Origin of the sequence: Commensalibacter papalotli (ex Servin-Garciduenas et al. 2014) (assembly GCF_000527695.1) — a bacterium.
In the GTDB taxonomy this organism is placed as follows: Bacteria; Pseudomonadota; Alphaproteobacteria; order Acetobacterales; family Acetobacteraceae; genus Commensalibacter; species Commensalibacter papalotli.
Genome location: NZ_ATSX01000001.1, coordinates 1 through 57,671 on the forward strand (window position 1 = coordinate 1; position 57,671 = coordinate 57,671).

Genomic DNA, 57,671 nt, shown 5'->3' on the forward strand with positions numbered 1-57,671 from the left:
GGAAGAAGTTGCGATTTGCAGCAACACCAACACCAGCACCACCCAATGCAAGATCACCAGCAAGAAGATGTACGTTCGCACTATCACCAAATTGAACATTACCGTTAGACAGGGTGTTAGTAACACCATTATTTACAATGATATTTGCACTAACACCTGTTGAAAGAGTAGCGTTTGCTTGCACACCTCCTCCGGTTTTAGAGCCAAATGACATTGTCGTGGTGCTTAAAACTAGGTTGTCACCAAATGTTATATTAGTTGAAGACCCATTTAATAACAGTCCTGCACCAGAAAGTTGGATATTAGCATTATTATCAATTGTAATGTTTCCATTATTGGCACCAACTTCCAATGCTCCTGCGCTTAATGTAAAGTTTGAGCCAATATTGGCAGAAGCGTTTTGGTATACACCAAAAGTTCCACCAATTTCCATTACATTATTATTACCAAATTTTGGATTAATTATTGTCCCTGTTGTAGGTCCGACTGTAAAAAAGCTGGAGACAACTTTTATAGATACTTGGTCAGCAGCGCTTACAAAACCAGCAACTGCAGTGCTTGTTGTAGCTCCTAAATACCCGTTTACACTAAGGTAAGAACCTGAAGCTAAGGTTAAAGAGGCTGATGTTTTCTTGGCGGCTGTAGTTGGTGTCGCGATGGTTAGGTTGGCAGCAATTGTACTTCCAACAATAAAAATATTGCCGCGACCAAGATGAACGCCGGCATTACCTGTAATGGCAAAATTTCTGGATTGAGTATCATATATGGCATTTCCAGCGTTAGTACCAGCGGATTCACCAATATAAAACTGATAGTTACCATCTGTCCCGTAATTTGCACCACCATTATACTTTATAGCATATCCTGATTGTGTCGCATTATTTAAAGTAGCCCAAGATGCTCCAGTAGTCGTGGTTGATACGTTATAGGTTGGAAATACAATCGTTGCTGCTGATGGTATTTGTGAATCTCTTTGTTGAATTGTATTTTAATTTGATTCTGATGTGTTATAAATAGATGTAGTCGAATCTTCATCTAATATTGAACTCTCGCTTGTATTGCTGATTGATGCACCATTGAGAATAATAATTTCTGATTCTTGAGAATTTATAGCAGATGATGAATTATTTTCATCATTTAAATTGCTATTTTGATCATCAATTAATGGATCTTGTGTATCGTTTGTCGTCACTAAAATAGCCTTTTAAAATAAATGTTGAAGAGCTTATTTTTTAGTATTTGTATTATTTATTTTGGAGAGAAATATTGATATTTATATTTTATATATAAATTGCTATTATAATATTTAAATTCAAGTATTTTACTTAATTTTATTAGTCAGATATAAATTTAAAAGAATATTAATTTATATAAATTATTGATATTATTAATTTTTTTAAATTATCAACAGGATGGCAAGAAGGTAAAATGTAAGAATTATTGGAATATAAAAAGTAATATAATTCTCGTTATATGAGATATTGTTAAAGAATAAATATCTTTCGACGTGTGAAATATATGTAATTATTACAGAAATATAAAATATTACTGTAATAATGATTAATAATTTTTTGGATATTTAATAAGCTCTCGCCACTCTTTTTCATCTAAACATTTAATACCGATTTCTTTGGCTTTACGAGCCTTGCTTCCGCCATCGACACCTTCTATAACGTAATCAGTTTTGGCAGAAACTGAACTTGTGACTTTTGCGCCTAATCGTTCGGCGATATCTTTAGCCTCTGACCTGGTCATTGTAGATAAGGTGCCTGTAAAGACCAATATTTTACCAAGCAACACGCCCTCTTGTAATGTTTCGACATGTTGAATAGTGAGAACTGTCGCAAGATCATGAAGGGCTTTTTGATTATGTTCTTCGCTAAAAAAAGCAACAAGCTCATCCGCAATTGCGGGGCCAATACCTTCAATTGAGCCTAAGGTTAACCGCTCATCAGATCCAATTTGTCGGGCAGCAAGCATTTCTTTGGTCCAATTTTCATAGGACGTATAATGCTTGGCAAGTATTTTTGCCGTGGCAATACCAATACGGCGTATACCCAAAGCATAGATAAAACGATCTAGCGAAATTGTTTTTTTATTTTCAATCGCAGTTAAAAGATTTTTCAAAGAAAGCGCTGCCCATCCTTCTGAATGCAAGATTTTCTCTTGGTGATTCTGAAGATGAAAAATATCTGCAGGTTGGTGAATGAGGTCTTCATTAAAAAATTCTGTTACAGTTTTTTGTCCCATACCTTCAATATCAAAAGCATCTTTAGAGCAAAAATGGATCAACCGTTCTTCAATTTGTGCATTACAGGTAAGCCCACCTGTACATCGACGAACAACTTCACCTTCTGGCTTTTCTGCATTCGCGCCACAAACAGGACAATGAGTGGGAAATTGAAAAGGATCTGAACGATTTTGTTCTAGGCTAGAGGGATCAACACTTACAATTTGAGGAATCACATCGCCAGCACGTTGTAGAATCACACGATCATTTTCACGTACATCTTTGCGGATGATTTCGTCCTCATTATGCAAAGTGGCACGTGTTACGATAACCCCACCTACATTAATGGGTTCTAACAAAGCTACAGGTGTTAATGCACCTGTCCTGCCAACTTGAATATCAATCTTTTTTAAGCGCGTGATGGCTTGTTCAGCTGGGAATTTCCAGGCAGTTGCCCAACGAGGAGAGCGCCCTATAAACCCAAGGCGTTCTTGTAAATGAATCGCATTAACTTTGTAGACAATGCCGTCAATATCATAAGATAAACCAGAACGTTTAATCATTAAATCTTGTTGAAAGGCCTCGGCTTCTGCTGCATTTTTAACGATTTTGTATAAAGGATTAACTTGGAAGCCCCATGTTTGTAATTTTTTAAGAAAATGATCATGAGTATCAGCAATAGGAGAGCTGACATAACCTTGAGAATAAACAAACAAAGAGAGGGGGCGCGAACGAGTAATTTCAGCATCCAGTTGACGTAAAGAACCTGCGGCTGCATTCCTTGGGTTTGCAAACAAGCGTTTACTGGCTTGTTCTTGTTCTTTGTTTAGCCTAATGAAATCTTCTTTGGAAATATAAACCTCGCCACGTATTTCCATAAGATCTGGTATGTTTCCCATGAGTTGAAGGGGGAGAGCTGCAATTGTTTTAACATTCGAGGTTACATCTTCTCCAACAGTTCCATCACCACGAGTGCTGGCCTTTACTAACTCACCTTTTTCATAAGTTAAATTAATTGAAAGTCCATCAATTTTAGGTTCCGCAACAAAGGATAATTTCTCTAAATCTTCAGTTTTAAGATCTAAATAACGCTGAATACGATTTATAAAATCTTGAAATTCCTCGGCGTTGAATACGTTGTCTAAAGACAACATTGGCACTTTATGCTTACTTTTTTTTAATGCACTATTATTGGCTTGACTGCCAACTGTCTGACTTGGGCTGTTTTTTTTAACAAGTTCGGGGAATAATACTTCAATTTCTTTGTGCCGACGACGTAAAAGATCGTAGGTGGCATCATCAGTTAAGGGATCATCTTGATTATAATAAGCATGATCACATTGATGCAAATAATCTGAAATGACAGATAACTCTTCTTTGGCTTGAGTAAGAGTAAGATTTGAAATTAAGAGAGAATTAAAAGGTGTTTGAAAAGAATTCATTAATTTGATCTATGTAATAAACTGTCTGCTGCGGCTCTGGCTGCGTCGGTGACATGGTTTCCTGCAAGCATACGGGCAATTTCTTCGCGCCGTTCATCAGCACTTAGTTGTTTGGTATGGGTCAGTGTTACCCCATTTTCAATAGTTTTACTAATTTTTAACTGCATATCACCACTCGCAGCAACTTGTGGGCTATGAGTAACAACAAAGACTTGTAAATTTTGTGCTACGTGATGCAATCGATCCCCAATAGCAGACGCTGTGGATCCTCCTACGCCAGAATCAATTTCATCAAATACAAGTGCTGATAAAGTAGATTGTTGGCTTAACACGACTTTCAAAGCCAATAAAAGTCGAGATAACTCGCCCCCTGATGCAGCTTTGTTCAGAGGGGCAGGTGGAACACCTGGGTTAGCCGCGATTAAAAACTGAACTTGATCTTTACCTGTTTGATTCCAAGCTTCATTAGGCAAAGGAGTAATAGATACAAAGAATTTTGCACGATCTAGCTTTAATGGTGTTAACTCTTGAGTGATTGAGTTTTCAAGCTTTTTAGCAACTTTTTTCCGATCAGTTGAAAGCTTTTCAGCCGCATCTTCAAAAGAAGCTCTACATGTAGCGACCTCTTGTTCCAAATCTTTGATTTGATGATTTCCTAGGTCAAGATTTAATAATCTTGTTTCAAAATTTTGTAAAAGGTTGGAAAGTTCATCAATATTGACACCATATTTGCGCCCTGCTGCACGAAGGGAAAATAACCGTTCCTCAATATCGTCTAAAAGTTGAGGGTCAAGGTGAATATCATTAATAATATGATTTACAATATTTTCTGCTTCTCCCAAAGCTTCTTCTGAACGAATAATAGCCTCTAGAGCTTCTTGGATGGCTTGGTCTGTAGATGATAAAGAATTTTGTTCATTCATCGAAGAGGGGAGAAGTTTTTGTAATGATTTACTAGCGTTCAGTAATGCTTGAGCAGGTTGAAAGGCACGGCGATCTTGCGGGGAAAGTTGAGCTAATGCTGAGGTTAACGCCTCTTGACGGCGTTCATCTTGTTGCAGGTTTTTACGCTTTTCAATCAGATCAAGTTCTTCATCGCTTTGAGGGGCAAGTCTTTTTAACTCTTCAACTGACTCTCGTAACCATTCCTCTTCATGCGCTGTTGCTTCGATTGTTGCTCTGAGTGCAGATAGTTTTGCCGTTGCCTCAATCCATTTGGAATAATGAAGTTTTATTTTTTGTAGTAAATTTGTGGATACACCAAAATTATCGAGGATATTGAGATGCCCTCTTGGGTCCATTAACCCAACCTGTTCATGTTGGCCTTGCATTTCCACAAGATTCTGTGAAATTTCTTTTAAAAAATTCAGGCTAACGGGCTGATCGTTAATATAAGCACGGGAACGTCCATCGGCAGCAATAATGCGACGAATGACTAAATTTGTTTCAGAAAGCTCGGCCAGTTCAAAACCTTGCTCGGCCAGTTGTGTATAAACAGGATGAGAAATAGGAACTTCAAAACAGGCCGTTACTGTGGCTTGATTGGTGCCAACTCTTACCAAAGAGGAACTGGCACGTTCACCTAATGCCAATCCAAGGCTATCTAATAGTATAGATTTCCCTGCACCAGTTTCTCCAGTGAAAACTGTTAATCCTCGATCAAAGAATAAATCGAGTTTCTCTATCAAAACAACGTTACGTATAGAGAGTTGTGTTAACATTTATAAAAACTGATGCAAAAAAATGAAATGAATAGTGATCAGAAAAGAGATGTAAAAGAGTTCCATGTGCGGCTGAAGAAACCAGGAGTTTTAGCTGTTGGTTTTTCTGCTTGAGGAGACACAAGTTTATATTTCTTAAGATCATTATAAGTATAACGATACCAAGTACTGTTAGGATAGTTATATCCCAAGATAGAAGCTGTTTTACGAGCTTGATCAGTCAATCCAAGCTTAAGATAAATTTCAACAGAACGATGTAATGCTTCTGCTACATGGTTGGTGGTTTGATAATCAAAAACTACACGTTGAAAGCGCGTAATTGCTGCTTCATAATTTTTTTGTTGCTCGTAAAAACGACCCACTAGCATTTCTTTACCTGCCAAATGGTCACGACAAAGATCAATTTTTAATTGAGCATCACGTGCATAAGAGGTGCCAGGAAAACGATTAACAACGTCGTTTAAAGCACTCAAAGCTTCTAATGTACTTTGCTGATCACGAGAAACGTCTGAAATTCGTTCATAATAACATAATGCGCGCAAATAAAATGCGTAAGGTGCATCAGGGCTATTGGGATGAAGTTGCAAGAAAGTTTCAAGTTGTTTTACAGCGTCTGGATATTTATTTTGTAAGTAAAACGCGTAACCTTGCATTAATTGAGCATTCGGAGCATACCCAGAATAGGGGAAGTTCTCTTGCAACATCTCAAACTGTTTAGTAGCTAGTTTATAATGTTTTGTTTTAATTGCATCGATACCATTATTATAAAGCTGCTCTGGTGTGCCTTGTCTATAGCTCTCTTCAGAGTTATGATCAGCTGCTGCTTTTTTTGCATCTTTGCTACTACCGCCGCCGCATGCGACCAAACTGGTCACAAGCATGACAGAAAAAAAGCCACGTGTTATGTTTTTTAACATATGTAGTTTTGGATTCACTGTAACCACAGTTTGACAACTTTCTGCTTTATTAAAAATGGCACAATACTTAATAATCGAAATATTTTTATATCATGTCATTAGAGAAGTTGAAGTGCTTTCTTTAATAAAAATGAATTTTAATTTAAAGTGAGGTTTTTAAGCCTCTTGTTTTTCTTGTTTTTTATAGAAAAAATTCGGAAAAATTTCTGGTGATGCTGCACGAGTGGTGGATGTGGGTAAATAACACCACGCTTCTTTATCTGACATTAATTTACGTAATAAAAGATTATTAAGTTTATGCCCAGATTTATGCCCGATAAATTCACCATGTATGCGAACATTACTTAATGCTAAATCACCAATAGCATCAAGCATTTTGTGTTTTACAAACTCATTTTTACAACGCAATCCATTCGGATTTAAGATAATATCATCTTCGACAACGATTGCATTATCCAAGCTGCCACCTTTGGCAAGACCCATTTTATGTAGAGTATCAATTTCACTCTTAAGTGTGAAAGTACGGCAATGCGCCAACTCATTTTTGAAATTTTCAGGAGTTAGATGCATTTTAAAAATCTGTTTGCCAATAGCAGCCACAGGAAAATCAATAGATAGGGTCAAAGTTAATCCTTCATAAGTTGAAGGGACTAGCTCTGCAAAAGCATCTTTACTTTCTACACGTACGGTTTTTAGTATTTTAATGCTAGGGATAATAGCCAGTAATGTCTGGCGGCCTGCTTGTTCTAATAAAGCGTTGAATTGAGCAGAGGAACCGTCTAAAACAGGAAGTTCAGGGCCATCACATTCTACAATGATATTATCGATTTGATTGCCCGATAAAGCTGCCATTAAATGTTCAATAGTAGCTATTTTAATTGATGGATTTTTGGGGTTTGCAATAACAGTACTCAGGGTTGTGTCAACAACATTATCATAACAGGCACGAATAGAGATATTGCTCATGTCTGTTCGGCGAAATATTACTCCTGTTCCAGCAGGTGCAGGTAACAGTTTTAGGTTAATATATTTTCCAGAATGTAACCCAATTCCACAACAAGAAATTGGTGTAGATATAGTGTGTTCTGGTGCAATATAGGATTGAGTCAATGGAAGATGAGACCAGATAGAACGACGTGGTATATTAGTTGGTCTTGGCAAAGATTTAATTTGCATTCTATCCATAGTCTTTTCCAATCTTAATTAATAATAACCTTAAAAAGAGCGATATCTTAATGTATATGTAGAGGGGAAATTGGAAGAATGCCAGTCAAAGATTATTGCATAGTGTTACGCAAGATTATTAAATACTTATAAAAAAGACCTCTAAATTATTATCTAGAGGTCTTTTTTATAGCTCATCAATTAAGATTTTCTTCTTAAAAAGGCTGGAATATCAAGGCCATCCTCGTCTATTTTAGATTGGCTTTCGTTATGAGAGCGGGCTTGACCTTCTGTGTTATTAACCATAGAGGGTTCATTTTTCCCAAGTTCAGCTTGTGATGCAGAAGGGTTTTTATTTCCGCGTAGTGCCCCAGTTACAATACCAAATAAGCTTCTTGATGGTGGAGGGGCAGTGTCATCCTGACGATGATGAGGATCTGAGAACAAACCTGAACGAGGTGATGCTTTAGAAGCACGCTCTGGAATCGCATCGGGAGAGGGTGCGCGAGGCTCATCATTATTTTTGTAAGAACTGTTTTGTTCAATAACAGCTTCTGTTTTTGCTGGCGCAGCAGGTTTTACTGTTTGAGGAGGCTCTTGATAGTTAATAGGTTCAGGAATTTTTTGTGAAGTGTGAGTTGCTTCTGTAGAAGAAGGTGTTGTGTTTTGAGGCGCAGCCTCTACAGCAACATTTTTTTCTTGTTCGCTCGGCTGTGGCTGTGGGGCTGTAGGTGTTTGTTTTTCGTATTGAACAGGGCTGTCAATACCTGTAGCAACAACAGAAACACGAATTTTTCCAGTTAGATTTTCATCAATTGCAGAACCAAAGATAATATTGGCATCATCAGCGACTTCTTCACGAATACGATTCGCAGCTTGATCAACTTCGAATAGGGTAAGATCATCACCACCCGTAATGTTGATTAATAATCCTTTTGCCCCAGCCATAGAGGTATCTTCTAATAAAGGATTAGAGATTGCGGATTCTGCTGCACGAATAGCTCTATTTTCGCCCTCTACTTCGCCTGTTCCCATCATTGCTTTACCCATTTCCGCCATAACGGTGCGGATATCAGCAAAGTCAAGATTAACAAGGCCAGGTGACATCATCAAGTCTGTTACCCCTTTAACGCCCATATACAAAACTTCATCAGCCATTTTAAACGCATCTTTCCAAGTTGTGTTTTCAGTTGCTGTGCGGAAAAGATTTTGGTTCGGAATAACGATTAAAGTATCAACAAATTGTTGAAGTTCGGCAATGCCTGTTTCTGCAAGGCGAGCTCTTCTGGCACCTTCAAAGGTAAAAGGTTTTGTTACGACACCCACTGTCAGGATTCCACGTTCACGTGCCATACGTGCAATTACGGGGGCTGCACCAGTTCCTGTTCCACCACCCATACCAGCAGTGATAAATACCATATGAACATTTTCCATATGACGGGCAATTTCTTCTGCTGCTTCTTCTGCGGCGGCACGACCAATATCAGGCTTTGCACCAGCACCTAACCCTTGGGTTAAATGAGGACCCAGTTGAATACGATTATCAGAAAGGCTCTTCATTAGTTGCTGTGCATCTGTATTCGCAACAACGAATTCGACCCCTTTGAGCTGCAAAAGAATCATATTATCAACGGCATTTGTGCCACCACCACCGACACCAAAAACTGTGATACGAGGTGTAAAATCAGCATAGGTAGGTTGTGGAATTGTCAAATTGAGTGTCATGGATATCCTCGAACCAAGTATAGCTTTGTGTTTTGAAAACAGGATACATCAGAAAAGTGTTAGAATCCAAAGAAATATTTATATATGTACACGGATAAACTCAACAAGCTTTTTCAAAAAGCCTTCTGATTTTTTTTCAAAAAAATCAAGATCAGCTAAAGTTCGACCATCTCCTGCCGCCCAGGCCAATAATCCCGCGGCAGTTGAAAAAGCAGCAGAATTTGCAGTATCGTCTGGTAAACCTATGATATTATTCGGTTTTCCTAAGCGAATTTGACGATTTAAAATGCGTGCAGCCAATGGTCCAAGGCCATCCAAGAGTGATCCGCCGCCTGTTAAAATTACTCTACCATTGGCAGCATTTCCGACATTTGCATTATCCAGACGGTCTCTGACAAGTTCTAAAGTTTCTTCGATTCGGGGGCGAATAATAGAAATTACTCTTGATAGCGGTATTTTTGTCACAACTTCATAGTCATCATCGCCTATCATTTGAATCGGAAGTTGTTGATATTCATCGTCATAAGAGTATTCCGCACTGCCCCACATCGTTTTCAACCATTCAGCTGTATCAATAGATGTGGATAGAATCCCTGCAATGTCTCTGGTAATATGGGACCCACCAATTGGGATTTGCGAGGTATAAAGAAGTTGGTTTTCGCCAAAAATACCAAGAGAAGTTGTTCCGCCTCCCATATCAACAATTGTCGCCCCTAAATCACGTTCGTCTGGTGCCATAACAGCTAATCCAGCTGCTAATGGCGAAGAAATGATTGCTTCAATTTGTAATTCCGCACGCATTAATACAGTGGCAAGGTTACGTAGGGCGGTTGCAGATGTATCGATAATATGTAGGCGAGTGCTTAAAAGCTCGCATTGATGACCACGAGGATCTTCCACACCAGAAGTTTCATCAACATCAAATGCCAAGGGTAGAGCGTGAATAATTTCTCTACCATCTATTTGTGCTCTTAAAACACCTTCATTCACAAGCCGGTAAATATCGTGATTATTAACTTCTCTGCCGCCAATAGGCCAGTCAACATTAAAAAGCTGGCTTTGAGGTTTCCCTCCAGAGAGATTAACATAAATCTTACTTAATCTGCGTTCAGCTGCCTCTTCAGCTTGGCCGACAGCAGAGCGAATTGCACGTTCAGCTGCTTCAAGGTTTACAATTCCACCTTGTTTAACTCCATGAGATCTGCGCCAACCATAGCCTAAAACTTGTAATTGACCATTTGGCTTTCCTTGGCCAATAAGACAAGTAATTTTATTACTGCCAATATCTAAAACACCAAAAACACCAGGAAGCCAATCCTTTTTATAGGGCAAATCGTCAGGAGGAAAGACACGGCTTTTTACTAACTGTCTGGATTGTGCTACGGCCAAAGCATTCTTGTCATGATTTGTATTAGTGTTTTTTCTTTGCGCTTTTTTCTGAGAAGAAGCTAGCTTACTCATGACATTTACCCTGATTATAAAACGGAATGATGAAAGTGTAGTTTTTTATGGTGTTGATTGCGTACTGGTATTATCACCGTTTATATTTTGTGAATCTTCTTTTTGTTTGTTTATATAGTCTTTGTCTTCTGTAATAACTAATCGATCTGCTTGACGCAAATCAATAATTTTTATTGGGCGATCTAATATCTGAATGTCTTTTTGCAAACGGTTTAAACGTTGAATTGCTGGTAGCTCTTGATTTTCTGGTAATTTTACAGTGGTACCATTTTTTAAATCCAGATTCCATCGTCTATTACCAACACGAACTGCGGCAACGACATGTTTTTTGATGTCAGGTTGAGAAGATAAAATATCAAGAAGTTCAGCACCGTCTGTATTAGCACCATAACCAACAACTAATGGAAGCTTTAAAAAAGCTTGCCCATCTTTACCACTCATACCATGATCATTCACAATTTGGCCTTTACGATCAATCAATTTAAATTGGCCATTATGTTGCCATACAGCAAAAGGTTTACGCTCAGTAATATGAATAATAATTGTATTAGGTAATTGTCGTTTTAATAAAGCGGTTTCAACAAAAGGTAGCTCGTCCAGACGTTGTTGAGCATCATTGACGGAAAAATTAAAAATAGAATCTCCGATGTGAATGCCCAAAGCTTCTTTAACCTCATCCTCAGAGGTCAAATCACATCCCGTAATAATAATTTTCGTAATTTTCATAGGTAAAATACTGCTTACTTTACCTACGATGACTGAGTATTGTTGATCAGAAGCCAAGCGAGCGATAAACCATCCCCCACCGCCAAGAATGCCAAAAATCACAATTAAAAAAATAAAAGGGCGCAATAATCGCCTTGACCGCCGAAAAGCAATTTTACTTTTCGATGGTCGATCATTTTGATAATCAGGACGTTTTCTCATGCTCGACATTTAGCATGTTCCACTAGCCAAGAGCAGAGATCAGGATAAGAAATACCACAATATTGTGCTTGCTCAGGTAATAAAGAGGTTTTGGTCATACCAGGTTGAGTATTGACTTCTAGTATATAAAGTGCGCCTGGATGATCAGAGGTTTCTTGTGAATTATCATAACGAAAATCCGTTCTGGAAACAGGATAACACCCTAGAATTTTATGTGCTTGTTGAGCATAATCTATAGCTTTTTGAAACGCCTTTGGATGTATTTGTGCGGGCAAAATATGTTTTGATTCTCCAGCCGTATATTTAGAGGTATAATCATAAAACACATGCGTGCCAGAGGAAATATCTGTGATGGTTAAAGCTTTATCTCTCATAACACATACAGTTAATTCTTTTCCTGGGATAAATTGCTCAACAAGGACATTGTCGCCAAAGTGCCATTCTTTTATAATTTTTTGACGGCGCTTTTTTCGTTCTTGTGCATCTGTTTCATTGACTATATACACCCCAACTGAAGAGCCTTCCTCTATAGGTTTGATAACATAAGGCGAGGGTAAGGGATCTTGGTGAGCCAGCTCGTGGACAGGGATTACTTTACCTGTGGCAACAGGTAGTCCTGAATCAGCCAATAGAATACGAGTTATTTGTTTGTTCATTGCTATGGCAGAGGAACAAATACCACCGTGAGTATAAGGGATGTTCATCCATTCCAAAACACCTTGGATCGCTCCATCTTCTCCAAAACGACCATGTAATGCGTTAAACACGATATCAGGTTTTTGTTCTTTTAAACATTGAATGATCTGCTCAAGGTCATCATTAGCCACAAGATCACTGACTTGATAACCAGTCTCTTTAAGCGCTTCGATAATATTGCTGCCACTGGCTAGGCTGACTTCACGTTCAGAAGAAATTCCACCACGAAGAACGGTTACATGTTTTTTGGACATTTGAATACTTTCTTATTGTTGTAATGGACGACCAATGCGTTTGATTTCCCAGTGAAGTGCAATAGAGAATTGATCCATAACGCGCTTTTTCAGTTCTTCACCCAGATTCTCAATATCAGCCGCTGTCGCTGTACCAGTATTTATTAAAAAATTACAATGTTTTTCACTGACTTGCGCGCCACCGATGGTTAAGCCTCTGCCGCTAACCATGTCAATCAACTGCCATGCTTTATATTCTGAAACTGAAGGGTCAGGATTGCGGAAGGTCGATCCGCCTGTGCGAGATCGAATGGGTTGTGAGTCTTCTCGTTGCTTTTTAATAGCATTCATTGCTTGAATAATTTTTTCTTTGTCCCCAGGTAGCCCTTGTAGGCGTGCTTTGGTAACTATGGCATCTTGTGGCAAAGTGGAGTGGCGATAGCTCAGCCCAAGCTCGCTGACAGATAAACGAATTAATTTGCCTTCGCGGGTAATAATCTCTATCCAATCAAGGATGTTGGACAGTTCTGAACCATGTGCTCCTGCATTCATTTTGACAGCTCCACCAATAGAGCCAGGAATACCAATTAAGAATTCTAATCCTTTAATTCCTGTCGCAGCGGCATGTTCAGCAACAACAGTGTCAAGACATGCGGCACCTACGATAAATCCATCTTGATCAGGAATGATTTCATTAAACCCTTTGCGGAGTTGAAAATTAACGCCTGGAATACCGCCATCACGGATTAATAAATTTGAAGTTGCGCCCAAAGTAAAGATAGGCCACTCCAAAGGGAGTCGGTATAAAATATATGCAAGGTCTTCATCATTGGCAGGATTAATCAAAATTTCTGCATTTCCGCCTACTCTGAACCAGCTGCGTACATTAAGAGGAACATCAAAATTGATCTTTCCCTGCAGTTTTGGCAGTAAATCAGAAAATGCTTCTTTGGTAAAAAGACCTTGTTGCATATTCTATCCCTTTAAGTGCTTTCTTGTTGTAATTTTTTAAGTTGCTCTGGTAAAGCATGTGCCCAATAGGTTACAGATCCAGCCCCCAGGAAAATTACTACGTCACCAGGCTCTGCAATGGCATTAATCATTTCCGCTAATTGATCAGGATGGGGCAAAGCGACTACAGATTGGTGTCCATGAGCACGTAATCCTTCGATCAAAGCATCACGATCGAAATCAGGAATAGGATCTTCACCAGCTGCATATACATCTGCCACAATAACGGTGCTGGCATCATTCATACAAGAACAAAATTCAGTAAATAAATCCCGTAAGCGTGTATAGCGGTGAGGCTGTACTACGGCAATTACATTATTTGATGTTGCTTGGCGTGCTGCTTTTAATACGGCAGAGATTTCAACGGGATGATGACCATAATCATCAATAATGCTGATTTTTCCAACTTCTCCAACACGAGTAAAGCGACGTTGAACGCCTTTAAATGCAGCAAATGCAGAACGAATATTGTCTTCGCTGATATCCATTTCCAAAGCAACAGCAATCGCAGCCAGTGCATTTTGTACATTATGCTGGCCCAGCATCGGTAAACGGAAAGGCCCAATGCGACGGTTAATTTGTTTATGACGGTTGGTGACAACAACGTCAAAAGTTGTACCTAGTTTGTCGGCAATAATTTTATCTGCACGAACATCAGCTTGAGGGGAAAAACCATAGGTAATAAGCCTGCGATCTGAAAGGTTTGGCAGCATTTTTTGCACGCCAGGATGGTCTATACAAAGAACAGCAAAACCATAAAAAGGAATATTGGATACAAATTGATGATAGGCGTTTTCCATAGCTTCTGGCGTGCCCCAATGATCCATATGTTCTGGGTCCATATTGGTGACAATCGCAATGACTACAGGAAGATGTAAGAACGAACCATCACTTTCATCGGCCTCAACAACCATCCAGTCCCCAGATCCCATTCTCGTATTGGTGCCATAGGCCTCGATAATACCCCCGTTAATGACAGTGGGGTCCAGTTTTGCGTACTCTAATAAAGTAGCAACCATACTGGTGGTTGTGGTTTTTCCATGAGTGCCTCCAACGGCAATGGACCAACGTAAACGCATTAACTCGGCCAGCATTTCTGCTCTGCGAACCACAGGAATAAATCTGGAACGTGCCTCAACAATTTCAGGATTATCTTTTTTGATTGCTGAAGAAATAACGACAACTTGAGCTTGGCCGACATTTTCCGCACTGTGACCAATATGAACAACAATGCCGAGTTTACGAAGACGTAATACATTTGCATTTTCTGACATATCTGACCCTTGGATTTTATATCCCAGATAATGTAAAGTCTCAGCAATACCGGACATGCCAATACCACCAATTCCTACAAAATGAATAGTGCCAATCGAAAGGGGAAGAGATCTCATAATTGCGGTGCTTTCTTTCTGAAATAATCGTCAAGGAGTTTATATGGTGATACTGGATTCTATTAAATCTGCCAATTCTTTTGCAGCATTAGGATAAATAAGTTTATGGGATTGGGCGGCTGTTGTTAATTTCTCAGAATGGTTTAGCAAGTCTGTTAATAAGGCGTTTAACCCAGTAACTGAGAATTCGCTTTGATCAATTACCCACGCTGAACCTTCTTGCTCTAGAGCTTTGGCATTATAGTCTTGTTCTTTATTTGCAGCAAATGGATAAGGAATTAAAATTGCAGGTTTTCCTGCTAAGGATAATTCTGAAACTGAGGAACCACCAGCACGGCCAACAACCAGATGTGCTTGTTTTAAAATAGAAGCGACATCTTTTAAGAACGGTGCAAGAGTAGCTTGTATTTGTGCTCTTTTATAAATTTGCTTAACATGATCCAAATCTTCTTTACGCACTTGTTGTGTAATACGTAACTTTTGTTTGATCTCAACAGGCAGGTTTTCTAAAGCATAAGGAACGATCTCGCCTAAGATCTTAGCTCCTAAAGAGCCTCCCCAAATCACTAAATTAATTGTATCTGTCGGGGCTTGATAAACAGAAGGATAAAGTGCCGTAATATCGGGGCGAACAGGAAGTCCCGTTTTCTTTACAGGAATTTTTTTGGAAATGCCTGTAACCTCTGGAAAAGATGTTGCAATAGTATCGGCAAAGTAAGACAACATTGCATTAGCCTTACCAATAATGGCATTACCTTCATGTAATATAATCTTTGGACGTTTTTTCTTGGGTAATAAGCGTGCCGCTGCAAGTGGAGGAATGGAAGGATATCCACCAAAACCAATAATGACGCTTACAGGGTTTTTTTGTAATATTTTACGAGCCTGAGAAATACCCTTTAAAAGTTCCAACCCATTATGAATTTTTTGTCCAATAGATTTTTTTGCAATTCCCCCACCATCAATGACGAATTGCTGGATATCATCCCATTCTGCTAATTGAGGATCTTCTATTCGTTTATCCGTCATAAACAAGATCGGATAGTTTCTTTCTCTTAGTTGCATAGCTAATGCTTTGGCAGGAAAGAAGTGCCCCCCTGTTCCCCCAGCAACAATGCCGATTTTTGGTTTATTCATCGTACGAGGTTTCTCTTGCTAAAAGGTTGATTGTTATTTTTAAAGAATTTTGGAGATTCTACCCGTTTTCGTGTTAATGCGAGAACCATACCAATAGTAAAAGCAACGGATAAAGCCGAGGATCCCCCATAAGAAATAAATGGCAGCGTCATTCCTTTGGTTGGAATCAGATGTAACGTTGATCCCATATTAATAAAGGCTTGTAGCCCAAAACCTGTAATTAATCCAGAGGTTGCTAAAACTACAAAAGGATCATCTTCTTTGATAAGTTTTAGCAGAGTTCTGGAAACAATAAAGCAAAAAAGAAAGATAATGATACAACAAACAACCATACCATACTCTTCTCCAGCAACAGCAAAAACAAAGTCAGCATGCGCATCAGGTAGCAAGTCTTTGACACGTCCTTCACCAGGACCACGCCCCCATAATCCACCATTCCCAAAAGCACGTAAAGCAGTATCAATTTGATAATGATCACCGACTTCAGGATGTAAAAACCGTTCTACGCGTGAACGCACGTGGGGTAATACTACGTAGGCACCGATAAAAGCAGCAATCATTCCGCCAAAACCAGAAAAAATCCAGAACATGTTTAATCCGTTGATAAAAAGCTGTGTTAACAGAACAGCAGTAATAACGGCTAACATACCAATATCAGGTTGGGATTTTAGAATAAATAAAATCACACCATAAAATCCCAAAGCAATCAGAATTCCAGGTATATAAAAACGCATTTTCCATTGCGTTAGCAACCATGCAGTAAAAATTGCAAAACAGGGTTTTAAAAACTCAGAAGGTTGTAAGGACATAATTGGTAAAGCAATCCAACGTTTTGCTCCTTTAATATCCATTCCATGAACCAACGTATATGCCGTGGCAGCAATAGCAAGAAATGTGCCTAAAATACTGAGTTTTTTGATCCCTTCAGTTGATAACATTGAAACAACAATAATAGTTAAAGCTGCAATGCTTAGAAACATGACCTGTTTGAAAATAAATACATCTCTTGAAGCCCCAATACGTTGAGCCACGGCAGGGCTTGCGGCCATCATTAAAATATAACCAAAACCAATTAACAGACCTACAGAACCAAGCGTCCAATGGTCAACATTACGCCACCACCGTGCAAGTAACGAATTATCAGTGCGGGAAATTCCTGACATTAATTTGGGCCTTTAATTCTTGGATGATTTAAGAAAGTGAAGATGAAAGCTGCATAACAAGCTCGGCAAAATGATCACCTCTTTCTTCAAAACTGCTAAATTGATCAAAACTGGCACATGCCGGAGACAGTAAAACTGTATTTATATGATGTGTTTGTGCATACCCAAAAGCTTCAGGAACTGCATGTTCAAGGGTTCTCACGATTTTATAAGAAACATGATGTGCTTGCAAGGTTTTGGCTAAGAGTTGTGCGTCTTCGCCAATTAGCAGAGCCAACTTGATGCGCGAAAAAAAAGGCACTAGATCGTCAATGCCATTGGACTTGGCCAATCCTCCCGCAATCCAAATCAATTCGTTATAACAAGTTAATGCTTTTGAGGCGGCATCGGCGTTTGTTGCTTTGCTGTCATTAATAAAAGTTATATTATGAATAGTAGCCACAGGGCGTTGACGATGTGCTAGGCCTTGATAAGAGTTTAATCCAGTTTGTATCTGTGTTTTGCTGAGGCCTAAACGTAAAGCCATTGCAGCTGCAGCTGCAGCATTTTGCGCATTATGATCCCCAGGAAGTAAAAAAGCGGTTGTAAGATCTGCAATAGGGCCTCGTTGATCGCGTAAAATATGATTGCTTACCCAAAAATCGGCTTTTTTATCGATGCCTGTAATGGTTTGAATTTGCACTTTGGATTGATTACCTAGCGTTTGAGCAATATGGCTGCAAATATTATCTTCGACGCCAATAATAGCCAAATCAGTAGAAGATTGGCGATCAAAAATATGACTTTTGGCTTTGATATATCCTTGCATATCCCCATGACGTTCCAAGTGATCTGGGGTCATATTTAACAAGCACGAAATATCAGCGGTAAATTCTGATAAACGTTCAAGCATATAAGAAGACATTTCCAGAACATAAACCCCATTATCCCTTAATAAAGGTAATGCCAAAGCAGCAGGGCCCAAGTTTCCACCAGCCATTGCAGGAATACCTGCTTCATTTAGTAAATGCGTTAATAAAACTGTTGTTGTGGATTTGCCATTTGTGCCTGTTATAGCCACAAAACGTGCTTTTGATCCAGACTTCTTGACCGCGCGGTATAAAAGCTCTGCATCGGAAAAAATAGGGATATTTTGCTCAATCGCAAGTGTTGCGATAGGGTGTGCTTTGGGTAAAAGATGTGGAATACCAGGAGACATAACCAGCGCGTTAAAATTTTGTAGATCTTTAAACGACTTAACATACGGTTTGAGCTCTGCGGGGATATCATTTCTTTTTTGTTCTTGATCATCCCATATTTGTATTGTTGCGCCCATTGTTAATAAGCGTTTGGCAGCAACAATACCGTTTTTCCCCAGCCCCAAAATGGCATAGTGTTGATTATGAAAAAGAGTAGATGAGAAATTCATATTACCGTAACTTTAATGTGGCCAGACCAATAAGACCCAGCATAATCGCAACAATCCAAAAACGAATAACAATTTTTGATTCTGAAAGGCCTTTTTTCTCAAAATGGTGGTGCAAAGGTGCCATCAGGAATACGCGGGTTTTTGTACGTTTATACCAAGCAACCTGTATAATAACAGATAATGTTTCAACGACAAATAAACCACCAACGATACATAGAACGAATTCATGTTTGACAGCAACCGCAACAGCACCCAAAGCCCCACCTAAGGCTAAGGATCCTGTATCTCCCATAAATACAGAAGCAGGAGGAGCATTAAACCATAAAAATCCTAACCCAGCACCAATAATCGCTGCACAGAAAATCCCAAGTTCTCCTGTTTGTGGTACAAAATGTAAGAATAAATATTTGGCAAATACTGCATTTCCGACAAGATACGCAATCAACGCAAAGACCAAGAATGCAATAACAACAGGAACAATGGCTAACCCATCTAGTCCATCGGTAAAATTAACTGCATTTCCAAATCCTGCAATAACGACCATTCCAAAAATAGGAAAGAAATATCCTAGGGGAATCATAAGATTTTGAAAAAAAGGTAAAGCGATATGATTGGCGATATCTGGTGGGGTTATTGCTTGTAAACCAAAGGCTGCAACAGCAGAGATCAAGAACTCTCCCCCTAAACGTGTGCGTTTAGAAAGACCATCTGTGTTTCTTTTAGCCAGTTTTTGATAATCATCAAAAAACCCAATTAACCCAAAGCCCAGCGTTACAAATAACATAATCCACATAAAACCGTTGGAAAGATCACTCCATAACAAGGTGGAAAAAGTCAGGGTAAAAAGCATCATAATTCCGCCCATTGTGGGCGTTCCAGCTTTTTCTTTGATGTGACGTTCTGGTCCCAAAGCACGGATAGGTTGTCCATCACGTTGAATTTTATGGAGTTTGGCAATAATATAGGGGCCAATCCATAAGCTTAGGAAAAAGGCGGTAAAACAGGCAGCTCCAGCACGAAATGTAATATAGCGAAAGAGGTTGAAAGGAGAAATATATTCCAACCCAAAACGCGTTATCAGATCATATAGCATTAGTTTTTCCTTATGGCTGGAGCAGTTAAAGCTGTAACAATTATATTCATACGCATAGAGTTGCTGCCTTTAATCAAAAGAGTATCATTTTCTTGCAGACGCTCTTGGATTACCGGAATTAATTCTTGCGCAGTCGCACGCCAAGAACCCTGTAAGGTGAGAGGCAATTGTTCAAATACAATTTTCATCATTTCACCACAACAGAAAACTAGATCAGCATGTGTGGTTAAATGAGGAAGTAAACAGAGATGTTCAGACTGACTATACTCACCTAATTCTTTGATATCTCCTAATATTGCAATTTTTCTTGCTGGAGCCAGTATAGATAAAGTTTGTAATGCCGTGCGTATAGAAAGGGTGGAAGCATTATAACTCTCGTCTAATATAATTCCATTGATGGGCTGTAAAGGTAAGATTTTTCCTCTGCCATTGCCAGTTTGAAATGCAGCTAAAGCAGTAATAGAGCGTTTAACATCCAGATTTAGGCTTTCTATTACACCAATAACTAAACCTGCATTATGCACTAAATGTTTTCCAGGTGAAGAGAGAGTAAAATGGTATTCTTGATTGTGCAAAGTAGCTTGGAATTTTGATCCTTGAGGAAGTAATTCAATATCGCTAAGTTGTATTGATGCAGTTTCAGATAAACCAACTGTTATTAATTGTACTTGATATTGTTGGGCGACTTTCTGGAAAATTGACATTCCATAAATCGTATCTGGAATCAAGGTAATAGCTTGAGCGGGTAGGGCTGTTATAATCTGACTTTTTTCTTTGGCGATATTATCTAGGTTTTGCATATATCCAAGGTGAGATGAAGCAACTTCGGTAATAATGGCAATATGAGGATTAACCAACTTTGCTAATGGTGCAATTTCCCCAACATGATTCATTCCAATTTCACAAACGCAAAAATCTGTATCATTTGGCAGGCGTGCCAAAGTCAATGGAACACCTAAATGATTATTATGCGATCCTGCTGCGGCATGCACGCTGCCAAAAGCTGACAAAGTTGTTTTAAGCATTTCTTTGGTCGTGGTTTTACCCACACTACCCGTAACTGCAATAACCTTGCCTGTAAAACGCTTACGACCATAATAACCGATATCTGTTAAGGCCTGTAATGTATCCTTAACATATAAAACAGGAGAATCTTCTGATAGTTCTGCAATAGGATGGCTGATAATCGCACAAGATGCTCCTAGCTCTAATGCTTTTTTCACATGTGCATGACCGTCGCTATTCTCACCAATAATGGCAATGAAGATATCTCCTTTTTCAAGGGTGCGCGTATCAATAGAAATCCCTGTGCCCTTGATTTGACAAGCGTAAGAGAACGAACCTTGGGTTGCGTGAACAAGGTCGGTTTCAGTCCATAAAACAGTCATAAACGGCTCGCATATTTTTGTATTATTGTGACATCATCAAAAGGATAAACAGTAGTGCCAATAATTTGGCCTTGTTCATGTCCTTTTCCTGCCACTACTAAGATATCGTCTTTTTGTAGCTTTTTGATAGTTTGTGCAATAGCTTCTTCTCGCCCTGCAATTTCTAGCGCATCAGGAGCACCGACTTTGACTTGCTTTCGAACAAGCTCGGGATTCTCATTACGAGGGTTATCATCGGTGATAATGACATGATCGGCATATTTTTGAGCTTCTTGTGCCATCAAAGGACGCTTGCCTGCATCACGATCTCCGCCTGCACCAAAAATAATATAAAGTTTGTGGTGAGTATGAGGGCGTAAAGATTGCAATAAATGTGCCAATGCATCAGGTGTATGAGCATAATCAACATATATTGCTGCACCATTTGGTAAAATAGCTGCTTGCTCCATTCTACCTCTAACCCCTTTAAGTTGAGGAAGTAAAGAGATGAGGTTTTTTACATCAATGGTGTCTTTGGCAATTAATGCTATGGCTAGTAAAATGTTATCTACTTGATATCGTCCAAGTAAAGGAAGGGTCACTGAGATTTGTTCGCCAGTCATTATTTTAATCTCTAGTTTTTGCCCTTCTGGAAGTGGTGTTACAGAAATTAGTTTTAAAAACTCACCTTGCTCACCAACTAAGCGAAGTTTTTGCTGCCGCTCCTGAATAGTTTGCTTAATTTGTTTTAAGACATCTTGATCCATATCTGCATTAACAGCTGCAATACCGCCAATCGGTAAAATATGTTTAAATAACCGCAGTTTGGCTTCTAAATAATGTTGAAGATCATGATGATAATCTAGATGATCACGAGTAAGATTAGTAAACCCACCAGCTTCCAAGGTTAATCCATCTAAACGATATTGATCAAGCCCATGAGATGAGGCCTCTAATGCCACATATTGTATATCGTGTTTAACCAAGTTCGTTAGAATTTGGTGCAAGGTAATCGGATCTGGGGTAGTCAGAACAGGGCCTGTATAATGATAGTTTGTATTACTGATAACGCCTAGAGTACCAATAGTTGCTGAGTTATAATGTTTTAAAATCCATAATTGGCGAACAAAATCGGCGGTACTAGTTTTTCCGTTTGTCCCAGTTATCGCGATTTGATGTTTGGGGTGTTTCGGATAAAATAAAGCAGCCATTAAAGAAAAAACATAACGTGGGTTGTCATTATAAATATAAACACAACCTTCAGTTTCAGGAAAATCCACATTTGTGGATAGTAATATTGCTTTGGCACCTTTTTCAATAGCCGTTTTAATATAATCACATCCATTAGAGTGCGTGCCAGGAAGGGCACAAAACAAGTATCCGTCTTTGACCTTGCGACTATCAAGGGTTATTCCCGTTAGGTGGATATCTTGATCTATAATGGGCAAGTGCACATCATGGAGCAGGCTATTAAGAGAGATCATGATAAAAGGCTTTATTATTGTCTTGTTGAAGATGTTGTGACGGTGGTTTTCTTTTTTGGTTTTTCATTGGATTGTTGACGATTAAGACGAGGATCGCCTGGATCATTTCCTGGTCCCAAAGCTCTGATACCTTTAGGAACAGGAGGACGCAAAGGAATAGCCATTTGTGCATCAATGGTGGCAGCATCTTTGGTATTTGGAAACAGATTAAGGATAGGGCCAATACGTCCAATGATTTTAGAAACAGCTGGGGCAGCATTCCAACCAGCCGTTGTCCAACCATGAGTTTCTTTGGTTGGCTTAGGGCTATCTAGCATCACATAGACCGCATATTTAGGATCATTCATCGGGAATACTGCCGTAAATGCAGAAACGTTCACATGTTTTAAATACCCTCCAGATTTACTGACTTTTTCGCTGGTTCCCGTTTTTCCACCAACAAAATATCCTGGCACTTCTGCATTTCTACCAGTCCCTTTGGTTACGTCTAAACGCAAGATTTTTCTTAAAAGTGAGGAAGTTTTTTCAGAAAGAACACGTTCGCCCTGAGCTTGTGGTTTTGGAGGGGGCAGGTTGGGATCTTGCGGTTGCACAGATGGATCATTGTTACTGATATCTTGCAAAGATAATAAAGTTGGTTTGACTAGAATTCCACCATTTACAGTAGCCGCCGTTCCTCTGACAATTGCAAGTGGAGATTCAGCAATACCATGACCAAAAGCAATCGTCATCACAGTTGAAATCCCCCAGTTTTTGGCAGCGGGAACAATGGGTCGGCCAGCCTCTGGTAATTCAATAGGAACGCGGGCGGTAAATCCCATTCTTTGCATCCATTCCCTTTGCCTTTCTGCTCCAACATCCAAGGCGATGTGTGCAGAGGCAGGATTGGATGAGTAAGCCATCACTTCAGGTAAAGATAAATATGGAGGGAAATGATCTGTTTTTAAATCTTTAATAGTAAATCGTCCCACACGTATAGGCGCAGTCGCAAAACGATCCCAAATGCGAACAACGCCTAACTCTAATGCCATGGCTACGTTTTGTAGTTTGAAGGTAGATCCTGGTTCATACATTCCATTAGTGGCACGGTTAAACTGTGAATTTGGAGATGACTTACTAAATTGATTGGAATCATAATCTGGCAAGCTAATCATTGCTAGAATTTCACCCGTGTGCACATCCATAACAATTCCACAAGCGGCTTCTGCTTGGAATTTATTTTTTGCAGCCTCCACCTCTTCTTGGACAACAGTTTGCACATGCGTATCAATAGATAATCTTAATGGATGACGATTCTCCATAAGACGTTCGTTGAAAAATTTCTCGATGCCAGCAATCCCATGATCATCAATATCAACACTACCCATAATATGAGAAGCAAGCCTTCCTAGTGGATAACGACGGCGTTCACCTGCTTCGAAATATAATCCAGGAATACCTAAGTTATTGATGGCAACCTCTTGTTGTGGAGAGATGTCTCGCGCAACATAAATAAACTGTTTGCGCGAAGATAAACGCTCTATTGTTTTATTAACATCAAGAGAGGGAAGTATTTCCTTTAGTTTATTGGCAACAACAGTAGGTTCAATGATTTCTAGAGGGTTAGCGTAAACTTGTGCAACCGGTAATGAAATAGCTAAAATTTGACCATTTCGGTCAATAATTGAAGCTCTTTTAATTTGAGGTAAAGAAAAATCACCTGACATTACTCCCTTTGGATCGCTCTTGGGAATAGCAGGAACCTGAGGTGCAATTTGATTTTTTTGTGGGGCAAGAGGCATTAGAATAGTAGCTAAACTTAACTTAAAAGCCACAGCGCCATACAAAGCACAAAAGCCACATGCTGCGATCAGCAGACGGGCTCTGGTCTTATCCATTTTATTGTATTGTTTTTTCTTTTCTCTTTTGCTTAGCTTTGGCTCAGAATTATTTTCCTGCATTTTTCTACGCGGAGGATTAGACCTCTGATCATCCCTGTATTGCATCGCTTTATATACAACCTTTAATAATTAATGAGCGAAAGGAACAGGAGCAGGAAGGGCATCATCAGCGTTACCACCTAAAGCAGATTCGGTATAGTTACTTTTTTTACTGTCATTCCGTGCAACTTTGATCGCAGCGGGACGTTTTTTTTGGGCAATGGTTGACGTCGGTTGTGTTGGTTTACTAGAGAGTTTTTTCTCAAGTGAAGCTTCATTATTTGTTATATTGGTTTGACTAGAAACAGTCTGTTTCGGACGTGCAACTTTGTTGTGAGAAAAAGGATTATCACTTTGAATATTATAAGAAACATTCTGGATATGATTCTTTTTAACAGGTTGTGGTTTTAGATTTTGTGTTTCGATAGCATCTGTTGCATCAGCGATTTCTGTCGTTTTAACTTTTTTACGATGTACAGGTGCAGGCGTAACTACAGACTCAGTAACGACATTATTTTTAGTTGGTGAAATAATAGGTTTTTTAACAGGTTGTGGTTTTAGATTTTGTGTTTCAATAGCATCTGTTGCATCAGCAATTTCTGTCGTTTTAACTTTTTTACGACGCACGGGCTCTGAAGTAGTTACAGGTTCAATCTTCACACTGTTTTTAGCAACAATAACAGGTTTTGTAATAGGCTTGGCTGTTTGTTGAGGTTTAGCTTGTGTTACAGACGGAGACGAATTCTCAGTATTTTTGGCAATAAGCGCTGGTGATGTATTTTTGTTTTCTTCAGTTTTATCAGATGAAGTATCAGCAATAATAGGAGCAGGCTGCCCATTATTTTGGGCAACATTTTTAACTAAATCTTCACGTGTTTTGTCTTTTTCTTGAGTCTTTATAATTGGCGGAAGCGTTGTGCTAACAGCAGCCATTTGTACAAACTGGCTAGGGTTTAAGGGACGTAACCCAGGGATAAACTGATTAGCAAGATTTTTCAAACGATCAGGTTGATTTAATAACGTCCATTCAGTGCGCAACATAGCTGTATTAGACTTAATTCTTTGTGTATCGTACACAATTTTAGTAATTTCTCTGTCGAGCTGGGTTGTTTTATGTTTTTGTGCGTACAAAACCATACCAGAAACTCCAGCAAAGAAAGCACAAAACAAAGTGAAAGGACGGATCATCATTGGGAGTTTTTCCTTTTTTCAGATCATAAACGGCGTTTGATCGCACGCAGTCTGGCACTGCGAGAGCGAGGATTAAGCTGACATTCTTGTTCAGAGGGGCGTTGTGGTTTCGAAGTTAATAACTCAAACTCATTATCAGCTTGTGATGGAGACAATGAAAGCGGCAAATGTCGAGACGGTTTGGCGATACGACCAGCAGCTTTGTTCATAATATCTTTGGCGATACGGTCTTCAAGAGAATGAAAAGAAACAACAATTAGCTTTCCACCGGGCTTTAATAAATTTAAAGCTGCTTGAAGTGCAATGTGAATTTGCTCTAGTTCATTATTTACAGCAATGCGTAACCCTTGAAAAGAACGCGTTGCAGGATTAATGCCGCTTTTGTCCCCGTGAATAGTCTTCTGAATTAAACCAGCCAAATCTTGGGTGGTTTCAAATGGAGCCTCAATACGGCGCTGGACAATAGCTTTGGCAATTCGACGAGAAAACCGTTCTTCACCATAGTGGAACAAAATATCCGCCAACTCTGTTTCTGAAAGTGTGTTGACTAGATCAGCCGCTGTTTTTCCTGTGCGGCTCATTCGCATATCTAAAGGACCATCAAAACGGAAAGAAAAACCGCGTTCTGCTTGATCAATTTGAAAAGAGGAGACCCCTAAATCAAGAACAATACCATTACATTCAGTAATTTTTTGTGATGCTAATAATTCCTTTATATTGGAAAAATCACCTTGTAATAAATGTAAAGAAGTAAATTCTTTTTGAATTTCTTGTCCACGAGCAATGGCATCGGGATCACGATCAATCCCCCAAACCTCACATGCAGCAGCAGATAGGATGGTTTTGCTATATCCACCGCCACCAAAAGTAGCATCAACATAGACACCTTTATCTTGTGGATCTAGTAAAGCCATTACTTCGTTTAACATGACAGGAAAATGTCCCTCATGCGCAGGATAGATATGTTTTGTCATAACTCTACCCCTTTTTTTGTTGCTTTTGGTGGAACTGCCAAGGTTTTTTGTTGCACTTTATGACGTGCAGCTTTGCATCTTTCAATAGCTGCAATTGGTTCCCAGATTTGAAAAATCGTTCCTAGCCCCATAAAGGTCACTGAATCTGTCAAGTTAGCATGCTCTTTTAAAATATCTGGCAGCAATATTCTGCCTTCTCGATCTGGATCAATAGGCCATGCTTCTGCATATAGAGTTGTAGCGATATCATCATGCTCTTCTGAAAACAGATTTAAGCTATCTAAAGAATTGGTAAGTTCAGAAAAAATCGAAAGAGGCCAAACCTCAATGCAAGGCATTTTATGAGAAGGGCGGAAAATTAATGAATGATTTTCTTTAGTTTGCTCTTTACGCAAGGCAGATCGAAAGCTTGCAGGCACAGAAACCCTTCCTTTGACATCAAGTCTATTTTGATGTGTACCAAGGAATAAGCTCATTCTTGTATGCCCCTTTCTAACATGCTGCGTAAATCTAAAAGAAAATGAATATGAATTGATCTGGTGTCATTATTAATCGACCATGTTCTTTTATGGGATAGCATGGGTCAATATGGGAGGTCAAACGATTACAGTAAAAAATCTTCTATTTTCAGTGGCTTTTGCCCAAAAGCTATTAAACTTCTTTAAACAAAGATAAAATTGCTTCGTATTTATGAAAAATTGGGGTTAAAGTTATTCTATAAGTGGTAGTATTTAAATTGAAAGAGAGTTTAAAAGTCAGATAGCCGGTAAGCCGGGTTCTGTAAATGTCTAAAAGACAAGTGATGACCATTCATCTAGAATACGATTCGCATCGCATTTCATGCAACCAACCCGGATAACAAGACGGAAAATCTTCGATCATTTTGCAATGATCCGTTATCCCTATTAGGTTTTGCTCCTGGTGGGGTTTACCCTGCCATTCCTGTTACCAAGAACGCGGTGTGCTCTTACCACACCATTTCACCCTGACTTGTAATTTACTGAGAAACAATAAATTCCGACAAGCGGTTTATTTTCTGTGGCACTTTCCCTGAGGTTACCCTCGCCAGCCATTAACTGGCACCATTTTTCCGTGGAGCCCGGACTTTCCTCTTTTTATAGAGTTTTTGGCAATATAAACAGCGATCATCTGGCTATCTGACAAGCTCATAGGGACTGTGTTTTGGATAAAAAGTCAAGGAAAAACTATAAAGATGAGGATTTTAGGAATTGTTACGATAAAGTGTTTAAATCAAAGTTGCTTGATTTTCGTAAAGTCAAAATCTTGACCTTTGGGGTTTTCACCAATTCGAATGATATTAGGTTTTATATAAGTATAAGGCGGCACAGGAAGATTATAGGGTGCGGGCATGGATTTATAGACACGTCCTGCTAGGTCAAACTTTGAGCCATGACATGTGCAATTATATAGTCCACCCATTTTATTGCTGAGTTGTAAGGTTGGAACGCATCCTAAATGCGTACAAACCCCTATTAAAACAGCTGTTTCAGGATGAATAGAACGATGCCAATTTTGCGTATAAGGAGGTTGTTGGAAATCCTTGCTGTCTGGATCGCGTAGGTGTGAAACCAAGCTTGCGTCTTGTAATGTTTGCAGTGTTTCTTTGGGGCGGTTTAAGATAAATACGGGATGTCCTTGCCAAGTTACGGTTATTTGCTGTCCTGTTTTTAAGGAAGAAATGTCAACATCAACAAAACTATGTTCCAGAATTGTGTTTTGTGAATTTAAACTATTAAGAAAAGGCCATGCCACAACAACGCCGCCAACGGTCACAGAACTAGCGGTTAATAGTTTTAAGAAACTGCGCCGATTGTTCTGTGAAGAGAGTAGAGGAGGCGTTGGTGTGGATGGAGTATCCGTCATTTGAGCTTAAGCCTTATCATTGAGCCATTAATGGATAGGATAAAAGTGATTAGGGGATCCCTTATCAACCTGTATATTACCATTTGTTCGATCAACGCGAAAGGTAAATAACAAAGGGAAATCATTGCGTGTATTGGTGCAAGTGCTGTTATGTTGCTCTCTTACCTGCATATTCACTGTTTCTTCCCCTGTGTCATTATTAATAACAAAAACAAGACAGTTTATAGGTGTCTGGGTCAATTTATTATCGGTAATGACCGTGCGTAGATACTGGGTGACTTGTTTATTATCCATCCAGTTTACTTTTTGTTTGCTCCATTGACGCGAGATATTGTCTATCCATCCCATTTCTTGGGCACCAATAACCCCAGCAGAAAACAGTAATGCAAAAATAACACGCTGTATAATCCTGCGCTTTATTGAACGGCGAGGTTTGCCTGAGAAACGAGATGTATTCTCTTCTTGTTTAACAGGCTTTTGAGAATGATTAGGTGATTCAGACATAGGAGATTAAGGCATATCTTCGTGCCAAATATGGCCGTCTTTAGCCAATAATTGTTGAGATGCCTGAGGGCCCCAACTTCCAGATTTATATTGAGAAAGGGGAATAACGTCTCTAGCCCAACCGTCCAAAATAGGTTCAATCCATTTCCACGCAGCATCAACTTCGTCACGGCGTATAAATAATAATGGATCTCCTTTAACAGCATCCATTAATAATCCTTCATATGAATCGGGATAACGAATATGAAAAGCTGGCGAAAACGCAATGTCAATAAAGGTGCTGCGTAAACTGGTATGAGATTTACTTGGATCTTTGACCTGCATTGATAACGACACACCTTCATCAGGTTGAATACGGATATGTAAACGGTTTGGCTGAGGAGCTGTCGGAAATAAGGACCAAGCGGATTTTTTAAATTGAATAATGATTTCGCTGGTTTTTTCAGCCAGTCGTTTGCCTGTTCTGAGGTAAAAAGGAACACCAGTCCAACGAGATGTATTAATTTGTGCTTTAATTGCGACAAATGTTTCTGTATTACTCTTGTCTTTCTTTAATTCCTCTAGATAACTTACCATTTGTTCACCATTAACGGTATTGGCAGTATATTGACCTCTGACAGTGTCTGTCTTGATCATTTCGTCGGTCATTGGTTTTAAAGAGCGTAAAACCTTCAACTTTTCATTACGTAAATCATCAGCATTTAATGAGATAGGTGGATCCATTGCTACCATACACAGGACTTGCAATAAATGGTTTTGTACCATGTCTCGTAATGCGCCAGCACCATCATAATATCCACCACGTTTGCCAACCCCAACAGTTTCAGCAGCAGTAATTTCAACATAATCGATTGAATCAGAGCTCCATAAACGTTCAAAAACAGGATTTGCAAAACGCAAAGCTAAGATATTTTGAACCGTTTCTTTACCAAGATAATGATCAATACGGAAAATATGATTTTCTGGTAAATGCTTTCCTACACGGCTATTAATTTCTTCGGCTGTTGCTAAAGAGGTTCCAATAGGCTTTTCTAAAACGACACGAGTGGTTTTTGTTAATAATTTTTTGTTAGATAAATTATCACAAATATCACCATAGAGGCGAGGTGCTGTTGCAAAATAAAAAATACGTACAGTGTTGGCTTTGTCTGAATTTAATAATTTTTCTATATCAGCCCATTTGCCATTAGGATCTGCGCCATCCAAGCTTATATAGTAAATGAGCTTAATGAAATCTTCAATTTTTTCAGGACTATGATCCTCTTCTTGAACGAATTGATTTAATCCATCTTGGGCACGTTTTCTGAAATCTTCATCTGTCAATGGTGAGCGTGCAGTACCAATAATACGAGTATTGCTGGGTAATTGACCATCAAGGTAACGATAATATAAAGCAGGTAATAATTTTCGAGTTGTTAAATCACCTGTTGCGCCAAAAATAATAAAATCAAATGGCGAATAGGTATGCGGGTTTTCCATAAAAATTTAACCTTTCAGATTATTTTGTTTAATTGCATGAATTAAGCGTAAAATAAATTTGGTAATAACGATAATAAAAATATAAACCTATCATTGAATAATTAGTCTTACTGATTATCATGATTTAGGGTTAGCTTAATATGATATTTTCTTTTTTCAAACTTTTAATTATGTTTGAATAAAATAATATTGCATCAAATAATTGACGCTACCAAAAGGATTGCGTAATGCAATATAACAAATACTGTTTATTTGATAGTATGCAAAAGTAAGGAATTAAAATGAGTGAGTTTGAAAAAGCACCAGAAGTTGGTGGGATTGCAGCAGATCGTTTGCGTAGCATCATTGAACGTATTGAACGTTTAGAAGAAGAGCGTAAAGGTCTAGCAAATGATATCAAAGACATTTATGCTGAAGCGAAATCTGCTGGATTTGATGTGCCTGTTATTCGTCGTATTATTACGGCACGTAAAAAAGAGCCTTCGGAAATTGAAGAACAAGAAACGCTTTTTGATATTTATCGTCGCGCTTTGGGAATGTAATGAATTTCAAGGGGAATTTTGACAATTTTCTCAAAGTTGATAAATTCATACATATTCAAGAATATTAATTTTATTTTAGTAATTAGGTAGCTGGATAAGTTTTATGGGGTCTTTTTTTCCAGAATGGATGCCTTTATGGTTTCAACTGATCGTCGTCGGCGTAGTTGTTATTTTTGGTCTTTGTTTTTTATTAATGCCGTTTTCTGTTTTGGGATTAAAAAGTCGTTTGACGTATCTTGATCATCAAATGGAAGATATCCAATCTCAATTACGGGTTTTATTGAAGCGACTTCCTGACGCACGTGAACGCTTAGAGTTCAAGTTACAGCCTATTCCTACAGGTGATGATGAGGTTGGTCGAAGTGGTGTGGTTAATAAAGGGAAAAAGTTAAAAGATTCTTCTGCTGAATATTATGCAGCAGTTGCTTCTACAAAAAATCGTCCCACATGTTTTGATCCTCCTTCTCAATCAGAGGAGGTTGACTTTACGCGTTCTCCTGAAAAAGAAACACATATTTCAGAGGAAGAACAAAACGCCAGACAAAATCGTTTTAGAGAGCGTGGACCTGCTGTATCAAGGCAAGAGCAACAATTTGTTAACCCTGGGCGAAGAGAAGATCAAATTTACAATCCTCCTAGCAAACCAGTTAAAGAAGAAAGACAGGAAGGATCACAACCACGACGTAGAGCCGAACCTATTTTGCGTTGGCCCCCGCGCTAATTGGAAAGGGGAAGAACCATGTCGTCATGGTGAATGACTTCATCGGGCCCTTCCCATCCAAGGGATGCATTAATATCGCCTGTTTGCAGACCAATAATTTGGTTAATTTCAGACGAATCATAAGCAGTAACACCACTGCCAATAATAAGTCCTTCTTTATTAGAGATCTTAATTAAATCTCCTCTTTGGAAATAGCCTTCAACCTTGATAATGCCTACAGGCAGTAGCGATTTTCCAGAGTGCAAGGCTTTTTCTGCCCCGTGATCAACGTAAACAATCCCTTTTGTTGTTATTCCCCCTGCAATCCAACGCTTGCGAGCAGAATAAGTCGAGTTGTTAGGTAAGAACCATGAACATCTTGCACCGTCTTGCAGCGCTTTTAAAGGATGCTGAAGTTTGCCAAAAGCAATGGCCATGGCACAACCAGCTGTAGTAGCTATATTCCCCGCAGCAAGCTTGGTTGCCATGCCTCCAGAGGAATAACCACTCGGGGCTTTGCCTCCCATTGCCATAATTTCAGGCGTAATTTCTTCGATGATAGGTAGATGTTGAGCGTTTGTGTCTGATTTTGGATCTGCGGTATATAAGCCATCAATATCAGATAATAAAATGAGTTGATCTGCTCCTACCATTTCGGCAACACGAGCAGCTAAACGATCATTATCACCAAAGCGAATCTCTGAGGTGGCTACTGTATCATTTTCATTGATAATAGGGATGCAACCGAGTTTTAATAAAGTTTCCAAAGCCGAGCGTGCGTTTAAATAATGTAAACGTGTTTCTGTATCTTCCAAGGTTAGCAAAATCTGCGCAGTTGTAATATCGTGGGCAAGAAAATTTTCACTCCATGCCTGAGCCAGTTTAATTTGCCCAATTGCAGCAGCAGCTTGTTTTTCCGCCAAACGTAATTTATGGCGATTTAAGTTAAACGCATAACGTGCCAGCGCAATTGCCCCTGAAGAAACAACCAAAACATCGCAATTTTGCATACGTAAATTGACAATATCTTTGACTACAGTTTGTAACCAAGATTGGCGGATACAAGCATTCTGGCCATCGACCAGCAAGGCACTACCAATTTTGATAACAATTCGGCGGGCTTTATTAATTTTTGGAATTTGTTTCATATAGGACTAAATGGCTTTTGGTGAGAAATATCATTCAGTTTATGATTAGTAATATAGTTTTGTAAATAATATAAAATATCTTTTACACCATGATGCGTTGCCGCAGAAAGTAAAAAGACTTTTTGCCCTGTTGCTTTTTCCAAAGCTTGTTGTTTTTCCAAAACTTCTTCAGAAGTTAAAAGATCTACTTTATTTAACCCAATAATTTCATGTTTTTTAATAAGATCGCCGTGATAAGCTTCCAATTCATGGCGAATGGTTTTCCAAGTTTCAACAACATCTTCGGATGTAATATCAATTAAATGAAGTAACAAAGCGCAACGTTCGACATGGCCCAAGAATCGATCGCCGAGACCATTGCCCATATGGGCACCTTCGATTAGTCCTGGTATATCTGCCAGAACAAATTCTTCAGTAGAAGATAAACGCACCATTCCTAACTGAGGATGTAGCGTAGTAAAAGGATAATCTGCAATTTTAGGACGCGCTGCAGAAGCTACGGATAAAAATGTTGATTTTCCTGCATTTGGCAGCCCTACCAATCCGGCATCAGCAATTAATTTTAATCGTAACCAAATCCAACGTTCTTCACCAGGCCATCCTGGATCTGCACGGCGAGGGGCTCTGTTTGTGCTGGATTTGAAGCGTGCATTTCCAAAACCACCATCACCACCACGACATAAAGTAATGGTTTTTCCTGTTTCATCAAGGTCAGCCAGCAAGGTTTCTTTGTCATCATCAAAAATCTGTGTTCCCACGGGGACTTTGATTATCACGTCATCAGCAGCTGCACCTGTTCGGTTGGAACCAGAACCATTGCCACCTTTTCGAGCACGAAAATGTTGGGTATAGCGAAAGTCAATTAAGGTATTTAAATTATCAATAGCTTGAAAAATAATGTCGCCACCGCGTCCACCATCTCCACCGTCTGGGCCGCCATACTCAATGAATTTCTCTCTTCTAAAGGCGACAACGCCATTGCCACCATCTCCTGATTTTATATAAATTTTTGCTTGATCGAGAAATTTCATTTTTTATCTATACCTTAAAATATAAAGGGTCGATTCAATACGAATCGACCCTTTATTGAATAACAAAGACCATAAAGGTCAATGATGACTTTATTCAGCAGCGTTAGCTAGCGTTTCTACAGAAACAGTAACGTTTCCTTTGTTACGGCTGTCAAAGCGTACATTGCCATCAACAAGGGCAAAAATTGTGTGGTCACGACCTAAACCAACATTACTTCCTGGTTTAATTTTTGTGCCACGTTGACGAACAATAATGTTACCAGCGATAACTGATTGTCCACCGAATTTTTTTACTCCAAGACGACGACCTTCTGTATCGCGTCCGTTTCTGGAGGAACCGCCTGCTTTTTTATGTGCCATGATTTATCTCCTGTTTAAGAAATCAATATTGAATAGGGTTGTGAATTACGCAGCGTTAATTTCGGTAATACGCAAAACAGTTACAGGTTGGCGATGTCCATTTTTGCGGCGGCTGTTTTGACGACGACGTTTTTTGAAAATAATTACCTTTTTCAAACGATCTTGTGCAATAACAGTAGCTTTTACAGATGCGCCAGCAACAGTTGGGATACCAATTTTCCCATCAACAGCTAGAATCTCTGAAAAAGTAACGGTGCTTCCTGCTTCGACATCAAGTTTTTCAACTTTTAATACCATATCAGGGGTAACGCGATATTGTTTTCCACCAGTGCGGATAATTGCAAACATTAATAAACTCTCTATTTATGCCAAACTCTTGTAAAAGTGATTTTACAGAATTTCTTTTTGTTATAATTAGCTTTCAAAGGTACGATAGACTTTGAATTCTGACATATATCATATTTTTTAGTATAAAAGTCAATTGCTAAGTCAATAAAAAAGCTAATTTTTATAGATATATTTAGTTTAAAGATTTGATCTGATTAATAGTAGTGATTTATGTATTAAATATTAATATAATACCAAAGTATACATATTTTTAGCATAGTGAGTAATACATAAAAACATTTTGTATTTTCGATAGTGCAATAAATATTCTTTGTCATTTTTGTTAATACTTCTTGAAATATTTTTAAACTATCGATAAATCAGTCACATTATTTACTGTATTGTTTAAATTTAATAATGATTTTTTTCTTGAATACTTATTTAAGATTAACGCACAGATCCACCAGAGCCAATTTGTAAGTATGAGCCTTTGACATAATTATGATGTGAATTGTTTTGAGCGCAATTTGATAGAAAGAATAAGCTTATGATGCAAATTAGATAAAATGATTTTGTTTTGTTCATGGTTTTTCTTTTGAAAATTATTAATGCGTATGGGTTGTTAATCTTATATTAAACAGTAAGAAATCTTGGGGAAATCAAAGTTTTATTTTGGGTGATGAGTATTATGTTGAGTGAAGAGATATTTTTTCAATTTTAGATAGTAATTATTCTAAATAATGTTAGAGTTGTTATTTCTATATATATTGAAAAATAAAATTTATAATATAATTTTATTTGAATTTTATAAACAAAGTTCAAGTATTTAGTGTGGTTTTTGGGTAAATATAATGGAATTAGAAGAAAAAAATTTTTCGCTATTAGAGCTGACAGTCAAAGTTGTTTCGTCACATATATCTAATAATTCGGTTGGCACAGATCAATTGCCAGAATTAATTAGACAAGTATATCAAACGTTAAACTCTATAGAGAAAAATGGCTCAGAAACAGAAAAGTTACAGCCTGTTGTGCCTATTAAACGTTCTGTATTTCCTGATTATATTATTTGCCTAGAAGATGGCAAAAAATTGAAAATGTTAAAACGTCATATTCAAAGTGCGTATGGATTAACACCGGAACAATATCGTGAACGTTGGAATCTCCCTGCAGACTATCCTATGGTTGCGCCAAATTATGCAGAACGCAGATCTAATTTAGCTCGTGAAATTGGGTTAGGACGTAAAAATATTGCCAATAATAAAAATGATCATACCCATGGACGTAAAAGCCGCAAAGATGATTAAAAAATATTCTCTTTGACTCGGGTTGTCTTGATAATTATATATCCATTGTTTGGAAATATAAATAATATCTTATGGTTATGGGATGCTCAATTAAATGCAAATAGAAAGTGATTTATTACTCGAACGTCAAAAAATACGACGAAAATTGGTTTTGTGGCGTTGTATGGCAATAATTATATTTGTTGTGTCTGTTGCATCAATCGTTGTGAGTGCTTCTTTATCTAAGATGGGATCTGGTGGTGATCATTTGGTAAAGTTGAAAATCGAAGGTATTATTGGATCTGATGTTTCTAAGCAAGTAAAGTTAATTGATGACGCTTTGGCAGATAAATCTATCAAAGGATTGATCCTTTGTGTGAATAGTCCCGGGGGTGCCGTTACAGGAGGAGAGCAATTGCATGATGCAGTAATGCGTTTTGCAAAGGAAAAACCTGTGGTTGTCAGTATGGGAGGTGTAGCCGCTTCAGCTGGTTATATGATTTCTGTACCAGCCAATCGGATTTTTGCTTTAAACTCTACCTTGACGGGGTCTATAGGTGTCATTATGCAAGCGCCTGACATTTCCGGATTGTTGGGAAAAGTTGGCATTACTGTTGATCAGCTGGTTTCTGGGCCTTTGAAGGGACAACCTTCGATGGTTAAGCCTTTATCACCTCAAGGTCGTGAGATGTTACAAGGATTGATTGAGAACTTTTATGATCAATTTGTAGGAATGGTTGCACAAGGAAGGCATATGGATGTTGCCAAGGTAAAAGAACTTGGTGATGGTCGTCCATATAGTGGTCAACAAGCGGTTAACAATGGGTTAGTCGATCAAATTGGTACAGAGCAAGATGCCAAGAAATGGTTAGCTCAGTATTTAAAATTATCATCTGATATCAAAGTAATAGAGTTAAAAAATAAGAAACCTTCTAAGTGGTTTTCTAGATTTATGGGTGAAACACTAGGAGATACGATGAATGGGGTTATGCAGCAAGCACTGTATAATAGTCATGAAAATCTTGATGGTGCTATAGCAATTTGGAAACCTTAGGTTACAAATTTAATAAAAGTATATAATGAGTATAAATGAATGACTAAATCTGAACTAATTTTAGAGATTGCAGCAGCACATCCAAATTTATTAATTAAAGATATTGATTTGATTGTTTCTACGATTTTTGATGAAATCGAAGCTTCGTTGTCTGAAGGTGGTAGAGTAGAGTTGCGTGGTTTTGGTGCTTTTTTTGTTAAAAATCGTAAAGCTCGTACAGGTCGCAATCCTAGAACTGGGGATGCTGTTGAAGTTGAAGAAAAGCACGTTCCTTTTTTCAAAACCGGTAAAGAACTCAGAAAGCGAACAAATAATCAATTAGAAGAGGCTGCTAAAAAGTAAGCTCAGCTTTGGGAAAATAATAAAAAGGCAAGGAAAAAAAATGAGTGGAACTGAGAATTTTAAAATTGTTCCCGTAATTTTGTCAGGAGGTACAGGCAGCAGATTATGGCCTGTTTCCCGTGCCAGTTTTCCCAAGCAATTATGGCCATTGTTAACAAATAATTCGATGTTGCAAGATACAGCATTAAGAGCGGTCGGGTCTATGTTTACAGACCCGATTATTGTTTGTAATAATGATCATCGTTTTTTAATTGCTGAACAGTTGCGCGAGATTGGCATTGAAAAAGCCCGTATTTTATTAGAGCCAATTGGCAGGAATTCAGCCCCAGCGATTGCAGCAGCAAGCATGTTAGTAGCTCAAGAAAACCCAAATTATATTCTTTGGGTCATGGCAGCTGATGCAGTTGTTCAAGAAACAGAGCTTTTAATTGAATTAGTTAAAGAGGCAGCAATCCTGGCTCAAAAGGAAAAAATTCTTACATTTGGTATTCATCCAACCAGACCAGAAACGGGGTATGGGTATATTGAAAAAGGGCAAAAGCTTTCAGAGGCCGAACATGCTTTTTTTGTAAAAGCATTTACAGAAAAACCTGACTATCAGCGTGCTGTTCATATGATAGAATCTGGGAATTATTTGTGGAATTCAGGGATGTTTGTTTTTTCTGCACAGACGATGCTGAGGGAAATGGAAAAATATACGCCAGAGCTTTTATCTCTTATACAAATTGCCATTAAAAACCGCAAAACAGATTTATATTTTGAACGAATCCAACTTGAGGATTTTGTAAATATTCCTGATATTTCGATTGATTATGCGATTGCTGAAAAAACTGAGCAAATGCTAGTTATTGCTGCGGATTTAACTTGGTCAGATATAGGTAGTTGGGATGGTCTTTGGGACATTAGCCCAAAAGATAAAGTAGGCAATGTTGCCATAGGTAATGTGTTCTTAGAAAATACTCATAATAGCTATGTTCGCTCGGATGATATGGTGGCGGCGGTCAGTGGTCTTGATGATGTGGTTGTTGTGGTTACTAAAGATGCTGTCTTGGTTACAGATCGACGCAAATCTCAAGAAGTTAAAAAGATTGTTGAACGGTTGATAACAGCCAAGCAAAAAGAAGCCTTTGCACATGCACGTTGTTATCGCCCTTGGGGGTTTTATGAAACTTTGGTCAATGGACATCGTTTTCAGGTAAAACAGTTGGTGGTAAATGAAGGTTCACAACTTTCTTTGCAAAAACATTATCATCGCTCTGAACATTGGGTTGTGGTTTCTGGAGTTGCAGAGGTCACAAGGGGCAATGAAAATATTCTTGTTAAAGAGAATGAAAGTGTTTACTTGCCAGCTGGAACATTACATCGTTTGGGGAATCCTGGACGTATCCCTTTGGTAGTGATTGAAATACAGTCTGGCGCTTATTTAAATGAAGATGATATTATTCGTATAGAAGATAATTATAACCGTTTGAATTAATTTTCATATCTAACGAAAATCCATCCCTTATGAGCATTGAGAGATGCTATTGGATTTGCTGTTTTGATTAAAGTAATATCTTGTGATTCAAGTTGTGGAAAATCTGCTAATATTTCAGTAGCAGCACGATCTATAATTTCAAAATCATCATCCCTTGGCTCTTGATTTAAATAAGCATAAATAAAGATACATATATTTGTATAATCATAAGCAATGGCACGGATATTTGTTCCGATATGCCCTAAGAAAGCTTTATGAATCGATAATTTAAGATACGTGTCATCTATCATTTTGAGATTGATGGGAAATAAAGATTATTTTTTCCCATCTAATATCATATTCTTTAGTTTGTTTCACCTAAATAGCGTTCAGCTTCTAAAGCTGCCATACATCCAGAGCCAGCAGCAGTAATTGCTTGGCGGTAAGTTTTATCTTGCACGTCACCTGCTGCAAAAATACCATGAATAGAGGTCTGTGTTGTACCTGGTTTTGTCTTGATATAGTTTTCAGAATCCAATTCAATTTGCCCTTTAAACAAAGAGGTGTTTGGATTATGACCAATAGCGATAAAAACACCATCTACATCAATGCTAGCTTGTTCATTTGTTTTAATATTTTTTAAAGCAACACCTGTGACAGCTTCTGGAGTTCCTCCTGAAAGAATATTTTCAACGACAGAATCCCAAATGACAGAGATCTTTGGATTAGCAAGCAAACGATCTTGTTGGATTTTTTCAGCTCTTAGGCTATTGCGGCGATGAATAAGAGTAACATGAGATGCATGATGGGTCAGGTATAATGCCTCTTCAACAGCAGTATTTCCGCCGCCAATTACAGCTACTTTTTTACCACGATAAAAAAAACCATCACAAGTAGCACAAGCAGAAACGCCATATCCTTGTAGGCGCTCTTCGGCTTCTAGTCCTAACCAACGAGCCTGAGCCCCTGTAGCAATAATGGCAGTGCGTGCTTTATAGATATTGCCACCATCGGTATGAAAAACAAAATATCCATCTTCTTTTTGAGGGTCAAGTAAGGAACATTTTGAAACACTGTCCATTACGATTTCGGCACCAACATTTTTAGCTTGCGCTGCCATTTGATCCATTAACCAAGGCCCTTGAATAGCCTCTGCAAAGCCTGGATAGTTTTCTACATCATTGGTAATGGTCAGTTGTCCACCAGGTTGTAGGCCTGTTAAAAGAACGGGTTTCATATTAGCTCTGGCACCATAGATTGCTGCTGTATATCCAGCAGGACCCGCACCAATAATAAGCATATTTGTTATAAATGTTTCCGTCATATTGTTATATCCTGATTTTGTCGTAGCGATTTTTTAAATATTATATATATATGGTGTTTATTGTATAAAAAGAAGGTTTGGTTTAACAATAGCCTTTTAAAGATATAAATAAAATACAAAATGCTAGGGCAGGTAACAAGTATATGGCACAATTAGTAGAACTTGATAGAATTGACTGGCTGATTTTGGATGAATTACAAAAAGATGGCCGCATTACTAATATTGATTTAGCTCAACGTGTTGGTATATCTGCTCCGCCTTGCTTGCGACGGGTCAGACGCTTGGAAGCTATGGGGGTTATAAAAAGTTATCATGCAGTCATAGATAATGTTTCTGTGGGCTGGTCTTTGTCAGTGTTTGTTTTGGTTGGTTTGGATAGTCAAAAAGAATCTGTCTTAACAGAATTTGAAACCCAAATGGCGGAATTGCCCGAGGTAAGAGAGTGCCACATGGTGCGTGGTGGTGTTGATTTCTTAATTCGTTTTATTGCTAAGGATGCCGAGGACGAGAATCGATTAACGCATGAGTTGACCAGTAATCCTCATGTTGCCAGAGTTCAAACTTTACAAATCATTAGAACCAGCTTGCAAAGAGAAGGGGTTCCTCTAGCTAAACCTGCTGAATGATGTATCTTTTGTATATGGATAGATTGTAAATATCGTAATGAATGTTTTCACCCCCTCAAAATATAAGTTAGAGCTTTGTGTGATTATCCCTTGCTATAATGAAAGGGATAATGTGGAGCCGTTATTTCAAGCTCTGGTTAAAGCATTAGATGGAAGACGTTGGGAAGCAATTTTTGTCGATGATAACTCTCCTGACGGTACGATTGAGCAAGTTTGGCAATTGGCCCAACAAGACCAACGAATTAGGGGAATTTTACGTGTAGGAAGGCGAGGGCTTTCTACAGCAGTAATAGAAGGTGTGCTGTCGACATCTGCACAATGTATAGCCGTGATTGATGGAGATATGCAGCATGATGAAACATGTCTACCCATTATGTTAGATGCTGTATTAAAAGATAATTATGATTTTGCAGTAGGTAGTCGTCACGTAGAAGGCGGTGATGATACTGGACTTGCCAATAAATGGCGTCATTTTTTATCAAATACGGGAATTCGTATTTCACAATTTTTTTTACCTGTTCCTTTGCAAGACCCAATGAGTGGTTTTTTTCTGTTAAAACGGTCTTTGTTCATTGAACTTATGCCACAATTGTCAGGAACAGGGTTCAAGATTTTATTAGATCTGGTAATGTCCTCGCCCAAAACAACTCGAATAAAAGAAGTGCCTTTCAGGTTTCGTGAAAGAATATTTGGGAAAAGTAAACTTGGTTTCCGAGTAATGATTCAATTCGTCATTATGTTAATTGAAAAACTATATCAACGAATTTAATCGGTCTAATCTAACCAACTTATTTAAAACAATTTTATATCGCTGCAAATAAGAGATGTTTAATTCTTCCTTACGGTGGAATGTAACTTTCTTATAATGTGTTATGTTGATATTATTATCGGCATCATTTCAAATATCTTCACCTTTTTTATTCTGGTTAACTATACGTGAAAAAACATCCATCTTTATGGCTTTTGGTAATATTGATTATTTTGACAATAGTGCGTTTTATTGTTGCTTCATCTCTATACCTGTCTCCTGATGAAGCTTATTATTGGGTTTGGTCACGTGCTTTGGATTATAGTTATTATGATCACCCACCCATGATTGCGTTGTGGATTAAAACAGGATGTTTATTATGGGGTAATACAGAATTAGGAGTGCGCTTTTTAGGCTCTGTTGCTGCATTCGTTGGCAGTTTTTTTGTTTATTTTGCTGTTAAAGATTTTAATCGCTATCACTCAGATTCAAGGCAAAAAGCGATTATAGCCGTTTTACTTTTAAATGCGACCTTAACAGTGGGTGTCGGCGGTATTATTGTAACGCCTGATACGCCGTTGTTATTTTTTATTTGTATAATGCTATGGGCGTGTGGTCGTCTGCTTTATACGAAATCTGTACAATATTGGTGGGTTATTGGCGCCAGTGCTGGGTTGGCATTATTGAGCAAATATACAGCCTTATTAATGATTGCGGCTTTGGGACTATGGTGTTTATTTACCAAAGAAGGTCGTGGATATTTAAAAACGAAAGAGCTATGGGGAGGAGCAATCCTAGCAGGTTTTATTTTCTCCCCTGTTATTATATGGAACAGCCAGCATCAATGGATCAGCTTTTTCAAGCAAGGAGGAAGAGCTGGGGATTGGAACCCAAATCGTGCTTTGCAATTTTTATCAGAGTTATTAGGTGGACAAATAGGTTTATCTACACCCGTTATTTTTATCTGTTTTTGTATTGGGCTATTTTATTTAACACGAGCTGTATGGCAAAGAAAATGCGATTCTGGTTCATATCTATTGTGGTTGATGGTTGTCTTACCCGTTTTTGTGTTTATTCAACATGCAATTGGGGATCGAGTACAGGCTAATTGGGTAGGATTATTATATCCTGTGTTAGTGGTAATTACAGGTCTTTATGTGACGAGATGGCTTAAAACGGCTATTGTTGTTGGATTTTCAATAGTGTCTTTGGTTTATATCCAAGCAATTTTTGCGATTGTACCTTTGCCTGCAAAAAAAGATATGTTGTTAAAACAGTTGGGTGGTTGGCAAAGTTTTGCCCAATCTGTCAATGCTGCTGTGCCTGTGGATTGTGTTATTATTTCTGATAATTATGGACTAGCTTCAGAGCTTAGGTTCTATTTACCTGATAGGCAAATAATGGTAATTGGGAATCGTTGGCAATATTTTAGTTTGCCCAGCAGTAATTTAACAGAAGGTTATTTTATTCGTAGGCAACATGCCAAGGAACTATCATTTTTAACTGTTGGTAAAAATGATTATTTTGTTTCTCCACTTAACCCTTTGGGCTATGCACCTCGTGGGAGCGTTGCTCGTATCCAAAAGGGCAGTATAGCTCAAGCTTATGAATTGTATCTGGTAAATCTTAGTCCTGATCTTATCATAAAGAGAGAAAGTAAGTTTCTACCTTACTAGCTAGTACTTTATAAAACCTCTTTTTTTTGGATCGTACTATCCCTTTGATTAAAGATAGAACATGATCATTTTTATGCGGACGTAGTCAGCAAATAATAAAGGGTGATGTCTTTATGGTAATGGCTATATTTTGCATAGAAATACAGGCGGATGATTAAGAGGCAGATTTTAAAGCTTCGGCCGTAGAAGCTTGAAAGGCTTGCTCAACGGATTGTATTAATGTTGGTAATCTAAAAGGTTTGTCAATTTTGGGCAAAGGGAGTTGTGCCAGACGCTTATTAAGCTCGAAATTACCACTCATTAATAAGATTTTACATTGTTGCGTCAGTAGTTCTTTAACCAAAGGATAAGGGTCGCCGTCAGGTAAGCAAGAATCTACGATGGCAATATCAAAGCGAAACTGAGATTGTAGGCAACATGCCTGAGTAACAGAGTGCGCAATATAAATTTTTTCAACTTTGTTTAGTAAACTCAGTTCGAGTAAATCGCATATTTCTGGTTGGTCTTCTATGATTAAAAGCGAAGCAGAAGAGAGTATCATTAACTAATCAACCGTGTATTTAACATGAGAGGTGCAAAGAACTTTTTTTATAACAAAAAAATTATTATCTGTATAACACTATTTTGAAATTTTAAGGAAAAAATTAAAGAAATATCAACTTAAAATTAAATGATATTTAAATGGCGCACCCGACAGGAATCGAACCCATAACCCCCAGATTCGTAGTCTGGTGCTCTATCCAGTTGAGCTACGGGTGCGTCTTGAAATAGGCTTGTATCTTATCTTTTTTTTGATTGCAAGCCTTTTTTTTATTTTTATTAATTAATGTGCGATGGCATCTGACAAGCCATAATGTTTGGGGCGATAAAAAGTAATGTGCGCACGGCAGTCTGGGGTTCCATAAGTGCCGATAATATTTTCATCTTTTGCTTTACCTTCGAAAATTAAATCATAAGGTTTGTGATCCATATCTACTCGATGAAGTTTTGCTACTAAATGTCTTGGTTTTTGTTTTTTATCGAAATCCCCTCTTAGAATCAAAGCACCATTATCAGGGGAAAAAAGAACCATTTTTTTATCAACGCGTAATGCGGCTATTCTATCGGTAGGGCAGGTTCCTTGTTCAACTTCCATTTTTCCCAACCAAATACCTTGTGGGTGATCTTCTGCAAGTTTGCTGCCACAAGCATTCAAAGTAAGGCAGGTAAGTCCTAAAAGCATGGAGTTGGTAAAAAAATATCTTATTTTCTTTTTAATCATAGAAAGCTCCGACAAAATTCAATAAAAACTTATAGTATGAAAACATCAAATTAATTTAGTCTTATAAACGAGAAAGTTAAAATTTTTTAGATAATTCTCTTTTTATCTGAATGTTTTTCGCTTATTTGATAGTGAAGCATGTTTTTTCAAAAAAGTTTAATGAAGAAGTTGGTATAATGACCCAAGTAAGTGACTTAGAACAATCTTTACACGAAGAAAAGATTCTTATTCTTGATTTCGGTAGCCAAGTAACGCAATTAATAGCCCGACGCGTTCGCGAAAGTGGTGTTTATTGTGAAATTTGGCCTTATACCAGTAAAAATGAAAAGATTCGTTCTTTTGCGCCCAAAGGTATTATTTTATCAGGCGGTCCTGCCAGTGTTGCGGATCAAGATTCTCCTCGTATTCCAGATGAAGTTTTTGCGCTTAATATCCCTGTCTTGGGGATTTGCTATGGCGAACAAGCAATGTGCCACCAGTTAGGGGGACAGGTCGAATCTAGCGATCATCGTGAATTTGGTCGTGCGCACGTCGATGTTGTTGAAGATAGCTCTTTATGCCGTGGGGTATGGGCAAGAGGAAGTCGTGAGCAAGTATGGATGAGCCATGGGGATCGTGTTGTGAAACTTCCTCCTGGATTTAAAGTTATTGGAACCAGTGAAGGTGCGCCTTATGCGATGATTGCTGATGAAGGTCGTCGTTTATACGGGGTTCAATTCCATCCAGAAGTTGTGCACACACCTCATGGTGCAGCATTGTTAAAGAATTTCACGCATAATATTGCTGGTTGTCGTGGAAATTGGACAATGGCGAGTTTTCGTGATTTGGAAATCGAACGAATTCGTCAGCAAGTTGGGGATAAAAAGGTTATTTGTGGTTTATCTGGTGGTGTTGATTCTGCGGTGGCGGCTGTATTAATACACCAAGCGATTGGCGATCAACTAACCTGTATTTTTGTCGATCATGGTATGTTGCGTCAAGGTGAGGTCGATGAGGTTGTTAAAACCTTTACTGGGCAGTTTAATATTCCTTTGATTAAACGTGATGCTTCTGATCTGTTCTTAAAAGAATTAGAGGGTGTTAAAGATCCAGAAATTAAACGTAAAACGATTGGTCGTTTATTTGTTGAAGTCTTTGAAGAAGAAGCTAAAAAATTAGGTGGTGCGGATTTTCTTGCCCAGGGAACTTTATACCCTGATGTGATTGAAAGTGTCAGTGTTACAGGATCATCAGTAACTATTAAATCTCATCATAATGTTGGTGGGTTACCAGAGCGGATGAATATGCAGCTGGTTGAACCGCTTCGAGATTTGTTTAAAGATGAAGTCCGTGACCTTGGTCGTGAAATGGGTATTCCAGAGAATATCGTCGGTCGTCATCCTTTTCCTGGACCAGGATTAGCTATTCGAATTCTAAGTGATATTACGAATGATAAACTGGATTTGTTGCGTAAAATTGATTCTATTTATCTGGAAGAAATTCGGAGTGCTGGTTTATATGATGCTATTTGGCAAGCCTTTGCTGTATTGTTGCCTGTTCGTACGGTGGGTGTGATGGGTGATGGTCGTACTTACGATCACGCTTGCGCATTACGTGCAGTTACCAGTGTTGATGGAATGACTGCGGATGTTTATCCATTCGATATGGCCTTTTTGACGAGAGTTGCTGGGCGTATTGTGAATGAAGTCCGCGGTGTTAATCGTGTAACCTATGATATTACCTCTAAACCACCAGGAACGATTGAGTGGGAATAAAGGTCTAATTATATTTGAGTGGAAGTGTCAAAATTTGATTACTTCCCTTCATATAATAATGTTTATTTTGCTTAACTGATTTTAGAAAAATACTAGTTTTACTTTCTTCTAAGTTTAACAATACTGCATGTAAATTGACTTGAGTTATATCGAAAATAATTGATGAATATAACTCTATTTCTTGAAGTATTAACAACCTTTTATGCTTCTCATAAATACAAATTATATCAACATCATTAAAAATATTGGATTTCAATACCGATCCGAAAAGAATAACTTGGTGGCTATTGAATAAAATTCTTTTACCTTCGTTAATAATTCGCATTAATTGCTTAACGTTTTTCTGGCACATAATTTCGCAAATTGGTTTGTATTAAGAGCTCTGATATTTAAATTTAAGCCATTTAGATACTCTAAAGCTTCAGATGAAAATGGACCACCATTCCAATTATGAGTATTAATTATTATTAAATTTTCTTCTGCTTGTAATGTCATAACATCATTTACAGTTATTTCATACTCATACATTAATAGTAGTTCTATTGAATCATTCACAAGAATTTTTGTAAAATTATATTGTTCAGGAAAAGCCCAATTATAATATTTGTTTTGAAAGAGTATCTTTAAAATAAAAACTACATCGCTGATACGTAATTGTGTTTCTATATTTTTTTGGTAATAAATTTTTTCAGTATATAGTATTTGTTGAAATCTTATTACATTGTCTAAAGTAACTTTTTCTTCTTTGTTAGATTCATCTGTGTAAATTAAATGTTGTGGTGAGAAAAGACTAAAATCAATTAATCTTTGTTCTTTATCAAGTTTTTTTAATAAATTTTGTAAATAAGTTAGATTGTTTGTATTTGATTCCTCTGTGATGATTTCTAAACCAAAAATGGTTAGGATTTCCTTTGGGAAAAGTGCTTGTCTTGTAAATATTTCTGGTTCTCGAGTATTAATAAAATCTTGTTGATGTCGTTCATACAGGTCAATTATATCTCTGAGTTTATTGTTTATTAAATTTATATTGGCTTTTAGTATAGTTAATATTATTTCATTATTACTGATGATTTTTGGTTCGAATTGAACCCATGACTTATGTGTCTCTAAGGAAGCCTTCAAACTTTCGGGTCCATATAGATCAAAAATATTTTTATTTTCTTTTAAATACGGTATAATATTTTCCTTTAATAAAGCAAATGAGTCGTATTTTTTACAGAAAATTTCTTTTAATTTTTTTTGTCTATCTTCTTTCCATTGTAGAAGCTTATTTTCTATTTGCGTATCGTTTTGTCTAGAGGAATCAATGATTTTATGGCAGTTTTTACATAGTAAAATTAAGTTTTCAAACTCTATACTTCCACCCTTCGCATGCTCTTGAATATGGGCTATATCAGCAACAGATGCTGTATCTGTTATAAGTAACGTATTGCATTCAGGATTCATACAAAAACCAAAGGATTCAGCCCAAAGTTGCCTTTGGATATTTTGTGAAATTGGGGGTCTTTTAATCATAAAGGAGCAACTTTTATGTTTTGGTTTGTTTCTAATATGTTAATATATACAGATGGATTAAAATAGAAACGTTTTAATTTTATTCTTTTTTGCTTCAATTTTACATGTATTTTAGATTTTGTGTATAGTTGAATTAGTTGGTAAAATTTAGCATGTGTGGTAATTACATGCTAATAAAATATTTCTTGTCAAGACTATTGTTCTGTTGATTTTGTATCATCATATAGATATATATATTCTTTAAATATACTAGATATAGAAAATTAACCATTTCATTTAACAATTTATGGTGTATCATTAGGGATAACAAACCCCTAAGCCCTTAATCTTGTTTTGCGAGGATATGAGACGTGAGTCCTGTTGATGTACTTGAAAAAAAGACCTCTGTAACAGTAAGAAGTAAAGTTGAACAATCCACGTTTGACTTTACTGATGCGTTGGCTGGAAACGTTCAGCTTTATGGGCGATATCAGGTAAAACTTAATCATTCTCGTGATGATTTGTTAACCCCTTTTGGTAAAGCGACATTGGATGATCGCTATTTGATGGAAGGGGAGTCTTATCAAGATTTATTTGCACGTGTTGCTTCTTATTACGGTAGTGACGCAGGGCATGCACAACGGCTTTATGATTATATGTCTCAACATTGGTTTATGCCTGCAACGCCAGTACTATCGAATGGGGGAACTTCTCGTGGTTTGCCGATTTCTTGCTTTTTGAACGAAGCAGAAGACAGCCTTAAAGGTATTGTTGAGCTGTGGAACGAAAATGTTTGGCTTGCTTCTCGTGGCGGTGGAATTGGTTCTTATTGGGGGAATCTGCGTTCAATTGGTGAAAATGTTAAACGGAATGGTAAAACCTCAGGAGTGATTCCGTTTATTCGCGTGATGGATAGCTTAACGTTGGCAATCAGCCAAGGTTCTTTACGTCGTGGTTCAGCTGCTGTGTATTTGCCCGTTTGGCATCCTGAGATTGAAGAATTTATCGAATTACGTCGCCCTACAGGGGGGGATCCTAATCGTAAAGCATTGAATTTACATCATGGTGTATTGGTTTCTGATGCTTTTATGCGCGCTGTAGAGAAAAACGAAGAATGGGCGTTATTATCTCCCAAAGATCAATCTGTGATTCGTAAAGTTTCAGCACGTTCTTTGTGGATCAGATTGCTAACAACACGTATTGAACAGGGCGAACCATATATTGTTTATTCAGATACCGTTAATAATGCACGTCCAGAACATCATAAATTAGCTGGACTTGAAGTTAAAACTTCGAATCTCTGTGCTGAAATTACATTACCAACTGGAATAGATCATAAAGGTGAAGAGAGAACAGCTGTTTGTTGTTTGTCTTCTTTAAATCTAGAATATTGGGATCAATGGAATAATGTTCCTCAGTTTATTCCAGATGTCATGTTATTTTTGGACAATGTCTTACAAGATTTTATCAACAACGCGCCAGATGAAATGGCACGCGCTCGTTATGCAGCGTCTCGTGAACGTTCAGTTGGTATGGGCGTTATGGGTTTTCATTCTTTCTTGCAAGCCAAGAATATTCCTTTTGAAAGTGCGATGGCCAAAGTTTGGAATAAAAAAATGTTCCAACATATTCGTGCTCAAGCAGATAAAGCCTCTGTGATGCTAGCCGAAGAACGTGGCCCGTGTCCTGATGCTGAAGATTATGGAATTAACGAACGCTTTTCAAATAAAATGGCAATTGCACCAACGGCTTCTATTTCTATTATTGCGGGAAATGCCAGTCCAGGAATAGAACCGATTAATGCCAATGTCTTCTTGCAAAAAACATTATCAGGGTCCTTTATCGTGCGTAATCGTCATTTGAGAGCATTATTGCAAAGCAAAGGACAAGACACAGATGAGGTTTGGTCTTCTATCACGTTGAACAAAGGCAGTGTTCAGAATTTGGAATTTTTAACTCAAGATGAAAAAGATGTTTTTAAGACAGCATTTGAACTTGATCAACGCTGGATTATTGAACATGCAGCAGATCGCTCGCCGTTTATTTGTCAGTCTCAATCTGTTAATTTATTCGTGCCAGCAGACATTCATAAACGTGATTTACATCAAATTCATTATCAAGCATGGAAAAAAGGGGTGAAATCTTTATATTATTGTCGCTCATTATCCTTACAACGTGCAGATGACGTCAGTAATGTTGCGGTAAAGATGGATGTTTTATCTCCGATTACGCCATCAACACCAATTGATGGGAATACAACGACAGATTATGAAGAGTGCCTATCTTGTCAATAGACTTTAATTCTTTGTAATTTTATAAAAACCCCTTATCTTTAATTTTAGATAAGGGGTTTTCTTTTACTCTGATAACTAGAAATATAAAAATTTATCATAATAGAAAGGATAAGAGATGACTGCTATTCCAAAGCTTATTTTGAATGACGGAACGACAATTCCTGCTGTTGGATTTGGTACTTACAAGTTAAATGGCAGACAAGGTGCCAAAGATATTGTTAGAGCGATTCATAACGGATATCATTTTTTAGATTCTGCATTTAATTATGAAAATGAAGGGACAGTGGGGGAAGCTGTTCGTCAATGTGGTCTTGCTAGAGAGAAAATACAGGTCACCTCTAAACTTCCTGGACGGCATCATCAATATGATAGAGCGTTGCTCACTATTGAGGAGTCTTTATATAGAGCTCAATTAGAGTATTATGATTTTTATTTAATTCATTGGCCCAACCCCATTACAGGAAATTATGTGGAGGCTTGGCAGGCTTTGATTGAAGCGCAAAAAAGAGGGATGATTAAATCGATTGGAGTATGTAATTTTTTACCAGAGCATTTGGATACTATTATTAAAGAAACGGGAATTACCCCTTGTATTAATCAAATAGAATTACACCCTTATTTTTCTCAAGAAACACAACGTGCTTATAATAAAAAGTTGGGAATTATAACGCAATCATGGAGCCCAATTGGTAGGGCAAGTAGTATGTTGGAGAATCCAATTATCCAAGAAATTGCCAAGCAACATCAAAGGTCTACCGCTCAAATTATCTTGCGTTGGCATGTGCAATTAGGGGCTATGCCTATTCCGAAAGCGACCTCTGATGAAAGGCAAAAAAACAATCTAGCATTATTTGATTTTGCATTAACTGAAGCTGATATGGCCAAAATCAAAGAATTAGACAGGCCTGATGGACGGTTAAAAGATCAGGATCCATCACGATATGAAGAGTTTTAAGATCATATAAATAAAAAAAAGAGGTTATTTAAACTAACCTCTTTTTTATAATACTAACCTTCTAAAATCATATCTTCAAACGCATCTTCCCAAGTTCCCTGGGTTGCAGCACGGCTATATTCAGTAGAGCGGTTTTCAAAGAAATTGGTATGCTCAACTGCGTTTAACATCTCATCCATCCATGGGAGTGGATTTTTATGAATATCATAAAGTATATCAACCCCAAGTTGGGTTAAACGACGATTGGCAATGAAACGAATATATTGTTTAACCGTTTCAGCATCTAGACCTTCTACGTCGCCCATTTCAAAAGCAAGATCGATAAAAGCATCTTCATGTTCCACAATGGTTGCGCAAATATCGCGTAATTCTTGTTGGAATTCAGGTGTCCATAAAGATGGATTTTCTTGAATAAACGTACGGAATAATTTGATGATGGATAAGCAATGTAAAGTTTCATCGCGCACAGACCATGAAACGATTTGTCCCATTCCTTTAAGCTTGTTAAAGCGTGGAAAATTCATCAAAATCGCAAAAGATGCAAAAAGTTGTAACCCTTCTGTAAATGCGCCAAATACAGCCATTGTTTTGGCAATTTCATAGGGGCTATCAACGTTGAAACTCTGCATATAGTCATATTTATCCTTCATTTCTTTATAATTTAAAAATGCAGAATATTCGACTTCTGGCATGCCAATTGTATCCAAAAGATAACTATAAGCAGCAATATGAATCGTCTCAATATTAGAAAATGCAGCAAGCATCATCAGAACTTCAATGGGTTTAAAGACCTGACTATAATATTTCATATAGACATTATTAACTTCAACGTCTGACTGGGTAAAAAAACGAAAAATTTGTGTAATCAAATTTCTTTCTGAATCGTTGAGGTTTTTATGCCAATCTTTAACATCTTCTGCCAAAGCGACTTCTTCTGGAATCCAGTGAAGGCGTTGTTGAGTTGACCATGCTTCATAGGCCCATGGATAATGAAAAGGCTTATAAACGGGATTATAAGTCATTAAATTATGGGGTTTCGTGGTGTCTTTTATGTTGTTACTCAACAAACTTCTCCTTTGTGGATCTTTCTTTGGTTATTTATTCATGCAACATGGTGAACAACCAAAGAAAAATCAATCTACGAGGGCGTAACTATCGCCAATTGCTTTTATGCTAATGATAAATTATCGGGTAGATATTGTGTATATGGTATATAAAATAATGTAAAGATACTATATATAGTTTTTATAGGTTTGGGAATATTTATCTGATTGGCCTTCTTTACATGTTTTGCGAATCTTAACCTTATGACTATTGTTCTAATTTTAACTTGTTTAGGGTAGTAAGCAAAGCATTTTTCCATCTTTAAGTATATGATTAGCCTCTGTGGTGAAATTTCCATTATCCTCATGCAAAACTAGTCCAGGGGCGATATGGCTACCACCAGTGGAACCCATACGTCCCTGAAGTAAAATAATGCGTGGAGGACGATTTACTTTCGGCCATAAGGGAAATAAAATTAGTGACCCCAGCTTGTAATGATGCATTACAGCACTTGCTTCTGCATATAACGAGACAGAAAGTGCCAATGTTAAGGTTCCACCTTGGCGTAAAGGACGACTGAGCGCATAAATCCACTCAGACAAGAAGCCTTTAGGTAATCTTTTGGCTAAATCCTTCTTGGGATCAGGAGAGGGACAACTATTATATGAGTGCCAAGGAGGATTAGAAAAAACATGATCTACATGTTCTTGCCCTTGGGGTAAAAAGTCAAAAGGCCGTTTTGGAAGTTTAGGTAAAGTGATTTCGATAGCTTTTAAACTATTCATTTCGTTGAGTTGAAAATTCTCATTAGCTAAGGCTATCATTTCAGGATGCTGTTCAAAACCTATACCAGAAATATTAGGAACACGGTGATGCAAACACATTAATCCCGCTCCAGCACCACAACCCCCTTCAATAATAGTTTGCCCTGCTTTGGCAGGAATTGCGGCAGCCATTAAAATGGGTTCTAGAGCAGTACGGTAACCTTCTTGATATTGTTTATAAAGAATCTTTCCTTCAAGAAGCGTTCCATCAGATGTTTTTTTTGATTTATGGTGTATAAGAGAAGATGAAGAAGAGATCGATTGCATAAATCATGGACCAAAAGATGTTTTAACAAAATAAATTGTATTCTAGCTTAATAATAAGTGAAGTGTTAATGATAAAAATGTTCTATAGTCTTGTTTTTGGATTTAGTAAGAATATTTTAAGTGTTACATATAGTCGATTGGAATTGAAAGTAACAATTCTACAAAAGGTAATAGAGTAAGAAGCCCATCTCAATGGATACAAAAGAACCTCTACAAAAATTATTAGATTACTTGGCCAGTGATATGGAGCTTTGTAATCGTCTTATTATGGATAGAATGCAAAGCTCTGTGGATTTGGTTTCACAGCTGGCAGCCCATCTTATTGTTGCGGGGGGTAAACGGCTACGTCCTTTATTAACCTTAGCTTCTGCTCGATTATGTGGGTATGAGCAACTCTCTCAAGGTAGTATGCCTCGTCATGTTCGATTGGCAACTAGTATCGAGTTTTTACATACATCCACTTTATTACATGATGATGTTGTTGATGAAAGTAAATTGCGTCGAGGTGCGGATAGCGCCAATGTTGTGTTTGGCAATGCCGCCTCTGTTTTAGGAGGTGATTTTTTATTCGCTCGTGCTTTTCAAATTATGACCGAAGATGGGTCTTTGGACGTCATGCGTGTTATTTCTCAGGCTTGTGCGACAATCGCCGAAGGTGAATTGTTGCAAATGACCACGCAAAATGATTTGTCGACATCGATTGCACGTTATTATGAAGTCATTTATGGAAAAACAGCAGCTTTGTTTGCAGCATCTTGTCGAGTCGGTGCTATTGTTGCTGATTCTACTGTAAAAGATGAAGAAGCTTTAGAGAATTATGGTTTGAATCTCGGTATGGCTTTTCAGCTTGTAGATGATGCTTTGGATTATTCTGCAAAACAAGAAGAGTTAGGCAAGACGGTTGGTGATGATTTTCGTGAAGGTAAAATTACCTATCCAATTCTAATTGCTTATCAAAAGGCAGATGCAGAGGAAAAGAAATTCTGGGAACGTGTCATTGAAAGTTGCGATCAAACGGATCAAGATCTTGAACATGCTTTGTCTTTGATTAATAAGCATCAGGCTCTTGAGGAAACTTTAAAAGAAGCGATGTCTTTTGCGAATAAGGCATGTGATGCTATTCGTCATTTCCCCGAAGGGGAATTGCATTCTTTGTTTGAAGAAATTGCGCGATACACAGTAACGCGTCATTTCTGAGATTGGAAATGACGTAACTTTGTATATCCCATATACGTAATCTGTTCTAGTAAAGCTTTATCTTCATTAGGTAAGGCAGTATAATAGAAACGGTTAGTGCGTGGTGTATTATTATTGGGCGTAATTGTTTTTGCTGCTATTAGATCCAAAGCATGTTTAGCAACGGCATTTGCTGGATCAAGCCATTGAATATGGCGAGGGGATAGCTCTTGTAAATGGGGCAAGACAAATGTGTAATGTGTGCACCCTAGACATACTGTGTCGATTTGTTCTGCACTAGGCATACTTAAAAGTGCATGAATTTCTTGGGCAATATTTTCAGGATTATAAGACTCTTGACGAAAAATTTGTTCGGCAATTTTGGCTAAAATTGGTGAACCATAGCCGATCAATTGACAATCAGCAGCAAATTGCTCTTTTAAACTTTTAAGATAGGGGCGCTGCACAGTGGCACGGGTTGCTAACAGGCCTATATGTTTCGTTTGGCTGATCCGAGCTGCCCAACGAATAGGGGGAACACAACCAACAAACTCAGTGTTAGGATAATGCTCCCTAAGCGCCTGAAGGGCAATAGTACTAGCAGTATTACAAGCAATAATGACCAGATCAGGTTCAAGTTTATCTATTGCCTTACCAATTAATGTTATAATTCTTTGGATAAGAAAATTGTCTTCTTGCTCACCATAAGGGAAAACCAAATTATCTGCCAAATAATCAATGGACAGATTTAAGTTAGTCTGTTGAGCTTGTTCAAAGAGGCTTCGAACAATGCCGATGCCTCCGATACCAGAATCAAATGCAAGAATATGATAAGACATTTATATGATTGGTTTTAAGGGTTACAAACGTGCTTTTTTATAAGCAAGAGCTTCTTGTTCATTGCTGACACCACCATGTTTCGCAGACCAAGCGCATGGGTCTTCTAAGAAACGTCTGATTTCAGATGTGTCGCCATTAGAGAAATAAGGATACTCGGAACTTACTTCTAAAATATCCCACCAAGTGCAAAGGGAATGCAGAGTAATGCCCATATCACTTAATGTTTGATAAGCACTTGAAAATACACCGTAGAAAAATACAACAAAAGCATGGTCAACAATGGCGCCAGCATCACGAAGTGCTTTGGCAAAACCAATTTTAGACATACCATCTGTTGTTAAATCTTCGACCAAGAGCGTGCGCATATTTTCAGGAACGTCGCCTTCGATCTGTGCATTACGGCCAAAGCCTTTTGGTTTTTTACGTACATAAGCCATAGGGGTCATCATACGATCAGCAAACCATGCAGCAAAAGGAATTCCTGCGGTTTCACCGCCAACAACGGCATCAAAAGATTCGTAACCGACGTGACGGCAAATTTTTTCTACACCAAGCTCAATAATTTTTGCTCTGGCTCTGGGAAAGAAAATAATTTTACGACAGTCAATATATACAGGAGATTTCCAACCAGCGGTTAAAAGATATGGATCTTCTGGGCGGTAATTTACGGCCTTAATTTCAAGGAGTAGCCTTGCAGTAATTAGTGCTGCGTCACGATCCCATTCTGTCATACGAGGAGAGCGTGGTTGTTTTCTGGCATTTGTTTGAGACATAGTGCGTGCCTTGTTAAAAAATCTTACTTTATGATATTTACCTTTTATATATGGTTTTTTATAAAAAATCAGTAATTATCGTGTTAAATATGTCAAAAGAAAAAAAGAATAATCGATACATTGTTATAAAGTGGCTTTACTATAATGCTATTGGTTCTTATTCTTAAGGAAAGGTTAATTAAAGTTAACTAAAGTTAATTGATACAAATGGGAATAAGTTGTGATTATTCAGGTAAATGATATACAGCGTCGTTGTGAACGCTCCGTTATTACGGCTTATCAAGAGTTAAAATCTGCTGGTGTAGGTGAAATGCAAATTTTTCAAAGCTGCACAAATTTATATAGAATTTATCATCCAGAATCTTCGATAACAGAGGCACGTTTGCTAGTTTCTGAATGGATTGATCATCATTTTTATACTGGTGCACAAGGAAAAACGAGGGGTTGTGATTGCCCTGATACTTCAGGAAGTTTAAATCATTAAACTCCCTGATTAGTATATAATCTTTTACAATTTATTTAATTATTATTATCTTGGCCACAGATCGCGTTCACCTGGGCCAGTATATAATTGGCGAGGGCGATATATTCTGCGTAAAGGGTCGTTAAAAGCTTCTTTCCATTGGCTGACCCATCCTACTGTACGAGCAACAGCAAATAATGCTGTGAACATGCTTTCTGGAATGCCCATCGCTTTAAAAATAATGCCAGAGTAGAAATCGACATTAGGATAAAGTTTACGTTGAACAAAATAATCATCTTGTAAAGCGTATTTTTCAAGCTCCATCGCTAATTCAAGCAATGGGTCTTGCTCGCCTAATTCATTTAAAACTTCATCACAAGTTTTTTTCATGATCTTAGCTCTGGGATCAAAGTTTTTATATACCCGATGGCCGAATCCCATCAGTCTGACGTCACTATTTTTATCTTTAACTTGAGCAATATAATCAGGAATATTTTCTTTCGAACCAATAGTATGCAGCATTTTTAAAACAGCTTCGTTAGCCCCACCATGAGCAGGTCCCCACAAAGCAGCAATTCCAGCAGCAATACATGCAAATGGATGTGCACCAGTAGAGCCTGTTAATCTTACAGTAGAGGTAGAGGCATTTTGTTCATGATCTGCGTGTAAGATCAAAATACGATCCATAGCCTTACTAAAGATAGGGTTAATTTGGTATGGGGTATCAGGGCGAGCAAAAAGCATATTCAGAAAATTTTCAGAATAGGAATAATCCGCTCTTGGATATACAAAAGGTTCTCCACGAGAATATTTATAAGCCCATGCCGCAATTGTAGGGATTTTTGCAATTAAATGTACCGCGGCAATGTCGCGGCTTTCTTCGTTTGAAGTATCAGTGCCTTCGGGATAGAACGCAGACAAACCCGCAACTGTTCCACAAAGAATAGACATAGGATGAGCATCACGACGGAACCCGTTAAAGAAATTGCGGATTTGTTCATGTAATAATGATTTTTCTTCTAGGCGATCGACGAATACTTTATATTCATGTCGTGTGGGTAAATTGCCATAAAGTAATAAATAAGCAACTTCTGGAAAGCTTGAATGCTCTGCAAGTTGTGTTATGGGATAACCTCGGTAAAGTAGGACACCTTTATCACCATCAATAAATGTAATCTTACTTTCACAAGATGCTGTCGTGCCAAGACCAGGGTCAAAGGTAAATAAATCTAAATCTTTTTGTAAGTTGCGGATATCGATAACATTATTGCCACTGGTCCCTGTCAAAACTGGAAAAGTTGAACTTTTACCCTTGTAAGAGATTTTGACAGCGCCCTCATCTTGAGGAGGGGTAAAAGACGGTGTGGTCTGTGTCATACAGGTACTCC

Annotated in this window: 53 protein-coding genes, 1 tRNA gene and 1 other RNA gene; 14 read left to right on the forward strand and 41 right to left on the reverse strand. The window is 38.0% G+C overall.

Translation table 11 applies throughout. The annotated features are described in order from the left end of the window. The 26 genes from COMX_RS00005 to zwf all read right to left on the reverse strand — a co-directional run. A partial coding sequence (locus COMX_RS00005; RefSeq protein ID WP_034335562.1) for a hypothetical protein occupies positions 1 to 433 on the reverse strand: 433 nt, incomplete at its 3' end. Positions 434 to 988: 555 nt separating this feature from the next. Then, positions 989 to 1,192 carry a hypothetical protein gene (locus COMX_RS00015; RefSeq protein ID WP_034335568.1) on the reverse strand — a complete coding sequence of 68 codons (204 nt, stop codon included), beginning with the start codon at positions 1,190 to 1,192 and terminating at the stop codon, positions 989 to 991. Between the two features lie 368 nt (positions 1,193 to 1,560). Next, a complete protein-coding gene (ligA, locus tag COMX_RS00020) occupies positions 1,561 to 3,672 on the reverse strand; it encodes an NAD-dependent DNA ligase LigA (RefSeq protein ID WP_034335571.1) in 2,112 nt (703 codons plus the stop codon). Beyond that, entirely contained in the window at positions 3,672 to 5,393 is a 1,722-nt protein-coding gene (gene recN, locus COMX_RS00025) for a DNA repair protein RecN (RefSeq protein WP_034335574.1), read from the reverse strand. The genes ligA and recN overlap by 1 nt, the downstream gene beginning before the upstream one ends. Before the next feature lie 38 nt (positions 5,394 to 5,431). Continuing rightward, the gene (locus COMX_RS00030; protein WP_235176792.1) at positions 5,432 to 6,310 is read right to left on the reverse strand and encodes an outer membrane protein assembly factor BamD; all 879 of its coding nucleotides are present in this window, start codon (positions 6,308 to 6,310) and stop codon (positions 5,432 to 5,434) included. Positions 6,311 to 6,466: 156 nt separating this feature from the next. After that, positions 6,467 to 7,495: a UDP-3-O-acyl-N-acetylglucosamine deacetylase gene (gene lpxC, locus COMX_RS00035; RefSeq protein WP_034335577.1), complete on the reverse strand. Its 1,029-nt coding sequence runs from the start codon at positions 7,493 to 7,495 to the stop codon at positions 6,467 to 6,469. Positions 7,496 to 7,675: 180 nt separating this feature from the next. Then, positions 7,676 to 9,199: a cell division protein FtsZ gene (gene ftsZ, locus COMX_RS00040; protein ID WP_034335580.1), complete on the reverse strand. Its 1,524-nt coding sequence runs from the start codon at positions 9,197 to 9,199 to the stop codon at positions 7,676 to 7,678. A gap of 78 nt (positions 9,200 to 9,277) precedes the next feature. Continuing rightward, positions 9,278 to 10,660 (reverse strand): cell division protein FtsA, encoded by a 1,383-nt coding sequence (gene ftsA / locus COMX_RS00045; RefSeq protein WP_034335583.1) that lies wholly within the window; start codon positions 10,658 to 10,660, stop codon positions 9,278 to 9,280. Positions 10,661 to 10,705: 45 nt separating this feature from the next. Continuing rightward, on the reverse strand, positions 10,706 to 11,596 hold the full coding sequence (locus COMX_RS00050) for a cell division protein FtsQ/DivIB (RefSeq protein ID WP_084051479.1): 891 nt from the start codon (positions 11,594 to 11,596) through the stop codon (positions 10,706 to 10,708). Then, positions 11,584 to 12,537 (reverse strand): D-alanine--D-alanine ligase, encoded by a 954-nt coding sequence (locus COMX_RS00055; RefSeq protein ID WP_034335586.1) that lies wholly within the window; start codon positions 12,535 to 12,537, stop codon positions 11,584 to 11,586. Before COMX_RS00055 ends, COMX_RS00050 begins: the two co-directional genes overlap by 13 nt. A gap of 12 nt (positions 12,538 to 12,549) precedes the next feature. After that, entirely contained in the window at positions 12,550 to 13,488 is a 939-nt protein-coding gene (gene murB, locus COMX_RS00060; RefSeq protein ID WP_034335589.1) for a UDP-N-acetylmuramate dehydrogenase, read from the reverse strand. A gap of 11 nt (positions 13,489 to 13,499) precedes the next feature. Further along, positions 13,500 to 14,918 carry a UDP-N-acetylmuramate--L-alanine ligase gene (gene murC / locus COMX_RS00065; RefSeq protein ID WP_034335593.1) on the reverse strand — a complete coding sequence of 473 codons (1,419 nt, stop codon included), beginning with the start codon at positions 14,916 to 14,918 and terminating at the stop codon, positions 13,500 to 13,502. Between the two features lie 39 nt (positions 14,919 to 14,957). Continuing rightward, positions 14,958 to 16,055 (reverse strand): undecaprenyldiphospho-muramoylpentapeptide beta-N-acetylglucosaminyltransferase, encoded by a 1,098-nt coding sequence (gene murG, locus COMX_RS00070; RefSeq protein WP_034335596.1) that lies wholly within the window; start codon positions 16,053 to 16,055, stop codon positions 14,958 to 14,960. After that, positions 16,052 to 17,218: an FtsW/RodA/SpoVE family cell cycle protein gene (locus tag COMX_RS00075; protein WP_034335599.1), complete on the reverse strand. Its 1,167-nt coding sequence runs from the start codon at positions 17,216 to 17,218 to the stop codon at positions 16,052 to 16,054. The genes murG and COMX_RS00075 overlap by 4 nt, the downstream gene beginning before the upstream one ends. A gap of 28 nt (positions 17,219 to 17,246) precedes the next feature. Continuing rightward, on the reverse strand, positions 17,247 to 18,626 hold the full coding sequence (murD, locus tag COMX_RS00080; protein ID WP_034335602.1) for a UDP-N-acetylmuramoyl-L-alanine--D-glutamate ligase: 1,380 nt from the start codon (positions 18,624 to 18,626) through the stop codon (positions 17,247 to 17,249). 1 nt (position 18,627) lies between these two features. Continuing rightward, complete coding sequence (mraY, locus tag COMX_RS00085; protein ID WP_034335605.1) at positions 18,628 to 19,719, reverse strand: phospho-N-acetylmuramoyl-pentapeptide-transferase; 1,092 nt, start codon at positions 19,717 to 19,719, stop codon at positions 18,628 to 18,630. Beyond that, positions 19,719 to 21,107 carry a UDP-N-acetylmuramoyl-tripeptide--D-alanyl-D-alanine ligase gene (locus COMX_RS00090; RefSeq protein WP_034335608.1) on the reverse strand — a complete coding sequence of 463 codons (1,389 nt, stop codon included), beginning with the start codon at positions 21,105 to 21,107 and terminating at the stop codon, positions 19,719 to 19,721. The genes mraY and COMX_RS00090 overlap by 1 nt, the downstream gene beginning before the upstream one ends. Continuing rightward, positions 21,104 to 22,570, reverse strand: a complete 1,467-nt coding sequence (locus COMX_RS00095) for a UDP-N-acetylmuramoyl-L-alanyl-D-glutamate--2,6-diaminopimelate ligase (protein WP_235176718.1) — start codon at positions 22,568 to 22,570, stop codon at positions 21,104 to 21,106. Before COMX_RS00095 ends, COMX_RS00090 begins: the two co-directional genes overlap by 4 nt. 14 nt (positions 22,571 to 22,584) lie before the next feature. Further along, positions 22,585 to 24,510, reverse strand: a complete 1,926-nt coding sequence (locus tag COMX_RS00100) for a peptidoglycan D,D-transpeptidase FtsI family protein (protein ID WP_084051480.1) — start codon at positions 24,508 to 24,510, stop codon at positions 22,585 to 22,587. A gap of 69 nt (positions 24,511 to 24,579) precedes the next feature. Continuing rightward, positions 24,580 to 25,680 carry a cell division protein FtsL gene (gene ftsL, locus COMX_RS10520; protein WP_051461736.1) on the reverse strand — a complete coding sequence of 367 codons (1,101 nt, stop codon included), beginning with the start codon at positions 25,678 to 25,680 and terminating at the stop codon, positions 24,580 to 24,582. A 23-nt stretch (positions 25,681 to 25,703) separates the two neighbouring features. Beyond that, complete coding sequence (gene rsmH / locus COMX_RS00110) at positions 25,704 to 26,654, reverse strand: 16S rRNA (cytosine(1402)-N(4))-methyltransferase RsmH (protein WP_034335614.1); 951 nt, start codon at positions 26,652 to 26,654, stop codon at positions 25,704 to 25,706. After that, positions 26,651 to 27,130 (reverse strand): division/cell wall cluster transcriptional repressor MraZ, encoded by a 480-nt coding sequence (gene mraZ, locus COMX_RS00115; RefSeq protein ID WP_034335616.1) that lies wholly within the window; start codon positions 27,128 to 27,130, stop codon positions 26,651 to 26,653. Before mraZ ends, rsmH begins: the two co-directional genes overlap by 4 nt. Before the next feature lie 275 nt (positions 27,131 to 27,405). After that, positions 27,406 to 27,815: RNase P RNA component class A (gene rnpB, locus COMX_RS10720), an RNA gene on the reverse strand. Between the two features lie 90 nt (positions 27,816 to 27,905). After that, on the reverse strand, positions 27,906 to 28,538 hold the full coding sequence (gene petA, locus COMX_RS00120; protein WP_034335619.1) for a ubiquinol-cytochrome c reductase iron-sulfur subunit: 633 nt from the start codon (positions 28,536 to 28,538) through the stop codon (positions 27,906 to 27,908). Between the two features lie 27 nt (positions 28,539 to 28,565). Further along, positions 28,566 to 29,042 (reverse strand): hypothetical protein, encoded by a 477-nt coding sequence (locus tag COMX_RS00125; RefSeq protein ID WP_034335623.1) that lies wholly within the window; start codon positions 29,040 to 29,042, stop codon positions 28,566 to 28,568. Positions 29,043 to 29,048: 6 nt separating this feature from the next. Continuing rightward, a complete protein-coding gene (gene zwf, locus COMX_RS00130) occupies positions 29,049 to 30,521 on the reverse strand; it encodes a glucose-6-phosphate dehydrogenase (RefSeq protein ID WP_034335626.1) in 1,473 nt (490 codons plus the stop codon). A gap of 281 nt (positions 30,522 to 30,802) precedes the next feature. On the opposite strand from zwf, the gene COMX_RS00135 reads away from it, so the two are divergent. After that, on the forward strand, positions 30,803 to 31,063 hold the full coding sequence (locus COMX_RS00135; protein WP_034335627.1) for a DUF2312 domain-containing protein: 261 nt from the start codon (positions 30,803 to 30,805) through the stop codon (positions 31,061 to 31,063). Between the two features lie 103 nt (positions 31,064 to 31,166). Continuing rightward, positions 31,167 to 31,784 carry a hypothetical protein gene (locus tag COMX_RS00140; protein ID WP_034335629.1) on the forward strand — a complete coding sequence of 206 codons (618 nt, stop codon included), beginning with the start codon at positions 31,167 to 31,169 and terminating at the stop codon, positions 31,782 to 31,784. Here COMX_RS00140 and proB read toward each other — a convergent pair. From proB to rplU, 4 genes are all read right to left on the reverse strand, one after another. Further along, on the reverse strand, positions 31,781 to 32,911 hold the full coding sequence (gene proB / locus COMX_RS00145) for a glutamate 5-kinase (protein WP_034335631.1): 1,131 nt from the start codon (positions 32,909 to 32,911) through the stop codon (positions 31,781 to 31,783). The genes COMX_RS00140 and proB overlap by 4 nt on opposite strands. Beyond that, positions 32,908 to 33,942: a GTPase ObgE gene (obgE, locus tag COMX_RS00150; RefSeq protein ID WP_034335633.1), complete on the reverse strand. Its 1,035-nt coding sequence runs from the start codon at positions 33,940 to 33,942 to the stop codon at positions 32,908 to 32,910. Before obgE ends, proB begins: the two co-directional genes overlap by 4 nt. Positions 33,943 to 34,032: 90 nt before the next feature. Then, on the reverse strand, positions 34,033 to 34,302 hold the full coding sequence (gene rpmA / locus COMX_RS00155) for a 50S ribosomal protein L27 (RefSeq protein ID WP_034335637.1): 270 nt from the start codon (positions 34,300 to 34,302) through the stop codon (positions 34,033 to 34,035). Between the two features lie 45 nt (positions 34,303 to 34,347). Continuing rightward, the gene (rplU, locus tag COMX_RS00160) at positions 34,348 to 34,650 is read right to left on the reverse strand and encodes a 50S ribosomal protein L21 (RefSeq protein ID WP_034335640.1); all 303 of its coding nucleotides are present in this window, start codon (positions 34,648 to 34,650) and stop codon (positions 34,348 to 34,350) included. Between the two features lie 830 nt (positions 34,651 to 35,480). On the opposite strand from rplU, the gene COMX_RS00165 reads away from it, so the two are divergent. From COMX_RS00165 to COMX_RS00180, 4 genes are all read left to right on the forward strand, one after another. Next, positions 35,481 to 35,933, forward strand: coding sequence for a Ros/MucR family transcriptional regulator (locus tag COMX_RS00165; RefSeq protein WP_034335642.1), 453 nt, complete (start codon positions 35,481 to 35,483; stop codon positions 35,931 to 35,933). A gap of 94 nt (positions 35,934 to 36,027) precedes the next feature. Further along, positions 36,028 to 36,966: a signal peptide peptidase SppA gene (sppA, locus tag COMX_RS00170; RefSeq protein ID WP_034335646.1), complete on the forward strand. Its 939-nt coding sequence runs from the start codon at positions 36,028 to 36,030 to the stop codon at positions 36,964 to 36,966. 39 nt (positions 36,967 to 37,005) lie between these two features. Beyond that, positions 37,006 to 37,308, forward strand: coding sequence for an integration host factor subunit beta (locus COMX_RS00175; RefSeq protein WP_034335648.1), 303 nt, complete (start codon positions 37,006 to 37,008; stop codon positions 37,306 to 37,308). Positions 37,309 to 37,348: 40 nt separating this feature from the next. Then, entirely contained in the window at positions 37,349 to 38,785 is a 1,437-nt protein-coding gene (locus COMX_RS00180) for a mannose-1-phosphate guanylyltransferase/mannose-6-phosphate isomerase (protein WP_051461737.1), read from the forward strand. On the opposite strand, the gene COMX_RS00185 is transcribed toward COMX_RS00180, so the two are convergent. Continuing rightward, positions 38,782 to 39,075, reverse strand: a complete 294-nt coding sequence (locus tag COMX_RS00185) for a hypothetical protein (RefSeq protein WP_034335652.1) — start codon at positions 39,073 to 39,075, stop codon at positions 38,782 to 38,784. The genes COMX_RS00180 and COMX_RS00185 overlap by 4 nt on opposite strands. A 53-nt stretch (positions 39,076 to 39,128) precedes the next feature. Then, complete coding sequence (gene trxB, locus COMX_RS00190) at positions 39,129 to 40,088, reverse strand: thioredoxin-disulfide reductase (protein ID WP_034335655.1); 960 nt, start codon at positions 40,086 to 40,088, stop codon at positions 39,129 to 39,131. 143 nt (positions 40,089 to 40,231) lie between these two features. Here trxB and COMX_RS00195 point away from each other — a divergent pair, with 143 nt between their 5' ends. The 3 genes from COMX_RS00195 (at position 40,232) to COMX_RS00205 (ending at position 43,138) form a co-directional block, all read left to right on the forward strand. Next, positions 40,232 to 40,714 carry an Lrp/AsnC family transcriptional regulator gene (locus COMX_RS00195; RefSeq protein ID WP_034335658.1) on the forward strand — a complete coding sequence of 161 codons (483 nt, stop codon included), beginning with the start codon at positions 40,232 to 40,234 and terminating at the stop codon, positions 40,712 to 40,714. A gap of 37 nt (positions 40,715 to 40,751) precedes the next feature. Then, on the forward strand, positions 40,752 to 41,483 hold the full coding sequence (locus COMX_RS00200) for a polyprenol monophosphomannose synthase (RefSeq protein ID WP_034335661.1): 732 nt from the start codon (positions 40,752 to 40,754) through the stop codon (positions 41,481 to 41,483). Positions 41,484 to 41,650: 167 nt separating this feature from the next. Next, positions 41,651 to 43,138 (forward strand): ArnT family glycosyltransferase, encoded by a 1,488-nt coding sequence (locus COMX_RS00205; RefSeq protein WP_034335662.1) that lies wholly within the window; start codon positions 41,651 to 41,653, stop codon positions 43,136 to 43,138. A gap of 154 nt (positions 43,139 to 43,292) precedes the next feature. Here COMX_RS00205 and COMX_RS00210 read toward each other — a convergent pair whose 3' ends face one another. From COMX_RS00210 to COMX_RS00220, 3 genes are all read right to left on the reverse strand, one after another. Then, positions 43,293 to 43,679 carry a DNA-binding transcriptional response regulator gene (locus tag COMX_RS00210; RefSeq protein ID WP_034335665.1) on the reverse strand — a complete coding sequence of 129 codons (387 nt, stop codon included), beginning with the start codon at positions 43,677 to 43,679 and terminating at the stop codon, positions 43,293 to 43,295. A 141-nt stretch (positions 43,680 to 43,820) separates the two neighbouring features. Further along, positions 43,821 to 43,897: transfer RNA gene (locus tag COMX_RS00215), tRNA-Arg, on the reverse strand. Between the two features lie 64 nt (positions 43,898 to 43,961). Beyond that, a complete protein-coding gene (locus tag COMX_RS00220; RefSeq protein WP_152534133.1) occupies positions 43,962 to 44,399 on the reverse strand; it encodes a hypothetical protein in 438 nt (145 codons plus the stop codon). A gap of 176 nt (positions 44,400 to 44,575) precedes the next feature. Between COMX_RS00220 and guaA the strand changes: the two genes are divergently transcribed. Beyond that, positions 44,576 to 46,153 carry a glutamine-hydrolyzing GMP synthase gene (guaA, locus tag COMX_RS00225; protein WP_034338551.1) on the forward strand — a complete coding sequence of 526 codons (1,578 nt, stop codon included), beginning with the start codon at positions 44,576 to 44,578 and terminating at the stop codon, positions 46,151 to 46,153. Positions 46,154 to 46,477: 324 nt separating this feature from the next. On the opposite strand, the gene COMX_RS00235 is transcribed toward guaA, so the two are convergent. After that, positions 46,478 to 47,668: an HNH endonuclease signature motif containing protein gene (locus tag COMX_RS00235; RefSeq protein WP_034335671.1), complete on the reverse strand. Its 1,191-nt coding sequence runs from the start codon at positions 47,666 to 47,668 to the stop codon at positions 46,478 to 46,480. A gap of 350 nt (positions 47,669 to 48,018) precedes the next feature. Between COMX_RS00235 and COMX_RS00240 the strand changes: the two genes are divergently transcribed. Further along, the gene (locus COMX_RS00240; RefSeq protein ID WP_034335674.1) at positions 48,019 to 49,941 is read left to right on the forward strand and encodes a ribonucleoside-diphosphate reductase subunit alpha; all 1,923 of its coding nucleotides are present in this window, start codon (positions 48,019 to 48,021) and stop codon (positions 49,939 to 49,941) included. 115 nt (positions 49,942 to 50,056) lie between these two features. After that, entirely contained in the window at positions 50,057 to 50,896 is an 840-nt protein-coding gene (locus tag COMX_RS00245) for an aldo/keto reductase (protein WP_034335677.1), read from the forward strand. 53 nt (positions 50,897 to 50,949) lie between these two features. On the opposite strand, the gene COMX_RS00250 is transcribed toward COMX_RS00245, so the two are convergent. Beyond that, positions 50,950 to 51,918, reverse strand: a complete 969-nt coding sequence (locus COMX_RS00250; RefSeq protein WP_051461740.1) for a ribonucleotide-diphosphate reductase subunit beta — start codon at positions 51,916 to 51,918, stop codon at positions 50,950 to 50,952. Between the two features lie 312 nt (positions 51,919 to 52,230). Continuing rightward, positions 52,231 to 53,031: a tRNA1(Val) (adenine(37)-N6)-methyltransferase gene (locus tag COMX_RS00255; protein WP_034335680.1), complete on the reverse strand. Its 801-nt coding sequence runs from the start codon at positions 53,029 to 53,031 to the stop codon at positions 52,231 to 52,233. Positions 53,032 to 53,223: 192 nt separating this feature from the next. Between COMX_RS00255 and COMX_RS00260 the strand changes: the two genes are divergently transcribed. After that, entirely contained in the window at positions 53,224 to 54,228 is a 1,005-nt protein-coding gene (locus tag COMX_RS00260; protein ID WP_200867587.1) for a polyprenyl synthetase family protein, read from the forward strand. On the opposite strand, the gene murI is transcribed toward COMX_RS00260, so the two are convergent. Both murI and COMX_RS00270 read right to left on the reverse strand, forming a co-directional pair. Next, the gene (murI, locus tag COMX_RS00265; protein WP_034335685.1) at positions 54,219 to 55,046 is read right to left on the reverse strand and encodes a glutamate racemase; all 828 of its coding nucleotides are present in this window, start codon (positions 55,044 to 55,046) and stop codon (positions 54,219 to 54,221) included. The genes COMX_RS00260 and murI overlap by 10 nt on opposite strands. Before the next feature lie 21 nt (positions 55,047 to 55,067). Further along, positions 55,068 to 55,820, reverse strand: coding sequence for an orotate phosphoribosyltransferase (locus COMX_RS00270; protein ID WP_034335688.1), 753 nt, complete (start codon positions 55,818 to 55,820; stop codon positions 55,068 to 55,070). A gap of 223 nt (positions 55,821 to 56,043) precedes the next feature. Here COMX_RS00270 and COMX_RS00275 point away from each other — a divergent pair, with 223 nt between their 5' ends. Next, entirely contained in the window at positions 56,044 to 56,304 is a 261-nt protein-coding gene (locus COMX_RS00275) for a hypothetical protein (protein ID WP_371827972.1), read from the forward strand. 45 nt (positions 56,305 to 56,349) lie between these two features. On the opposite strand, the gene COMX_RS00280 is transcribed toward COMX_RS00275, so the two are convergent. Next, positions 56,350 to 57,660 (reverse strand): citrate synthase, encoded by a 1,311-nt coding sequence (locus COMX_RS00280; protein WP_051461741.1) that lies wholly within the window; start codon positions 57,658 to 57,660, stop codon positions 56,350 to 56,352. Positions 57,661 to 57,671 lie beyond the last annotated feature (11 nt).

Excerpts from the sequence above, each read along its gene's own strand:
- ligA (WP_034335571.1), bottom strand. The coding sequence starts at position 3,672 with ATGAATTCTTTTCAAACACCTTTTAATTCTCTCTTAATTTCAAATCTT.
- COMX_RS00095 (WP_235176718.1), bottom strand. The coding sequence starts at position 22,570 with ATGATCTCTCTTAATAGCCTGCTCCATGATGTGCACTTGCCCATTATA.
- ftsZ (WP_034335580.1), bottom strand. The coding sequence starts at position 9,199 with ATGACACTCAATTTGACAATTCCACAACCTACCTATGCTGATTTTACA.
- ftsL (WP_051461736.1), bottom strand. The coding sequence starts at position 25,680 with ATGATGATCCGTCCTTTCACTTTGTTTTGTGCTTTCTTTGCTGGAGTT.
- COMX_RS00175 (WP_034335648.1), top strand. The coding sequence starts at position 37,006 with ATGACTAAATCTGAACTAATTTTAGAGATTGCAGCAGCACATCCAAAT.
- COMX_RS00055 (WP_034335586.1), bottom strand. The coding sequence starts at position 12,537 with ATGTCCAAAAAACATGTAACCGTTCTTCGTGGTGGAATTTCTTCTGAA.
- COMX_RS00185 (WP_034335652.1), bottom strand. The coding sequence starts at position 39,075 with ATGATAGATGACACGTATCTTAAATTATCGATTCATAAAGCTTTCTTA.
- COMX_RS00050 (WP_084051479.1), bottom strand. The coding sequence starts at position 11,596 with ATGTCGAGCATGAGAAAACGTCCTGATTATCAAAATGATCGACCATCG.
- COMX_RS00100 (WP_084051480.1), bottom strand. The coding sequence starts at position 24,510 with ATGCAGGAAAATAATTCTGAGCCAAAGCTAAGCAAAAGAGAAAAGAAA.
- COMX_RS00030 (WP_235176792.1), bottom strand. The coding sequence starts at position 6,310 with ATGTTAAAAAACATAACACGTGGCTTTTTTTCTGTCATGCTTGTGACC.
- COMX_RS00220 (WP_152534133.1), bottom strand. The coding sequence starts at position 44,399 with ATGATTAAAAAGAAAATAAGATATTTTTTTACCAACTCCATGCTTTTA.
- murD (WP_034335602.1), bottom strand. The coding sequence starts at position 18,626 with ATGAATTTCTCATCTACTCTTTTTCATAATCAACACTATGCCATTTTG.
- lpxC (WP_034335577.1), bottom strand. The coding sequence starts at position 7,495 with ATGGATAGAATGCAAATTAAATCTTTGCCAAGACCAACTAATATACCA.
- rsmH (WP_034335614.1), bottom strand. The coding sequence starts at position 26,654 with ATGACAAAACATATCTATCCTGCGCATGAGGGACATTTTCCTGTCATG.
- COMX_RS00245 (WP_034335677.1), top strand. The coding sequence starts at position 50,057 with ATGACTGCTATTCCAAAGCTTATTTTGAATGACGGAACGACAATTCCT.
- COMX_RS00235 (WP_034335671.1), bottom strand. The coding sequence starts at position 47,668 with ATGATTAAAAGACCCCCAATTTCACAAAATATCCAAAGGCAACTTTGG.
- COMX_RS00090 (WP_034335608.1), bottom strand. The coding sequence starts at position 21,107 with ATGACTGTTTTATGGACTGAAACCGACCTTGTTCACGCAACCCAAGGT.
- murG (WP_034335596.1), bottom strand. The coding sequence starts at position 16,055 with ATGAATAAACCAAAAATCGGCATTGTTGCTGGGGGAACAGGGGGGCAC.
- guaA (WP_034338551.1), top strand. The coding sequence starts at position 44,576 with ATGACCCAAGTAAGTGACTTAGAACAATCTTTACACGAAGAAAAGATT.
- murC (WP_034335593.1), bottom strand. The coding sequence starts at position 14,918 with ATGAGATCTCTTCCCCTTTCGATTGGCACTATTCATTTTGTAGGAATT.
- proB (WP_034335631.1), bottom strand. The coding sequence starts at position 32,911 with ATGAAACAAATTCCAAAAATTAATAAAGCCCGCCGAATTGTTATCAAA.
- COMX_RS00125 (WP_034335623.1), bottom strand. The coding sequence starts at position 29,042 with ATGTCTGAATCACCTAATCATTCTCAAAAGCCTGTTAAACAAGAAGAG.
- COMX_RS00280 (WP_051461741.1), bottom strand. The coding sequence starts at position 57,660 with ATGACACAGACCACACCGTCTTTTACCCCTCCTCAAGATGAGGGCGCT.
- murI (WP_034335685.1), bottom strand. The coding sequence starts at position 55,046 with ATGTCTTATCATATTCTTGCATTTGATTCTGGTATCGGAGGCATCGGC.
- COMX_RS00200 (WP_034335661.1), top strand. The coding sequence starts at position 40,752 with ATGAATGTTTTCACCCCCTCAAAATATAAGTTAGAGCTTTGTGTGATT.
- COMX_RS00270 (WP_034335688.1), bottom strand. The coding sequence starts at position 55,820 with ATGTCTCAAACAAATGCCAGAAAACAACCACGCTCTCCTCGTATGACA.
- mraY (WP_034335605.1), bottom strand. The coding sequence starts at position 19,719 with ATGCTATATGATCTGATAACGCGTTTTGGGTTGGAATATATTTCTCCT.
- mraZ (WP_034335616.1), bottom strand. The coding sequence starts at position 27,130 with ATGAGCTTATTCCTTGGTACACATCAAAATAGACTTGATGTCAAAGGA.
- COMX_RS00210 (WP_034335665.1), bottom strand. The coding sequence starts at position 43,679 with ATGATACTCTCTTCTGCTTCGCTTTTAATCATAGAAGACCAACCAGAA.
- trxB (WP_034335655.1), bottom strand. The coding sequence starts at position 40,088 with ATGACGGAAACATTTATAACAAATATGCTTATTATTGGTGCGGGTCCT.
- zwf (WP_034335626.1), bottom strand. The coding sequence starts at position 30,521 with ATGGAAAACCCGCATACCTATTCGCCATTTGATTTTATTATTTTTGGC.
- rplU (WP_034335640.1), bottom strand. The coding sequence starts at position 34,650 with ATGTTTGCAATTATCCGCACTGGTGGAAAACAATATCGCGTTACCCCT.
- recN (WP_034335574.1), bottom strand. The coding sequence starts at position 5,393 with ATGTTAACACAACTCTCTATACGTAACGTTGTTTTGATAGAGAAACTC.
- COMX_RS00180 (WP_051461737.1), top strand. The coding sequence starts at position 37,349 with ATGAGTGGAACTGAGAATTTTAAAATTGTTCCCGTAATTTTGTCAGGA.
- rpmA (WP_034335637.1), bottom strand. The coding sequence starts at position 34,302 with ATGGCACATAAAAAAGCAGGCGGTTCCTCCAGAAACGGACGCGATACA.
- COMX_RS00140 (WP_034335629.1), top strand. The coding sequence starts at position 31,167 with ATGGGGTCTTTTTTTCCAGAATGGATGCCTTTATGGTTTCAACTGATC.
- sppA (WP_034335646.1), top strand. The coding sequence starts at position 36,028 with ATGCAAATAGAAAGTGATTTATTACTCGAACGTCAAAAAATACGACGA.
- COMX_RS00075 (WP_034335599.1), bottom strand. The coding sequence starts at position 17,218 with ATGTCAGGAATTTCCCGCACTGATAATTCGTTACTTGCACGGTGGTGG.
- murB (WP_034335589.1), bottom strand. The coding sequence starts at position 13,488 with ATGCAACAAGGTCTTTTTACCAAAGAAGCATTTTCTGATTTACTGCCA.
- COMX_RS00165 (WP_034335642.1), top strand. The coding sequence starts at position 35,481 with ATGGAATTAGAAGAAAAAAATTTTTCGCTATTAGAGCTGACAGTCAAA.
- COMX_RS00255 (WP_034335680.1), bottom strand. The coding sequence starts at position 53,031 with ATGCAATCGATCTCTTCTTCATCTTCTCTTATACACCATAAATCAAAA.
- ftsA (WP_034335583.1), bottom strand. The coding sequence starts at position 10,660 with ATGAGTAAGCTAGCTTCTTCTCAGAAAAAAGCGCAAAGAAAAAACACT.
- COMX_RS00135 (WP_034335627.1), top strand. The coding sequence starts at position 30,803 with ATGAGTGAGTTTGAAAAAGCACCAGAAGTTGGTGGGATTGCAGCAGAT.
- petA (WP_034335619.1), bottom strand. The coding sequence starts at position 28,538 with ATGACGGATACTCCATCCACACCAACGCCTCCTCTACTCTCTTCACAG.
- COMX_RS00260 (WP_200867587.1), top strand. The coding sequence starts at position 53,224 with ATGGATACAAAAGAACCTCTACAAAAATTATTAGATTACTTGGCCAGT.
- COMX_RS00195 (WP_034335658.1), top strand. The coding sequence starts at position 40,232 with ATGGCACAATTAGTAGAACTTGATAGAATTGACTGGCTGATTTTGGAT.
- COMX_RS00250 (WP_051461740.1), bottom strand. The coding sequence starts at position 51,918 with ATGACTTATAATCCCGTTTATAAGCCTTTTCATTATCCATGGGCCTAT.
- obgE (WP_034335633.1), bottom strand. The coding sequence starts at position 33,942 with ATGAAATTTCTCGATCAAGCAAAAATTTATATAAAATCAGGAGATGGT.